This window comes from Paenibacillus agricola, assembly GCF_011440305.1.
Taxonomy (GTDB): Bacteria; Bacillota; Bacilli; order Paenibacillales; family NBRC-103111; genus Paenibacillus_S; species Paenibacillus_S agricola.
In genome coordinates this window covers 230,685-288,355 of sequence record NZ_JAAOIW010000007.1, presented here as the reverse complement: position 1 = coordinate 288,355, position 57,671 = coordinate 230,685, and the positions used below count along the sequence as shown (strand labels likewise).

At 46.5% G+C, this 57,671-nt stretch carries 49 protein-coding genes (1 of these 49 only partly in view); 33 read left to right on the top strand and 16 right to left on the bottom strand.

Annotation, left to right across the window (positions count from 1 at the left end; genetic code table 11):
* The 3 genes from G9U52_RS20380 to G9U52_RS20370 form a co-directional block, all read left to right on the top strand.
* Positions 1-862, top strand: partial view of a carbohydrate ABC transporter permease gene (locus G9U52_RS20380; protein WP_166152470.1) — the 3' portion only. 11 nt of this gene lie to the left of the window's left edge; 862 of the gene's 873 nt are visible here — the last part of the coding sequence; its start codon lies off the left edge, out of view; the stop codon is at positions 860-862.
* A 27-nt stretch (positions 863-889) separates the two neighbouring features.
* Entirely contained in the window at positions 890-2,455 is a 1,566-nt protein-coding gene (locus tag G9U52_RS20375) for an extracellular solute-binding protein (protein ID WP_166152469.1), read from the top strand.
* A 297-nt stretch (positions 2,456-2,752) separates the two neighbouring features.
* Positions 2,753-3,544: a phytanoyl-CoA dioxygenase family protein gene (locus tag G9U52_RS20370; protein WP_166152468.1), complete on the top strand. Its 792-nt coding sequence runs from the start codon at positions 2,753-2,755 to the stop codon at positions 3,542-3,544.
* Between the two features lie 30 nt (positions 3,545-3,574).
* Here G9U52_RS20370 and G9U52_RS41415 read toward each other — a convergent pair whose 3' ends face one another.
* Both G9U52_RS41415 and G9U52_RS20360 read right to left on the bottom strand, forming a co-directional pair.
* Positions 3,575-4,447 (bottom strand): AraC family transcriptional regulator, encoded by an 873-nt coding sequence (locus G9U52_RS41415; RefSeq protein WP_207953094.1) that lies wholly within the window; start codon positions 4,445-4,447, stop codon positions 3,575-3,577.
* A 31-nt stretch (positions 4,448-4,478) separates the two neighbouring features.
* Positions 4,479-5,369, bottom strand: a complete 891-nt coding sequence (locus G9U52_RS20360; RefSeq protein WP_166152466.1) for a diacylglycerol/lipid kinase family protein — start codon at positions 5,367-5,369, stop codon at positions 4,479-4,481.
* A gap of 523 nt (positions 5,370-5,892) precedes the next feature.
* On the opposite strand from G9U52_RS20360, the gene G9U52_RS20355 reads away from it, so the two are divergent.
* The 9 genes from G9U52_RS20355 (at position 5,893) to G9U52_RS20315 (ending at position 15,721) form a co-directional block, all read left to right on the top strand.
* Positions 5,893-6,849, top strand: a complete 957-nt coding sequence (locus tag G9U52_RS20355; protein WP_207953093.1) for an SDR family NAD(P)-dependent oxidoreductase — start codon at positions 5,893-5,895, stop codon at positions 6,847-6,849.
* 60 nt (positions 6,850-6,909) lie between these two features.
* Entirely contained in the window at positions 6,910-8,388 is a 1,479-nt protein-coding gene (locus G9U52_RS20350) for a multicopper oxidase family protein (protein WP_166152464.1), read from the top strand.
* A 229-nt stretch (positions 8,389-8,617) separates the two neighbouring features.
* On the top strand, positions 8,618-8,959 hold the full coding sequence (locus G9U52_RS20345; RefSeq protein ID WP_166152463.1) for a zinc ribbon domain-containing protein YjdM: 342 nt from the start codon (positions 8,618-8,620) through the stop codon (positions 8,957-8,959).
* A gap of 324 nt (positions 8,960-9,283) precedes the next feature.
* Positions 9,284-10,303, top strand: coding sequence for an ABC transporter ATP-binding protein (locus G9U52_RS20340; RefSeq protein ID WP_166152462.1), 1,020 nt, complete (start codon positions 9,284-9,286; stop codon positions 10,301-10,303).
* Entirely contained in the window at positions 10,290-11,216 is a 927-nt protein-coding gene (locus tag G9U52_RS20335; protein WP_166152461.1) for an ABC transporter ATP-binding protein, read from the top strand. The genes G9U52_RS20340 and G9U52_RS20335 overlap by 14 nt, the downstream gene beginning before the upstream one ends.
* 17 nt (positions 11,217-11,233) lie before the next feature.
* Entirely contained in the window at positions 11,234-12,202 is a 969-nt protein-coding gene (opp4B, locus tag G9U52_RS20330; RefSeq protein ID WP_166152460.1) for an oligopeptide ABC transporter permease, read from the top strand.
* Between the two features lie 36 nt (positions 12,203-12,238).
* Entirely contained in the window at positions 12,239-13,087 is an 849-nt protein-coding gene (locus G9U52_RS20325; RefSeq protein ID WP_166152459.1) for an ABC transporter permease, read from the top strand.
* A 14-nt stretch (positions 13,088-13,101) separates the two neighbouring features.
* Positions 13,102-14,961, top strand: coding sequence for an oligopeptide ABC transporter substrate-binding protein (gene opp4A, locus G9U52_RS20320; protein ID WP_243767459.1), 1,860 nt, complete (start codon positions 13,102-13,104; stop codon positions 14,959-14,961).
* 172 nt (positions 14,962-15,133) lie between these two features.
* A complete protein-coding gene (locus tag G9U52_RS20315) occupies positions 15,134-15,721 on the top strand; it encodes a DNA-3-methyladenine glycosylase (protein WP_166152458.1) in 588 nt (195 codons plus the stop codon).
* Positions 15,722-15,865: 144 nt separating this feature from the next.
* Here G9U52_RS20315 and G9U52_RS20310 read toward each other — a convergent pair whose 3' ends face one another.
* Positions 15,866-16,621, bottom strand: a complete 756-nt coding sequence (locus tag G9U52_RS20310; RefSeq protein WP_166152457.1) for an IclR family transcriptional regulator — start codon at positions 16,619-16,621, stop codon at positions 15,866-15,868.
* A gap of 215 nt (positions 16,622-16,836) precedes the next feature.
* Here G9U52_RS20310 and G9U52_RS20305 point away from each other — a divergent pair, with 215 nt between their 5' ends.
* From G9U52_RS20305 to G9U52_RS20285, 5 genes are read left to right on the top strand one after another with little or no spacing between them, the layout of a single operon-like run.
* Complete coding sequence (locus G9U52_RS20305) at positions 16,837-17,946, top strand: ABC transporter substrate-binding protein (RefSeq protein WP_166152456.1); 1,110 nt, start codon at positions 16,837-16,839, stop codon at positions 17,944-17,946.
* Between the two features lie 9 nt (positions 17,947-17,955).
* Positions 17,956-19,053, top strand: a complete 1,098-nt coding sequence (locus G9U52_RS20300) for an ABC transporter ATP-binding protein (RefSeq protein WP_166152455.1) — start codon at positions 17,956-17,958, stop codon at positions 19,051-19,053.
* A 3-nt stretch (positions 19,054-19,056) separates the two neighbouring features.
* Positions 19,057-19,911, top strand: coding sequence for an ABC transporter permease (locus G9U52_RS20295; protein WP_166152454.1), 855 nt, complete (start codon positions 19,057-19,059; stop codon positions 19,909-19,911).
* Positions 19,908-20,711, top strand: coding sequence for an ABC transporter permease (locus tag G9U52_RS20290; protein WP_166152453.1), 804 nt, complete (start codon positions 19,908-19,910; stop codon positions 20,709-20,711). The genes G9U52_RS20295 and G9U52_RS20290 overlap by 4 nt, the downstream gene beginning before the upstream one ends.
* Positions 20,712-20,729: 18 nt before the next feature.
* A complete protein-coding gene (locus G9U52_RS20285) occupies positions 20,730-21,866 on the top strand; it encodes a M20 family metallopeptidase (protein WP_166152452.1) in 1,137 nt (378 codons plus the stop codon).
* A gap of 96 nt (positions 21,867-21,962) precedes the next feature.
* Here G9U52_RS20285 and G9U52_RS20280 read toward each other — a convergent pair whose 3' ends face one another.
* Both G9U52_RS20280 and G9U52_RS20275 read right to left on the bottom strand, forming a co-directional pair.
* The gene (locus tag G9U52_RS20280) at positions 21,963-23,702 is read right to left on the bottom strand and encodes a glycine betaine ABC transporter substrate-binding protein (RefSeq protein ID WP_166152451.1); all 1,740 of its coding nucleotides are present in this window, start codon (positions 23,700-23,702) and stop codon (positions 21,963-21,965) included.
* A complete protein-coding gene (locus G9U52_RS20275) occupies positions 23,702-24,904 on the bottom strand; it encodes a quaternary amine ABC transporter ATP-binding protein (RefSeq protein WP_166152450.1) in 1,203 nt (400 codons plus the stop codon). The genes G9U52_RS20280 and G9U52_RS20275 overlap by 1 nt, the downstream gene beginning before the upstream one ends.
* Positions 24,905-25,350: 446 nt before the next feature.
* Between G9U52_RS20275 and G9U52_RS20270 the strand changes: the two genes are divergently transcribed.
* The 10 genes from G9U52_RS20270 (at position 25,351) to G9U52_RS20225 (ending at position 39,620) form a co-directional block, all read left to right on the top strand.
* Positions 25,351-27,165 carry a cache domain-containing sensor histidine kinase gene (locus tag G9U52_RS20270; protein ID WP_166152449.1) on the top strand — a complete coding sequence of 605 codons (1,815 nt, stop codon included), beginning with the start codon at positions 25,351-25,353 and terminating at the stop codon, positions 27,163-27,165.
* A gap of 2 nt (positions 27,166-27,167) precedes the next feature.
* Entirely contained in the window at positions 27,168-28,799 is a 1,632-nt protein-coding gene (locus G9U52_RS20265; RefSeq protein WP_166152448.1) for a response regulator, read from the top strand.
* A gap of 294 nt (positions 28,800-29,093) precedes the next feature.
* A complete protein-coding gene (locus tag G9U52_RS20260) occupies positions 29,094-30,002 on the top strand; it encodes a carbohydrate ABC transporter permease (RefSeq protein WP_166152447.1) in 909 nt (302 codons plus the stop codon).
* Positions 30,003-30,020: 18 nt separating this feature from the next.
* Entirely contained in the window at positions 30,021-30,917 is an 897-nt protein-coding gene (locus G9U52_RS20255; protein ID WP_166152446.1) for a carbohydrate ABC transporter permease, read from the top strand.
* Between the two features lie 170 nt (positions 30,918-31,087).
* Positions 31,088-32,458, top strand: coding sequence for an ABC transporter substrate-binding protein (locus tag G9U52_RS20250; RefSeq protein ID WP_166152445.1), 1,371 nt, complete (start codon positions 31,088-31,090; stop codon positions 32,456-32,458).
* Between the two features lie 277 nt (positions 32,459-32,735).
* Positions 32,736-34,115 (top strand): ABC transporter substrate-binding protein, encoded by a 1,380-nt coding sequence (locus G9U52_RS20245; protein ID WP_166152444.1) that lies wholly within the window; start codon positions 32,736-32,738, stop codon positions 34,113-34,115.
* A 79-nt stretch (positions 34,116-34,194) separates the two neighbouring features.
* The gene (locus G9U52_RS20240) at positions 34,195-35,136 is read left to right on the top strand and encodes a carbohydrate ABC transporter permease (protein WP_166152443.1); all 942 of its coding nucleotides are present in this window, start codon (positions 34,195-34,197) and stop codon (positions 35,134-35,136) included.
* Positions 35,136-35,981 (top strand): carbohydrate ABC transporter permease, encoded by an 846-nt coding sequence (locus G9U52_RS20235; RefSeq protein WP_166152442.1) that lies wholly within the window; start codon positions 35,136-35,138, stop codon positions 35,979-35,981. Before G9U52_RS20240 ends, G9U52_RS20235 begins: the two co-directional genes overlap by 1 nt.
* Positions 35,982-36,172: 191 nt before the next feature.
* Positions 36,173-37,792 (top strand): response regulator transcription factor, encoded by a 1,620-nt coding sequence (locus G9U52_RS20230; protein ID WP_166152441.1) that lies wholly within the window; start codon positions 36,173-36,175, stop codon positions 37,790-37,792.
* A gap of 16 nt (positions 37,793-37,808) precedes the next feature.
* The gene (locus G9U52_RS20225) at positions 37,809-39,620 is read left to right on the top strand and encodes a cache domain-containing sensor histidine kinase (RefSeq protein ID WP_166152440.1); all 1,812 of its coding nucleotides are present in this window, start codon (positions 37,809-37,811) and stop codon (positions 39,618-39,620) included.
* Positions 39,621-39,682: 62 nt separating this feature from the next.
* Here G9U52_RS20225 and G9U52_RS20220 read toward each other — a convergent pair whose 3' ends face one another.
* Together G9U52_RS20220 and G9U52_RS20215 are read right to left on the bottom strand one after the other, a co-directional pair.
* Positions 39,683-41,668, bottom strand: coding sequence for a glycoside hydrolase family 127 protein (locus G9U52_RS20220; RefSeq protein WP_207953092.1), 1,986 nt, complete (start codon positions 41,666-41,668; stop codon positions 39,683-39,685).
* A 157-nt stretch (positions 41,669-41,825) separates the two neighbouring features.
* Positions 41,826-42,407 carry an NAD(P)H-dependent oxidoreductase gene (locus G9U52_RS20215; RefSeq protein ID WP_166152439.1) on the bottom strand — a complete coding sequence of 194 codons (582 nt, stop codon included), beginning with the start codon at positions 42,405-42,407 and terminating at the stop codon, positions 41,826-41,828.
* 110 nt (positions 42,408-42,517) lie between these two features.
* Between G9U52_RS20215 and G9U52_RS20210 the strand changes: the two genes are divergently transcribed.
* Entirely contained in the window at positions 42,518-43,585 is a 1,068-nt protein-coding gene (locus G9U52_RS20210) for an AraC family transcriptional regulator (RefSeq protein ID WP_207953091.1), read from the top strand.
* Here the strand turns inward: G9U52_RS20210 and G9U52_RS20205 are convergent.
* The 8 genes from G9U52_RS20205 to G9U52_RS20170 all read right to left on the bottom strand — a co-directional run bounded on the left by G9U52_RS20205 (position 43,566) and on the right by G9U52_RS20170 (position 53,658).
* The gene (locus G9U52_RS20205; protein ID WP_166152438.1) at positions 43,566-44,408 is read right to left on the bottom strand and encodes a sugar phosphate isomerase/epimerase family protein; all 843 of its coding nucleotides are present in this window, start codon (positions 44,406-44,408) and stop codon (positions 43,566-43,568) included. The two genes, G9U52_RS20210 and G9U52_RS20205, sit on opposite strands and share 20 nt — an antisense overlap.
* A 19-nt stretch (positions 44,409-44,427) precedes the next feature.
* On the bottom strand, positions 44,428-45,495 hold the full coding sequence (locus tag G9U52_RS20200) for a Gfo/Idh/MocA family protein (protein WP_166152437.1): 1,068 nt from the start codon (positions 45,493-45,495) through the stop codon (positions 44,428-44,430).
* A 36-nt stretch (positions 45,496-45,531) separates the two neighbouring features.
* On the bottom strand, positions 45,532-47,853 hold the full coding sequence (locus G9U52_RS20195) for a helix-turn-helix domain-containing protein (RefSeq protein WP_207953090.1): 2,322 nt from the start codon (positions 47,851-47,853) through the stop codon (positions 45,532-45,534).
* Positions 47,854-47,963: 110 nt separating this feature from the next.
* Positions 47,964-49,466, bottom strand: coding sequence for an extracellular solute-binding protein (locus tag G9U52_RS20190; protein WP_166152435.1), 1,503 nt, complete (start codon positions 49,464-49,466; stop codon positions 47,964-47,966).
* 66 nt (positions 49,467-49,532) lie between these two features.
* A complete protein-coding gene (locus G9U52_RS20185) occupies positions 49,533-50,417 on the bottom strand; it encodes a carbohydrate ABC transporter permease (RefSeq protein ID WP_166152580.1) in 885 nt (294 codons plus the stop codon).
* 25 nt (positions 50,418-50,442) lie between these two features.
* Entirely contained in the window at positions 50,443-51,369 is a 927-nt protein-coding gene (locus G9U52_RS20180; protein WP_243767470.1) for an ABC transporter permease, read from the bottom strand.
* A 57-nt stretch (positions 51,370-51,426) separates the two neighbouring features.
* Positions 51,427-52,716, bottom strand: a complete 1,290-nt coding sequence (locus G9U52_RS20175; RefSeq protein WP_166152434.1) for a Gfo/Idh/MocA family protein — start codon at positions 52,714-52,716, stop codon at positions 51,427-51,429.
* Between the two features lie 408 nt (positions 52,717-53,124).
* Positions 53,125-53,658 carry a helix-turn-helix domain-containing protein gene (locus G9U52_RS20170; RefSeq protein WP_166152433.1) on the bottom strand — a complete coding sequence of 178 codons (534 nt, stop codon included), beginning with the start codon at positions 53,656-53,658 and terminating at the stop codon, positions 53,125-53,127.
* 148 nt (positions 53,659-53,806) lie between these two features.
* Here G9U52_RS20170 and G9U52_RS20165 point away from each other — a divergent pair, with 148 nt between their 5' ends.
* The 4 genes from G9U52_RS20165 (at position 53,807) to G9U52_RS20150 (ending at position 56,114) form a co-directional block, all read left to right on the top strand.
* Positions 53,807-54,211 carry a DoxX family protein gene (locus G9U52_RS20165; protein WP_166152432.1) on the top strand — a complete coding sequence of 135 codons (405 nt, stop codon included), beginning with the start codon at positions 53,807-53,809 and terminating at the stop codon, positions 54,209-54,211.
* 35 nt (positions 54,212-54,246) lie between these two features.
* Positions 54,247-54,903 carry an alpha/beta hydrolase gene (locus G9U52_RS20160; protein WP_166152431.1) on the top strand — a complete coding sequence of 219 codons (657 nt, stop codon included), beginning with the start codon at positions 54,247-54,249 and terminating at the stop codon, positions 54,901-54,903.
* A 12-nt stretch (positions 54,904-54,915) separates the two neighbouring features.
* Positions 54,916-55,686, top strand: a complete 771-nt coding sequence (locus G9U52_RS20155; protein ID WP_166152430.1) for a DODA-type extradiol aromatic ring-opening family dioxygenase — start codon at positions 54,916-54,918, stop codon at positions 55,684-55,686.
* Between the two features lie 110 nt (positions 55,687-55,796).
* Positions 55,797-56,114, top strand: a complete 318-nt coding sequence (locus tag G9U52_RS20150; RefSeq protein ID WP_166152429.1) for a hypothetical protein — start codon at positions 55,797-55,799, stop codon at positions 56,112-56,114.
* 136 nt (positions 56,115-56,250) lie between these two features.
* Here G9U52_RS20150 and G9U52_RS20145 read toward each other — a convergent pair whose 3' ends face one another.
* Complete coding sequence (locus tag G9U52_RS20145) at positions 56,251-56,529, bottom strand: hypothetical protein (RefSeq protein WP_166152428.1); 279 nt, start codon at positions 56,527-56,529, stop codon at positions 56,251-56,253.
* Positions 56,530-56,693: 164 nt separating this feature from the next.
* Here G9U52_RS20145 and G9U52_RS20140 point away from each other — a divergent pair, with 164 nt between their 5' ends.
* The gene (locus G9U52_RS20140) at positions 56,694-57,587 is read left to right on the top strand and encodes an NAD(P)-dependent oxidoreductase (protein ID WP_166152578.1); all 894 of its coding nucleotides are present in this window, start codon (positions 56,694-56,696) and stop codon (positions 57,585-57,587) included.
* Positions 57,588-57,671 lie beyond the last annotated feature (84 nt).

Here is a 57,671-nt window from a genome sequence, read left to right as displayed (position 1 = left end):
CGTGAATGACAAAATCATAGATACACTCATCATTATTGTTGTGGCCCTTGCGTCCTTCCTGTGCCTTGTTCCGATCCTTCATTTAATCTCCATTTCGCTAAGCTCCAATGCAGCCATTTTATCGAATAAAGTAACTCTGTTTCCGGTAGAATGGAGCACTTTAGCTTATCAAACCGTGCTTAAGGACGTTAAGATGTACAATTCATTATTGTTCACCATTACGCTAGTCGTAATATTTACGTTGTTTTGTATGGTAATGACCATTTGTGCTGCTTATCCGCTTACGAAGAAAAAGCTGAAAGGTCGTGATTTTTTCTTACTAGTTATTTTGTTTACCATGTTCTTCAGCGGAGGCCTGATTCCCGAGTATTTACTAGTCAAATCCTTACAGCTGACGAATACCATCTGGGCTTTAGTGCTTCCGGGTATGATCAATGCCTTCTACTTAATCATTCTGAAATCCTTCTTTTCCTCCATTCCCGAAGAACTGGAAGAATCGGCACGAATGGACGGATGCTCTCACTTTGGAACCTTATTTCGGATCGTATTGCCACTCTCTCTACCAGTTCTAGCCACACTTAGCTTGTTTTATGCTGTAGGACGATGGAACGGGTTTATGGACGCACTATTCTATATTACTAATCAGAACTTATATCCCCTTCAACTAAAGCTGTACCAATTGGTTATTAGCAATCAAATGAGTGATTCAATGGCAACTGAAGGAATGAGTGCAACCGCCCCAATCCCGGAAAGTTTGAAAGCGGCGAGTATCATGTTTGCAACTATTCCCATTCTGTTAGTTTATCCGTGGCTTCAGCGCTATTTTATCTCAGGCATAATGATCGGTGCTGTAAAAGGTTAACACTTTTATTAAAGGGAGCTGAATGCAATGAACCGGAAAAATTCCACATCTAAAACAATGACTTGTATCGTTGCGATTACACTTCTTGCGGGTACCCTAGCCGCCTGTTCCGGCAGCGAAAGTGCAAGCGGAGGGGCTAACGAAGGCAAAAAAGACAGTCCGGTTACACTGAAGATCGAGCTGTTCGACCGTGGTAATACACCTCCGGGAGCCCCTCCGCTTACAGAAAGCTATTTTGTTAAGTATATGCAGGAGAAGTTTGGCGATCCGAACAACATCAAGCTTGAATTTGTTACAGTGCCGAGAACAGAAGAAGTGCCTAAGCTTAACGTGCTAATGTCCGCTAATGAGGCGCCCGATCTCATTTTTACTTATAGCGATCCTGCTGTTCAAAATTGGGTGAAGCAGGGTGGAATTACGGAGCTGAGCGAATTGCTGAACCAGCATGGCCCCAATTTAAAGAAATACCTCGGTAATGATCTGCTAGCTTATGGTAATTTTAGCGGTAAACAGTACACGATACCGGCGAAAAGAATTATTTTGGCATCCCAGACCCCGATAATTAGGAAGGATTGGCTCGACAAACTGGGCATGCAGGCTCCCAAAACTACGGAAGAGTTTTATGCAGTTTTAAAAGCATTTAAGGAAAAGGATCCAGGTGGCACAGGAGGTAAAGTCATCCCATATGGAATCAAATACAACAACAATATTGATCCTCTGGTGAGGTCTTTCTGGAAGAAGATGACGGAGGAGGAGTATAACTCTCTGCCAGACCTGATGAAACCGGGTAATAAAGATGCCTACCAGTTCATGAATAAGCTTTATAACGAAGGGCTAATGAGCCCAGACTTCGCTTTGGATAAAGACGGCAAAAAATTTCAAGCGGATCTGGTTAATGGACAAGTAGGTTTTGCTGTTACCAACACGAATGAACCTGTTTATTTCGCTTATTACTCAACTTTACAGAAAAATGTGCCAGCTGCTACCTTACTGCCAGTCGATCCATTCACTAACTTCGAAGGCAAGCATGTAAAATCGATTTACCACCAGCTATCGGCCCATTTACTGATACCGAAATCGAGTAAAAGAGCAGTTGAGGTTATCAAATTCCTGAACTGGATGGCCGATTATAAGGTGATATTTGATTTACAAAACGGTACTGAAGGCGTTACCTATAAAATGGGAGACGATGGCATTCCAGTTTTTCTTGATACGGATGAAGCTAAAAGGGTGATGTATAATTATCTCGATTACAGCATGCTGATTAACGGCAAAGATATGGGCGACCCTGAAAAAACTTTAAAAGCAAACGCGGCGGATCCGAAATATAAAGACTTTACTATGAACAGTATCAAGGTTGGAGAACAAGATGGACAGCTGCAGCCACGTTTTGACAGACCGATCGAGGCACAAATTAAATACAATCAGACTTTAGCGGATAAAGCTATAGAAATCTTAGTAAAGACGGTAACCGCAAAGCCTGCAGATTTTGACAAGCTCTACGATGATATGGTCGCGGAATACATGAAAAGCGGCGGTAAAGAAGTAATGGATGAGCAGAAGAAGGTTTTCCAGGAAATGAAAAAGAAATAACAGGGGAACAGGCATCGAGGCTTGAATTTGAATAGACCAGGAGTTTTCGCGCTTAAGACATGATTTAACAAAAAAGAAGGCTTCTCATGAGTTCAATTCGAACGCTGAGAAGCTTCTTTTTAAAGTCTTCGGACTATGCCATATACCGGCATTATAACAGGGTGATTGTAGGCATAAGAGTTATGCAAGATATGTTATCTCTGAAACCTATTACAAAATAAGTGAAGATCTGCACCGGAACACTCGGTACAATAAAGGTATGAACGATCAATCATACGAATAAGGGAGAATGATGTGATGATGAGCACAGGAATAACTCCAGAGCAATGGAGAACCTATGAAGAGCAAGGATACCTGAAGCTGGGAAAAGTTTTGACCGGGATGGAGTTGGTTGCGCTTTCTCAGCGAATCGACCACATTATGCTGGGAAAAGCCGAATTGGATTACGAGCGCTTAATGATGCAACGCGAAGCGGGAGAGGGATATGAGCAATCGGGACAAACCAACGGATTTAAAGGCTCAACGTTGAACTATCGGAAGATTGAGAATTTGGAGTTTGACCCTCTTTTTTTATCTTACATGCAAAAACCTGTATTTCGAGAAATTTGCGATAAAGTTTATGGCACGGATATTCGTGTTTCATGCTTCCGAGCTATGTTTTTAAATAAGCCGGCACGGAACGGATCCGTATTACCCTTTCATCAGGATCGTTGGACGGATTTGGACCGTGATCCTTTAGTTACGGTTTGGACTGCATTGGATCCCGCCACCATCGAGAACGGTTGTGTGAAAATCTTCCCGAAAACCCAAGGACATCTGATGAACCCTAGCAATCCGTCTGGGTTTTTGACCCGTGACCAGGTTGAGCGATTGCATGAAGTGATGGAGCCAATCAATCTCGAGCTTGAAGCCGGGGAAGCCGTTCTACTGCACAACTGGACGGTTCACGGTTCAGAAGGAAACAGTAGTGCTAAATCCCGGCGTGCTTTTAGCGTATGCTATATGGATGGTGAAACTGTCTCAGCGGCAGGCAAGAAATTTTCGGTTGTGTTTGGTTCCGGTTCTTTGCAGCCTGAGCTTATTGTTTAATGCATCTTCTATATTTCGGCAGCAGAGGCCTCACAATCCGTTGTGGTGCTTCTGTTTTCGATATTGAGAAGGGGTACAATTGGAGATTTTCTTGAAAACTCTGTAAAAATGTTGTAAATTTTGAAAGCCGCACTCCAGTCCGATTTCAATAATCGGCTTATCAGATGAAATAAGTTTTTTTTGGGCTTCAATAATTCGGCGATGCTGTAAGTATTCGCTGAAAGTAAAACGAGTCGATTTCTTGAATATCCGGCAAATCGTGTACTTGCTTATTCCCAATAATTGCTCCAAATCCTCTAGTTGTATATCCTCCATAAACCTAGTATCAATAAAATGAATGATTTCCTGAACTTCTTTGTCAAAATCCTCGCGTTTACGATACGCTTTCATCTGAACTAACTGATAATATTCAATAAGCAGCAATAACAAATTCATCTTGATGGAGGGCTCCAGGGTCAAGTCGATTTTTTCGACCGAATCTTCCTGCATATCATATAATGCTTTAAATAATTGTTCAATTTTATACCGCTGTTTCAAATCCAGCGAAATGGTATGGGTCTGACTTTGCACCAAGGAATTGAACGTGGTCTCCAATTGTAGCAGTACAAGTAAGTCGCGGATGAAATTGTGCTTAAAGTTAATAACGTAACGAGTATAGTGGGAGTTGGGCTTATAGAGTATCCGATGAATGTCAAATTCGTTGATAAGCAGCAAATCGCCATCATGAATCTGATACTGCTTATCTTTAAGAAAGATCTGAATGTCCGCCCTGGAGAAGTAAACCAACTCAAATGAATCATGGAAATGCCCAACTGGTTCACGCTGCTCTTGGATGTCGTCTTTATAGCTGATAAAGAATGCAGCGGTCCGGGTATAACTGGCTTCAAGAGTCACGACATCCACTCCATAATGAAAAGTATTTTACATGGCTGGCTTACTCCTCATCCGGCACAATTACCTCAATATGACGAGGAATAATACTGAGCTCAATGGGCAAAGCAGGCCCTTCTTCGCCATCAACATTGGTTCTAACAGATTCTGGGGAGCTTACACTTACATGTTTTGCAGTAAAATAAATAACATCCTTATGACCCTTGAGGTTGCCAAACAGTAAAGATAAGCTGACTGTAATGGTGTTGAAGATATTGAGATCTTTGATAATAAAGCAGTGAATAAGGCCATCGTCGACAGCCGCGTCTGGCGCCAAGTTCTCGAACCCACCCACTGAGTTTGTCAAAGCGGCGAGAAAGAGCGAGGATTCGCCTTCCCATAGCTGTCCATCATGGCGAATGACGAGGTGCAAGGCAGGGTTACTTGTAAGATCTTTAATGGCTTCTTTAATGTAGGCAAAAGAGCCAAGCTTGGATTTATCCTCTGACGTTACGGCAGACAGCGATTCAGCAAGTGAACCTGCGGCAACGACATTGGCGAACAACTGGTTATTCAATCGACCCATATCTACTTTTTTCACTTTGGAAGAAGTGAGTGTTTGGATGGCCATGGCTGGATTTAATGGAATTTGCAGCGCGCGGGCAAAATCATTAACGGTACCCATAGGGATTACACCGAGCTTCGGGCGATGCTCCTGATCGATCAGTCCATTAATGGTTTCGTGAATCGTGCCGTCTCCGCCGATGGAAACGACCAGGTCATAGCAGTCCTTGCACGCAGAAATACAAAAATCGGTGGCATCCAGTACTTTGGCCGTCTTATTGACTGAAACCTCGTATCCATGGTCACGCAGAAATTCTTCAACGCTTATGAGATGGTTGAGCGCTTCTTCTTTGCCGGAAGAGGGGTTGATAATAACCATGGCTTTTTTCATACAAACAGTCCTCTCTAATCATATCTATATCGTATCCCCCACATGACTGAGTACAGAAGAATCTTGTATGAGTGGCTCATTTGGGAATAGCCTTAATGGTATTTATCATTACCCAAAAGACGGTCTTTATTGTTGTATTTTTTGTGAAGGGAAGCAAAAATATAAGAAAGTTTAGAGATCCTATAAAAGACCGTCGAGAATTTTATCGACAGCCTAGAGCCCATGTCTCCAGTACCAATAGATTACCTTAGTTTCTAATAACTGTAAACGGCTTGGGCAGTGAATAATTATTCATAAAGCTGTATGGAAAGAAAGGGAATGGTAAAGTAAATTAATGGAAACTTGTGTTTCAAGAGTGGTGGAATACGATCTCTTTCTCGGAGTAGGTGCAGGAGCCATCGTATGTGTATTTTTGAACCCGCAAAATAAGCTGCGTAAAATTGTTATTGACTAATCAATAACAATTTGATATGTTAAATGAAGTTAGTAATTGATCAATAACAAAACGGAGAGGTTGATGAACATGAATAGAGTTATTGTAGTAGGAGCAACTGGCGGTACGGGTGCCGTTATAACGGCTGAGCTGGTCAAGCGGGGAATCAGTACGATTGCATTTGGACGTTCCCGCCAAAAGCTGGAACAGTTTGCGGCTCAGCTGGGTAATCCGTCCAATTTGTCGCTGGCTGTCGGCGATGCATTCCGGTCAGACGACATTGCTGCCGCCGCGGAAGGAACGGATGTTTTATTCCATTGCGCTAATGTACCGTATAATGAGATGGCAAGCAAATTGATTCCGCTAGGTGAAGCGGTCATGGAAGCAGCCAACCGGCTAAGCTTGAAGGTTGTCGCGGTAGATGGCATTTATCCATACGGAAGAAGGCAGATGGACAAAGTGACCGAGGAGCATCCTAAACAGCCACACACAAAGAAAGGCAAGATCAGGCTTGCTTTTGAGCAGATGATTTTCAGCAGCCGATGGAACAACGTGCAGGCCATGATTGTTCGCCTACCCGATTATTATGGACCGACAGCGAATCAAGCTTCTTATCTAGGAGGCACACTCGAGGCAATTGCCGCTGGCAAAATGGCGTTTTTCATCGGCAACATGCACGTCCCTCGTGAATATGTGTACTTGCCGGACGCGGCGATTATGATCGCAGAGCTTGCGAGCCGGGATCATGCTTATGGCCAAAATTGGAATATTCCAGGTCCTGGCAGTATTTCCGGCAGGGAGATTGTTCGTATCGCTCGCCAAGCAAGCGGAGCCACGAAGCCTGTTATTCCTCTCGGCAAAATGGGCTTGTCCCTGCTCGGAATGTTCGTCCCGGTCATGAAGGAGATAGTCGAGATGCTTTATTTAACAGAAGAGCCGTTGACGTTAAGTGGAGAGAAGTACGAGCGTCAAATTGGCAAAATACCCGCCACGAAGTTCGCGGACGGGATTACAGCAACAATTCGGGCTTTACAAAACCGTAACTGAGGAAAAAATATTTCAATAACAGTTATTGATTAATCAATTACAAGAGAGGGGGGATTGTTAATGCGTAAGCTTACGTGGAAATGGAATATCAGCTTGATTTTATTGGCAGTCGTCATCTTGCTCGGTGCAACGGCGGGAACTTATTTTTGGCAAATACGGCTGCAGAAGCCACTCGAAGTGAATATGGGACAAATGCATCACATGGATGGGGGAGCCAAACACGCACACGAAGGCGAGCTTGCTAAGGAAGGTGTATCTGAGCAAGCAGCACGGTCATGTAAAGAAATAACCGCGGGTGTGAGTGATGCACCCGTTCAAGAGTTTCGGCTGACTGCGGCACAGACCATTCAGGAGTTGGATAACGGACAGTCCGAGAAGGTCTGGGCATTCAACGGCATAACGCCAGGTCCGGAAATTCGTGTCACGGAAGGTGATCGGGTCCGTGTCGTGCTTGACAATCAGGATATTCAAGAAGGGGTAACCGTTCATTGGCATGGGATTGTGCTTCCTTGCTCGCAGGATGGGGTGGCCGGGGTGACTCAAGACGCTGTGAAGCCCGGGGAGCAATTTATATATGAATTCGTAGCGGTTTCTCCGGGCACGTATTGGTACCATTCCCATCAGGCCAGCTCGGAGCAGGTCAAGAAGGGTTTACTTGGGCGATTTATTGTGGAGCCGAAAAAAGAAACATTCGATTACGATCAGGAGGAAAGCATCCTTCTACAGCAATTGAACGGGACTTTTCTCGTGAATGGCTCAGCGAAGGGATGGAGTGTCGAGGCGGCGCCTGGGGAGAAGCTAAGGCTGAGGGTGATTAATGCCGCGAATGACACGTTTGACATGAGCGTTAATGGTGCCTCTTACCGTATTATCGCCTTGGATGGTCATGATCTGAACGAACCTGGAATGTTGGATCATCATGATTTCAATATTGGCGCCGGGCAACGTTATGATCTGCTCTTGCAGATGCCGGAACAAGGTAAGGTCATCTTGGCGAGCGAAGCAGCAGGTTTAAAGGTAATAGTGGGAGTAGGCAGCGAGCCGCTCACCCGTCCAGAGCGTACTGTATTCACCTTTGCCAACTATGGAGCGCCGGTTCCGAATGATTCCGTGGAGCGATTTATTTTCGACCAAAATCTGCAAATAAAGCTCGATCAAAATTTGTTCATCAATACGATTAATGGCCAAAGTTTTCATGAAATACCACCGATGGTTGTTGCTGAGGGGGAGAATGTGAAAATCACGATCACGAATGCCGGCGGCGGCGACCACCCCTTTCATTTGCATGGGCATACCTTTCGGGTACTGAGCCGTAATGGCCAGCCGCTGCAAGGAAGCCCCGTTTATCTGGATACCCTTTTAACGCAACAAGGTGAGACCTTCGAGGTGTATGTAAAAGCGGATAATCCTGGGCTATGGATGATGCATTGCCACAATTTAATGCACGCCTCCATGGGGATGAGCATGATGTTCAATTATGAAGGCATCTCGACGCCTTACCGGGTAGGGACAAAATCCGGAAATTTACCGGATTTGTAATTTACAGAAGTGATAACGAGGGCTCTCTTTACCCGTGTAGGTAGTCAGCAGTGTAATCTCGGTCGAAGAAGGCTCATTAGACCGAGCATTGTGGATTCCTAACCATTTGTTATGCATGATCCAAAGCGAAGTGTTATTATAGAACAAAAAGCTCGGAGCACCTAAGAAGCTAGACTGGCCGATGATTTTTTAACAATAACGTTTGACAAAAACGATGGAGGAATGAAATGTGATCGACTTACCTAATTGCCCAAAATGCAATTCAGCGTACACGTATGAGGACGGGAGTCTTTTGATTTGCCCGGAATGTGCCCATGAGTGGACTTTAGAATTGGATACCGAGAATGGCGAAGAACCCCCAATTATCAAAGATGCCAATGGCAATGTATTAAACGATGGCGATACAGTAACGGTAATCAAGGATCTAAAGGTAAAAGGAAGCTCCTTAGTCGTAAAAGTAGGCACCAAAGTGAAAAATATACGTTTAGTTGATGGAGATCATGATATTGATTGTAAAATTGATGGCTTTGGAGCGATGAAATTAAAATCCGAATTTGTTAAAAAGGTATAAACGTTTTCGAAGAGTGGTATTGAAGGCACACTACTTAGCAATTATGCTAATCTCTTATTATTGAACTTTGTAGTTGCGTATTCAGCACAATGACTAATTGTAGGTCCAGTGGCACGTTATATTATTATCATAAGAATACTTTGAGAATATAGTTCTCAAAGTGTTTTTTTTGTTCTCAGGATCAATTATTTAGGGCTGGCATTGGCAGGTATACAATTTTTTCGGCATTGAAAAGGAATGGAGGTACTTTCCTAGAATTACTTACATAAAAAGATAAGTGGGTAACAAGCGGAACTTAGATGCAACGGCAGGGGTGATGTTGGAGTGACACAACCGGTTTTGCAGATTGAAAATTTGCGGGTTTCTTTTCGTATCCAAAAAGAATATTTTGCCGCGGTTGGCGGTGTCACCTTAAACGTTCATTCCAATGAAGTGCTGGCCATCGTAGGCGAGTCTGGATGCGGGAAAAGCGCATTGGCGCTTGCTATTACTGGGCTGCATGCACCGGAGAGAACGAAGCTGGAAGGCTCGATTCGATTCGAAGGCATGGATATGCTAGCGTTGGGTGTCCATGAGCTGAATGCCATTCGTGGCCGCAAAATTGGCATGATCTTTCAAGATCCGCTTTCTGCGCTGAATCCGTTAATGACGGCAGGCAGACAAATTGAGGAAAGCCTGGACTACCACACGACGCTTTCTCCTGATCATAAACGGCAGCGGACTTTGGACTTGCTGGAGCGAGTGGGGATTACAAATCCAGGAGAAATCTATGGGCGCTACCCTCACCAGCTGTCAGGTGGCTTGAGGCAGCGCATTATGATTGCGATGGCGATTGCCTGCGATCCGGTGCTGCTTATCGCCGATGAACCGACTACGGCGCTGGATGTTACGATTCAAGCACAAATTATGGCGTTGCTCAAAGAGCTCCAGCAGCAAACAAATACGGGGATTATGCTGATCACGCATAATTTGGGTATCGTGGCTGAAATGGCGGACCGTGTGGCGGTCATGTATGCGGGAGAAATCGTGGAATTAGCCGATGTGGAAACCTTATTTGACCGCCCGCTGCACCCCTATACACGTTCTCTCCTTCATTCGATTCCTTCCCTGCAAACACCTCATGAGAAGCTACATGTCATTCAAGGGATTGTACCACCGCTGCAGCAATTGGCAACAGCAGGCTGCCGATTTCAGTCGCGTATCAACTGGATTCCTGCAACCGAGCACGAAGAGAATCCGATCTTACGGGAAGTGGAGCCGGGGCATTGGGTGCGCTGCACCTGTTACCGGAGCTTTTATTTCCCCGATCAGCCCAAGGGAGGCATATGCGATGGCCTTTCTTAAAGTAAATGAGTTAAACGTACATTATCCCATACGCGGCGGGTTGCTGCGGGGGGTCATCGACCAAGTAAAGGCTGTCGATGGTATTAGCTTTGAGCTACAGCGAGGAGAAACCTACGGCTTGGTAGGAGAGTCGGGATGCGGTAAAACCACGGCGGGCCGGACGATCATCGGGCTGATCCAAGCGACATCCGGGGAAATCTTTCTGGAGGGAAGCCGGATTTCCAAGCTGAGCCGGCGTCAGTTCGCCCCTTATCGCAGAGATATCCAAATGATCTTTCAAGACCCGTATTCCTCACTGAATCCAAGAAAACGCGTCATAGATATTGTTGCAGAGCCTCTTCGTAATTTTGAGAGGCTGTCTCCGCAAGAGGAACTAAGGAAAGTGCAGCAGATCATTGAAAGAGTGGGCTTGCACCCGGAAGCGGTGTTTAAATACCCACATGAGTTTTCAGGCGGGCAGCGGCAGCGGATTGGGATTGCAAGGGCGCTCATGCTGAATCCGAAGCTAATTATTGCGGATGAGCCTGTATCATCGCTTGATGTTTCTGTACAAGCGCAGGTGCTGAATTTCATGAAGGAAATCCAACAGGAATTCCAGCTTACCTATTTATTGATTAGCCATGACTTGGGTATTATCCGCCACATGTGTGACCGCGTTGGCATTATGTACCGCGGGCGGTTGGTTGAGGAAGGGACGAGGGATGAACTATTCGACCATCCGCAGCATATGTATGCCAAAAGGCTGTTATCGGCGATCCCGAATCCCAATCCTAGGCAGCGGCAGGCGCAAATGCAGCTTCGGCAGCAGATCGAGCAGGAATATGAGCTGCATGCCGATCAATACTTTGACCACGAGGGCAGGGTCCACCCGTTGAAACGGATAACAAAAACGCACTCGGCTGCGATCTTATAGAAACAGGGGAATGAGCTATGTGGACCATTATTTTGCGGCGAATCGCCATCATGATCCCCCAATTGGTTTTATTGAGCGTGCTCATCTTCGTTCTAGCCAAAGCGATGCCAGGCGACGCCTTGACGGGGCAATTGGCGGATAACCCGAAGATGGATATGCAAACCTTGGCTGAGCTTAAAGCGAAGCTCGGGTTAAACGATCCTTTATATGTGCAGTACACCAGATGGGTCAGCAACTTGCTGCAAGGCGACCTGGGCCTTTCTTATACGCACCAGCAGCCTGTGACCGAGCTGCTTGCCCAAAGGATAGGGAATACGGTTTTGTTATCTGTTTGTATTGTCGTGCTGACCTACCTGATCGCCGTCCCCTTGGGTATCCTATCGGGGAGATGGAATGATTCATGGGCGGACAAGCTAATCGTTGGATACAGCTATGTGAGCTTTGCGACCCCTTTATTTATTTTTGCGGTATTGATGCTGTTTCTGTTCGGTTTTACATTAGGCTGGTTTCCCACTGGCGGAAGCGTCGATATCCAGCTGGAGGCAGGGACATTCGATTATTATCTCAATAGGCTGCATCATCTTTTATTGCCAGCCTTATCGGGGGCACTCATTGGTACTGTGGGCGTGATTCAATATTTGCGGAGTGAGATCATTGAGACGAAAATGAAGGATTTTGTGAAAACCGCGAGAGCCAAAGGCGTACCGGAATCACGGATTTATTCCCGCCATATTTTGCGAAGCTCGTTTATCCCTATTGCTGCTTTCCTTGGCTACGAAATTACCGGATTGATCGGCGGTTCGATTTTTCTGGAGTCGATCTTCAGCTACCCGGGGATCGGGCAACTGTTCCTTCAATCGATTACCCAGCGGGATTATAGCGTCGTGACTGCGCTCGTGATGATATCTGGGGTGGCTACATTAATAGGAACATTATTATCCGACTTGATTTTGAGCCTTGTAGACCCGCGTATACGAATAGAATAAGGTACAGTCTAGTAGAGGAATAGGGGGCGATGGAATGTGAATATCCTTTGGCGGGAAGTCGTGAAAGATAAATGGGCTTTCAGCTCTCTGCTGCTGCTTTCGCTCCTGCTGATTGTGGTCTATGCTTCGACGCTTGTATTAGACCAAGAGGAAGTCGTCAAGGTTGATTTGTTCGCAATTTATGAGCCGCCATCCGCTGACCATTGGTTAGGTACCGATTATGGAGGCAGGGATATTTTTGGACAGCTAGTTATCGGTGCAAGGAACTCTTTTACAATCGGTTTCATTATTACCCTGCTTACTGGCTTCGTCGGTTTGGTCGTTGGCTCGGTCGCTGGATATTTTGGCGGTGTTATCGATAATCTCATTATGCGGTTGATTGATTTTATTCTCGTCTTGCCGTTTCTGATGCTGCTGATTGTTTTTATCACGATTGTCCCGAGGAATGATGTCGTGATGTTTGTCCTCATTATGAGTGCTTTTTTATGGACAGGTAAAGCGCGGCTCATCCGCGCCAAAATGCTGGCGGAACGGGAGCTGGACTACGTCAGCGCTTCAAAGACGCTGGGCACGCCGGATTGGAAAATTATTGTCAGGGAGATTTTTCCGAATCTCAGCTCGATCATTATTGTGAATTTGACGTTGACACTTGCCGGCAATATCGGGATTGAGTCCGGTTTAAGCTATCTGGGCTTTGGACTGCCGGAAGGCACACCAAGCCTTGGTACGTTAGTCAGCTATGCGATCAACCCGGAGGTTTTGCAAAACAAATGGTGGATATGGCTGCCGGCTTCCTTGCTAATTTTCATTATGATGCTGTGTATTAATTTTATCGGCCAAGCCTTGAAGCGTGCAGCTGATGCGAGACAACGATTAGGATCCTAAGGGGGAAGCGATGTATGGTCAATTTGGTCAAATATGCGAAGCTGCTCAGTGTACCGGTTTGTCTTCTATTATGGCTGTCGGCGTGTGAAGCCAGCCCTACAAGCAGTCCGCCAAGCAGCGGGGCCAGCAATTCAACAGGTAGTCCACCGAGTAGTACGACGAGTACTGCGACAGGCAGTTCAGACCCAGCGAATGCCAGCAAGGGAAAAGCAAAGGAAAGCATCGAAAATTTCCCGATGAGCGTCAAAAACGAAGGGCAGCCGGTGGATGGGGTACTGAATTACGGATTGGTGTCTAATACTCCGTTTGAGGGGACGCTGAATACAGCATTGTATAAAGGAGCACCGGATGCAGAGCTTTTGCAATTTTTTGATGAATCGCTGTTCCACACGAATGGGGATTATGAAATTACGAATGAGGGAGCTGCTACCTTCGAGCTGTCTAGCGACAAGAAATCGATGACGATCCGAATCAAGGACAATGTCAAATGGCATGATGGAGAGCCGGTAAAAGCGGAGGATTTGGAATATGCGTATTTGGTAATCGGCAATAAGGACTATACAGGCGTCCGCTATGGGAGTGAGCTTATCCAAGACGTGGTTGGGATGGACGTGTATCACAGCGGGAGCGCGCCGAGCATTTCTGGCATCAAAGTGGTCGATGCGAAGACGTTAACCATTGCTTGGAACCATGCCAACCCATCGTTACTCACAGGAATTTGGGCATCTCCGTTTCCTAAGCATTATTTGAAGGATATTGCGATCAATCAATTGGCGCAGTCGGATAAAATCCGCAAAAGCCCGATTGGCTTTGGACCCTTTAAACTGAACAAGATTGTATCTGGCGAGTCGGTCGAATTCGTCCGCAACGAAGAGTATTGGGCAGGCAAGCCGAGTTTAAAAGGGGTGATTGTCAAAGTGGTCAGTCCGCAGGTTGTGCTGCAATCCTTGAAAAAGGGTGATATCGACCTCGCTGAATTTCCAACCGATCAATATACCACAGCAAAAGGCACAAAGAACCTGCAATTTATCGGCAAAATTGACTCAGCTTACACGTATATTGGTTTTAAGCTCGGTCATTGGGACGCGCAAAAGGAACAAAGCGTGATGGACAATCCCAAATTCCAAAACAAGAAGCTCCGCCAGGCCATGGCCTATGCGATGGACAACCAATCGGTTGGAGATAAGCTTTACCACGGCTTACGCTTTCCCGCTACCACCTTAATCCCGCCATCCTTTATGGGCTATCACGACAAGACGGCCAAAGGCTATACATTCGACCCTGAGAAGGCGAAAAAGCTGCTGGATGAAGCAGGCTACATCGATAAGGACGGGGACAAGCTTCGCGAGGATCCGGAGGGAAAGAAATTTACGGTCAACTTCCTGATGATGAGCGGAGGCGACATTGCCGAGCCTTTGGCCAAATTTTATATGCAGGGCTGGAAAGAGGTAGGCCTTGATGTGCAGCTTGTGGATGGCCGGTTAACTGAATTTAACTCGTTCTACGACAGGGTGCAAAAGGATGATCCAAAGGTCGACATCTTTGCAGCGGCCTGGTCAACAGGCTCCGATGTGGATCCATATGGATTATATGGACGCGACGTTTTGTTCAATTACACGCACTGGGTACATGACAAAAACGATGAACTGTTGGCCAAAGGGCATTCCGAGCAAGCCTTTAATAAAGAATATCGCAAAGATATTTATAACCAATGGCAGGCTCTAATGAGTGAAGAGGTGCCGTTGATCCCAACCTTATACCGCTCAGGGATTTATGCAGTAAACAACCGTGTGAAAAATTTATCGGTGGATCCGAGCTCTACGTTAACGTGGAAGGATGTCAGTGTCACAGCGGAAAAGCCACAAGTGGAGTAAGGCAATAGGCTGTCTGATGGGCGCTTCCGGAAATGATGAGTAAGTTAGAATAGAAATGAGCTAAAAACACCATCTGTATTGGATGGTGTTTTTCGTTGTCTGGAAGGGTTAAGACGCCAAAGGAAGGGTAAAATGAGTCGAGGATCCAGATAAATAGGGGGTGAATGTTCGGTTGTTTCAACCCATAGATGTTTCGTTCTATCAGCAGCCCACATTGGAGTTGGCCCGTTCGCTGCTCGGCAAGCTGCTTGTGAAAGAAACGGAATTAGGAACGGCTTCGGGATGGATTGTAGAAACGGAAGCCTACATAGGTCCGGGGGATCGTGCCGCACACAGCTTTGGTAATCGAAGGACACGCAGAACAGATGTCATGTTCGGTCCTCCTGGTTATGTGTACACCTATGTGATGCATACCCACTGCCTTATCAATGTGGTTAGTGGGGAATCCGGCCACCCTGAGGCAGTTTTAATTCGAGCGTTAGAGCCCTGTACAGGAATTGGACTTATGTATGAACGGCGTGGTCCAGATAAAAAGCTTCAAGCCCTTACCAATGGTCCAGGAAAACTGACAAAAGCGCTTGGTATTGAAAAGGAAGATTACGGAAGGTCGTTCTTTGCCCCTCCTCTTTACATAGCCGAAGGAAAGAACATAGAATCGATAGCGGCGGGGCCAAGGATTGGCATCGAGAACAGCGGGGAAGCCAAACATTATCCATGGCGTTACTGGGCTATGGGTAATCCGTTTGTATCTAGGCTTTAGAGCTTCTACGGCTGCTACCTGAAGAGCGGCTTGACGAACGATTTGTGGATTCTAAAAGAAACGATGGATTCATGATTTGATACCAGTAAAGGGGCTTCCGTTGGGATGCCCCTTTCAATTTGACGTTATAGTGTGTACGGGTCGTTATCCATGGTAGCCCAGTTGTGAGGAAATCTCTTTCGTCACTTCTATGATCTGCCCGATTAACTTCTCTTTAAGAGGGAGCATTCGATCGGAAGGACCGATAATGCTGATTGAGGCGGATACTTCTCCATTGGCGTCAAATAGAGGAGCGGCTATACCTGTTACGCCAACGTTACGCATATTCGAGCTCATTTCATAGCCCTGTTGTTTGATTTCCAGTAGACGAGATTTAATGGCTTCGGGATCTTTAAACGAATAGGGTGTAAATGTACGGATATCTTCCTTTAACAAGTCATCGATTAGGGACAAGTTACAGTGGGCAAATATAACTCTGGCTGCTGAAGTGGCATAAAGAGGGAAACGGCGGTACATATCTACATTAAATCGGATGGGATATTGGGAGTCGATTTTATCCACATATAAAGCGTCCCGCTCATCCTTTACGCAGAGGGTTATTAGCTCGTTGGACATCTGAGCCAATCTTTCTAAATAAGGTTTTACAAAGTCCGATAAGTTATGGTTTTTGAGAACCTGGTTCCCCAGCTCCAGCAGCGTATATCCTAGATAATACTGTTTAGTGGCAGGGTTTTGCCTAATGAAACCTTCGCTCTCTAGCGTAGCGAGCATCTTATGGACGGCCCCTTTGGAGAGGGTAAGTTTACGGCTTAAATCGCTGACCCCGAGCTCTTTGGATGGGGATTGAAGGAAAAATTTCAACAATCTGCAGCTATTTTTGACGGATGATAAGTGTTCCATAGGAAACTCCTTCGTTATGAATCTAGCATGAATAATCAAAGTAAGTTTAGCACATATTGGTATAAATGTCCTTAACGTAATCTTATCTGACATAGATGCTGAAAACAGATAATTTCTGGTTGCAGAAGCAAGTATCGACATGTTAATATTGTACCATATTCACCAATAGAAAACGATGTTCTCTATTAGAGAACGATTTCGAGGAGGAACTTATTATGTATAAAAAGGCAGGGTCTATTTTATCTGTTTTAACGCTATGTGGTGTTATTTTGTCAGCATGCGGAACCTCGGCAACCCCAACGAAGCCTGAGGCTTCAAACGCACCAGTGACTGAAGCACCGAAAACATTGGAGAAGCAGTTGGTTGTAGCCGGTAATGGGGCAACAGTCGAAACGTTGATGAAAGATGAAATTTTCAAAAAATTTAACGAAAAATATCCAGACATCAAATTGAGCTATGTATCAGGTGTTTCCACTGAAATTGTGGCAAAGGTAAAGGCCCAAAAGGCAGCTCCGCAGATTGACGTTGCGATCGTAGAAGGCGGGGAACAAGAAGCGGGACGGAAAGAAGGGCTGTGGGCACCAATTTCCGAAAAGGATATTCCAAGCATGAATAAGGTGCTTCCGGATTTGAAAGTTGCAGAAAACAGCGGGATCGCCGTCAACTTTACGCCGATGGGCATCTCCTATAATGGCGAGCTTGTGAAGTCCAAAGGGCTGCCTGTTCCGGAATCATGGAATGACCTAGCCAAGCCTGAAATGAAAGGAAACCTGACACTTGCAGAAATTTCGAGTAATTTTGGACGTTCCGCTTTAATTATGCTTGCTTACGCTAACGGCGGTTCCGAGAAGAATATGGATCCCGGGTTCAAACAATTAGAGACCATTGCGGGTTATATGCCGACCTTCGCCAAAACCTCCGCGCAGCTTCAGCAAAATGTACAAAACAAAACAGCCGTTTACACAGCATGGACAATGGCGAGAAGCTTGGTGCAAAAGGATGCCGGAGTGAACCTGGAATTCGTCATTCCGAAGGAGGGTGCCAACGTCGTACCCAACGTGGCCACGATAATTAAAGGGGCGAAAAACGAGAACGCGGGCAAAGCATTCATCGAGTTCCTACTATCAGATGAAGTGCAAAAAATGTACGGCTCAAAGCTTTATTATAACCCTGCCGTTGACGTGAAGCTTCCAGAGGACATTGCAAAAAAGCTTGATTTTGACCGTAAAAAGATCGTGAAGTTTGACTTAGAGGCAGTAGGAAGCGGCACATCGGCATGGATTGACCGGTTTAACAAAGAAATCGCTCCAAAAGTCGGGAAATAGGTGGATCTCATGGGCAAAAACATCGATGTTGAATTGAAAAATATCCAAAAATCTTTCGGCTCCAACGTAGTGGTGGAAAACTTTAATTTGCAGATCGAGCAAGGGGAATGTGTCTCCTTTCTCGGTCCATCCGGATGCGGGAAAACGACTACGCTGAATATGATTGCCGGTTTTCTTGAACCCGATCAAGGCGACTTATTCATTAAAGGCAAACGGATGAACGGTATGCCGTCCAATAAACGGGAGCTGGGGATGGTCTTCCAAACTTATTCGTTGTTCCCGCACATGACGATTTTTGAAAATGTGGCCTATGGACTGAAGCTGAGGAAGACGCCAAAAAGCGAAATGCAGGAACGGGTGAAGAAGATTCTCGAGGTCGTCAAGCTTCCCAATGTGGCGGATCGTTATCCCAAGCAGCTCTCGGGCGGACAGCGGCAGAGGATCGCCATTGCCAGAGCGCTGGTCACGGAACCGTCATTGCTATTGCTGGACGAGCCGTTAAGTAATCTGGACGCGAAACTGAGGGAAGAGCTGCGTGATGAGCTAAAGCGGCTGCAGCAAGAGATTGGCGTGACAACCATTTTTGTCACCCACGATCAGGAAGAGGCTTTATATTTATCCAACCGGATTGTTGTATTGGCTAACGGGAAAATGGAGCAAGTAGGCACTCCTTGGGAAATCTATAACCGACCTGCCTCGGAGTTTGTACATACGTTTATCGGAAAGTCGAACCGGATGTACGGTATATTGGAGGAAACCCATCCTTCGCAATTAAGATTGCGAACTGAGGAAGGTTTTGCTTTGAGTGCTTCACCGAAGGGGATCGAGCTTCGGACGGGTGATCAAGTATCCATGTATGTTCGGCCGGAGAGAATACAGCTTGCTCAGGAAGAGTCAGCTTCTACGGATATGAACAGCGTGAAAGGCCAAGTCAAACTGATTTCCTTCCTAGGGGCTTATACGGAATGCGAAGTCACTGTCGGTAAACACACGATAACGGTACGATTGCTGGCTGAGCAAGAGGGCGGAGCCTTAAAGCAAGGAGAAACGGTTTATCTGGAATGGAAGCCGGAGGACATGTTTGTGTTCCCCAGAAAGGTGGAGTAGGTCATGTCAAAGAAGTTTGCTTTTCTGAGTCCTGCACTTCTGCTGCTAGTGCCAAGTCTAGTGATCATACTCGGTGTGTTCCTTATTCCGATGCTGTATATATTAATGCAAAGCTTCCAGGATCAGCACGAGCAGTTTTCATTCGAAAATTATCTTACTTTTGTCAAGGATCCTTATTACCTGAGCATTTTATGGCGGACGATCAAGATCAGCTTATTGACCGTCATTACTTGTCTGGTTTTAGGCTATCCCGTGGCTTTATTTATGGCTCAAGCGAGTCCTAAATGGCGAGGGATCGTAACTTTTGCGATTATATCCCCGCATTTGGTCAGCGTCGTTATTCGCAACTTCGGATGGGTGATCATTCTGGGCGAGAAGGGATGGATCAATACCATCCTGTTGAAGATAGGTATTATCAACGAACCGTTAAAGTTAATGTATAACGAGCTTGGTGTCGTGATCGGGCTTGCAGATGCCAATATTGTTTATATGGTGCTTGCGATTGCCACAAGTTTATATCAAATCGACGACTCTCTCTATAAAGCGGCCGGTATTTTGGGTGCGAGACGGGCCCAAAGCTTTTTTACTGTCACACTCCCGCTTAGCTTACCGGGTATAATTGCCGGAACGACACTAGTATTCAGCTTGTCAATGAGCGCTTTCGTCACGCCGGCTTTGATGGGGGGAACGTCTGTGAAAGTATTGCCCGTTATTGCGTATGAAAAAATAATGGCTCAATTAAATTGGCCGATGGGAGCCGCCTTATCATTCTTGCTTTTGACTTCCACGTTTGCGTTGGTCGCGGTATTCACCAGGATCGTGGAGACGAAAAGGTATAAAGAGGTGTTTGCCTCATGATAAAGAAAAATCCGCTGCTTTCTATTTTTACTTTTATTGTTGTGCTCTTTGTTGTCTCACCCTTGCTGGTGATCATTCCGACATCATGGACTTCTGTTAAATATTTGTCGTTTCCACCAGTAGGCTTTTCGTTTATGTGGTACCTGAAAATTTTGGACCGTCCTGAGTTTATCGATGCTTTTCTTTTCAGTCTGCAGCTGGCGGCATTGTCTGCTCTTTTGTCCACACTGATCGGAACTCTTGCGGGCTTGGCACTGCATAAATACAAATTCCCGGGTAAAGGATGGATTAACGGTTTGCTGCTGTCTCCGCTAACAGTGCCAGCTTTAATCATCGGGATCGCAGCGCTCGTATTTTTTACACGAATCGGGTTAGCCGGTACATTTCTTGGCCTGCTCTTGGCGCATATTTTGATTTCTATTCCCTATGTAGTCAGGCTGGTGCTGACAGGATTAAGCTCGTTTGATTATACGCTGGAGCGGGCTGCGTACATTCTGGGTGCGAAGCCCAGCAATGTGTTCTGGGATATTACACTTCCCATTTTGAAGCCTGCCATTATGAGCGGAATGATATTTGCCTTTTTGACTTCCTTTGATAATGTTACGGTTTCGTTGTTCTTGATTTCCCCTTCAACGACAACGCTACCGATGGCTATTTTTAGTTATATGCAAGAGACACTTGATCCACTCGTAGCATCTATTTCATCCGTCGTGATTTTGCTTAGTCTTGTATTTATATTAATTTTAGAGCGGGTATATGGATTGGATCGTATGTTCGGTTCGAATTCACAATCCCATTAATGGAGCTGCTTCTTGGTTATGTCACTCATAAAAAAAATAGAGACCTATATGTCTGAATTCATGAGGCTGCTAGAGGAATGCGTGAATATCGATTCACCCTCTTCGAGTAAGCATCAAAACGATAAGATGGCAGACTGGTTTACTCATCATGTGCTAAGGCTGCTTGGAGGAAATGTTGTACGAATACCCAATCCGGTTTATGGCGATCGTTTGCTATGCGAGGTAGGTACCGGCGACAGACAGATTCTGCTTGTGGGGCATTATGATACCGTATGGCCCTTAGGTGAAGCGGGTCGCCGTCCTTTCCGAATGGAGAGCGGACGTGCATATGGTCCGGGCGTTTATGATATGAAAGCGGGGCTGCTGCAAGCAATTTTTGCGATCAAGGCGCTTCAGGATACAGGAAGATTTCCCGCGGACAAAAAGATTGTGCTGCTCATGAACAGCGATGAAGAGCTGGGAAGCCCGACATCGCGGGAATGGATCGAGGAACAGGCTCGACAGGCTGAATCCGCCTTCGTTCTGGAGCCTCCCATGGAGCCTAATGGTGCGCTCAAGACTGCCAGAAAAGGCAGCGGTAGATATCGATTAGTGGTTCGGGGGATTTCTGCCCATGCAGGTGTCGATCCACAAAATGGGATATCAGCCATTGAAGAAATGGCCATTCAGATTCAACGTCTACATGCGCTGACTAACTTTAATCGTGGAACGACGGTTAACGTCGGTATCGTTCATGGTGGCATCGGACGTAATGTAGTGGCTGATTTTGCTGAAGCCGAGATTGATGTTCGAGTCACTTCGTCGGAGGAAGCTGGAAAGCTGGAGAAGAGCCTGGAAGGCTTTGCGGCTTCTTTGCCGGGTGCACAGGTCGAACTGACTGGAGGAATGATGCGTCCGCCCATGGAGCCTACTGAGCAGAGCCATTCTTTGTTTAGACTGGCGAGGGATATAGCGAAGTTAAGCTATTCGTATCCATTAGAAGAAGCCCAAACGGGCGGGGTTAGCGATGGAAATTTCACGGCTTCCATGGGAACACCTACGCTCGACGGATTGGGTGCCAGAGGAGATCATGCCCACGCTCTGGATGAATATGTAGTCATCGATGAAATCCCATTTCGTACGGCATTGCTCTCAGAGCTTATTGTCCGTTCATAGTACCCTAATTTCGTCAAAAAGCACACCCACTCAGTGGGTGTGCTTTTCAGCTTGATGATGTCCAACAATAATACGCGATTGGAAGGCTTATTCGTATTATTTAACCAGTTCCTCAATGGAAGTAATGTTCATATATGTCGGAACGACTAGACCGAGCTTAGTCCCAATCAGGTTGGGTCCCAGGTCCTCGAATTTACCTTTAAACTTCTCATCATAATCTTGATGTGTAGTTGGTAGCCAACCTGCCACCATGGCGTCAGCATCCCCGCTAGCGATACCTGCCCACATCGGCCCAGCCTCCACCTGAAGCATATCCACTTGGTAGCCTAGTTTACTTTCCAGCACGTATTTAACCACATGCGTGCTAGCTATTTCAGAATCCCAAGCTACATAGGCAAGCTTCAACCTCTTCCCTTCCACTTTGGGAATACCACTCACCCATGCATTCACTTTATCCGGGTTAGTCTCCACCCACTGTGAAGCGGCTTCCTCCGGTTTCTGGCCCTCTTGGGTTTTTGCCATCACCTGCTCCATATCGGCAGGTTTCCACTGAAAATTATCGAGGAATTGGTATGCTGATGGCTGGTCGGCTTGTAAATGGAGACGTGCAATCGTGTGAATCTCCTCATCACCGCCGAATACGTTTTTGGGATCTGCCAAATATTTAAGATCGTACTTGGCAAACATCCAGTGCGGTGACCAGCCGGTCACGATGATGGGCTTGCCTTCCTGATAGGCTCTGTCCAAAGCTATGGTCATAGCCGTACTGGATCCTTCAATTAGCTTCCAAGAAGTCAGATTATAGGCTTTAATTGCCTTTTCCGTAGCATTCATTAAGCCAGAGCCGGGGTCAATGCCAATAATGCTGTAACCCACCTGGTCACCAACAAAAGCACTCGTCGAAACAGGAGCCTTTTTCCCTATCCCTATAAAGATAGCAACGATGCAGAAAGCAACTACGGCTGCGATGACCAGTGGCATTTTTAATGGGAAAGACGTTTTCCCTTTTCTTTTCTTGCCAACAATAAGGTTCTGTGTCAGCCTGTCCAGTAAGATCGCCAACACTACAACAGCGAGCCCTGCCTCAAATCCCTGACCTGTCTTCAATTGTGTCACCGCCCGGTATACGTCTGCTCCGACGCCCTGCGCTCCGATCATTGAAGCAATGACTACCATCGACAAAGACAGCATGATCGTCTGATTGATCCCTGCTAATATAGTAGGCAGTGCCAATGGAAACTGTACTTTAAATAGCTTTTGAGCTGGGGTCGACCCGAATGCATCCGCAGCTTCCACTAAATCATCAGGTACCTGCAGAATACCGAGATTCGTTAAACGAATGGTCGGCGGTATAGAGAAAATAACCGAGGCGATAACACCTGGAACCACGCCAAGACCGAAAAAAGTAACCGCTGGAATGAGGTACACAAACGCCGGCATCGTCTGCATAAAATCTAGCATCGGGGTCAGCGTACTCCTCACAGAGCGGTTTCTGGCACACCAAATTCCGAGTGGCAGCCCAAGAATAATGGAAATAAGGGCGGAGGTTAAGACCAATGCCAATGTGTCCATGGTGGGGTCCCAATAACCAAGGTTCAGGATGAGCAGCAATCCGAGCACAGCAAACAGCGCCAGCCGCCACCTACCGAAATAGTAGGCAAGTAGTGTTAGTAATACGATAACTATAAGCGCGGGAAAGGCATGGAATAGGAACGTAAAACCACCTACGATCCCACTAATGATGAATGAGAAGAAATCGAAGAGAAAGGCAAAGTAGGTATTGAACCAGCTGATGACGGATTCGACCCAGCGGTCCAAAGGGATTTTTGGGAACATTAGAGGTTCACCTTCTTGTCAGTAGTATCATGGCTGCCTGCGATGGCAGCTAGGACTGCGCCGCGGACTATAATGCCTAATAGACGTCCTTTTTCATCGACTACTGTAACCGGAATTTTTGCACTGCTAATAAGCTCAAAGCATTCATTCAAATGGATGTCAGGCGGGACTGTAGGCACATCACGGATGACGATCTCCTCAATTGTTTTACCATCTTGAACAGCAATAGCTGCATCTTCTGCAGTAATGGCGCCAATAAGCCGTTTTGCTCTGTCTACAACGTACAGGTTCGAAATTCCATTATCCCGCATCAGCTGCAAGGCGACCCTGGGTCCTCGTTCCAGAGTGATGGTTTCTGGTCTACGCATCACGAATGCAGCCGTTAATACTTTGGACAGATCGACATCCTCTACGAATCGTTCCACATATTTGTTCGCTGGATTCATTAATATTTCTTCCGGTGTCCCAATCTGGACAATAGAACCATCCCGCATGAGAGCGATCCTGTCACCGATTCGCAAGGCTTCATCTAAATCATGTGTAATGAAAATGATTGTTTTTTTCATTTTATCCTGGAGCTCCAGCAGTTCATCCTGCATATCCTTACGAATTAAAGGATCCAGTGCGCTGAACGCCTCGTCCATGAGTAGAACATCTGGATCATTCGCTAAAGCGCGCGCCAGTCCAACCCGCTGCTGCATACCTCCGCTCAGTTGATCGGGATTGCTGTCCTCCATTCCCTTTAAACCGACAAGCTCCAAAGATTCCAACGCCTTCTGCCGATTGGCCTGCTTAGAGCCCCCTTGAATCTCCAGTCCAAATTCCACATTCTCAATGACTGTTTTATGCGGAAACAAGGCGAATTTCTGGAAAACCATACTGATTTTGCTGCGCCTAATTTGACGAAGCTGTTCAGGGTTCATGGCTACAATGTTCTCCCCATCAATGAGAATCGTCCCAGAGGTGGGTTCAATAAGACGATTCAATAGACGGACCAGAGTGGATTTACCACTTCCCGACAATCCCATAATCACAAAGATTTCCCCCGCCTGTATGGTCAAATTGACCTTGTTGACCCCAACTGTATGCTTCGTTTCTTCGTGTATTTTCTTTTTGGACCATCCTTTTTCAAGAAGTAAGAGGGCTTTCTTGGGATCTTGTCCGAATATCTTCGTTAAATTATTGACTTCAACAATGTGCATAGGTACCTCCTGTGGGTTAGTTGAAACCAGGCTATCCATAAATAAATAATTTTCTCTCCGATCAAAAAAGCTATAGTAAAAGGTATAGACATAAAAGGGGGGATTCATACAGAAAGAGTTAACTAAAAGTAATATTACGCTACGTCCTCGGTACTTCTTCCCAAACAAACTCGGCTTGGTGGTTATTAGCATCAACAGATAAGTAATATTTCCGTTGTTCATCTTCTGAATGACCTGTATAGTGTTCATATCCAGTCACAAGGAACTTAGCAACACTTTCCATACGGTGACTTTCCCTGAAATAGGAATATCCCAATCCCACGCTTATCGTTGAGGGGGATTTTTAATGAGTTGTAAAAGCTTTGTCCATTGATCGAATGAGCTAGACCTTATTCTTGCCGCTGCTTGAAAATAATTCTTATTAATCGAAAGGTAGGGGGAACCATTTGGATTGGGTCGGACGAATAATCAAATGGCTTAGGAACCAAAGCTTGGAAAGGAAAGTATTTGTGATGACATCGGTTGTCATCTTGCTGGCTGTGCCGCTGACGGGAGCCTTTTCCTTCTATCAGGCGTCTACCAAGCTGGAGGGCTACGCCTACCAAGCGGCCGATACAACGGCCAACCAGCTAAGCGGCTATATGAACAATGAGCTAAGGAATGTCAGCGACAAGCTTTACCTAATCAATACGAGCAGGGAGCTCCAGCAAACGATCGATTGGAGCCAAAATAAATCAAATGCGACCTTCTCCGAAATGTTCAATGCCATGTTCTCCTTATTCGCGAATGTGAGCTTGACGTCAGGGACCATCCGCTCGATTTATTTATATACGCCGAAAGGGGAATTTTACGAAGGCCATCCGGTGGAGAGGCTGAATATTTCGTTTAAAGACACCCCTTATTATCAGGCTATCAAAACCTCTTCCCTCAACCGATGGGTTTACTTGCCGAAGGATCCGCTTTTTGCTGAGAAGGGTGATGTAATCAGCCTTGTAACCCGACCAGCGGGGGACACCATTTCCTTGGGTTTGGACAACTATTTGGTTATTACCTTATCGGCAAGCCAATTTATTAGGAACCTCCAGAGCATTCAGCTCGTTCCCGAGGGCTTCTCTATGATTCTGGATGAGCAAGGACGGCCGATTCTCACTTCCTCCGGAGGGTCTGCGGTGGAAGCCTTAATGAAGCAGGGGAGTATCGGCCATTTGGATGAAAAGGCCGCTTCCTTCGATATGAGTATCAACGGGAAAACATATCTTGTGAACCATAAGCCGATTCCGTTCCTTGGCTGGCAGGCACTGATTTTCCAGCCGAAGGTCCGGCTGCTGGAGCAGATCGCCTACATCCAATACTTCACGCTTCTGATGACCGCTGTGATGTTAATACTCTCTTTCTTTATGAACAAATATATCGCCCGCTGGGTGACCAATCCGATCCGGAGGCTTCAGAAGCTGATGGGCCAGGCTAAGCAGGGGAATCTGCATGTTCGTTTCACCTCGGACACACGGGATGAAATCGGCGAGCTCGGAAGCCGTTTCGACGAGATGCTTGAACGGATTCAAGAATTGCTGCATCAGGTGGTGGAGGAAGGCCACGCGAAGCGGCAGGCAGAGATGCGGGCGCTCCAAGCACAGATCAACCCGCATTTTCTGTACAATACGCTCGATGAGATTTACTGGAAGGCGTTGGACTTCCACGACAAGACGGCGGCCGACATTATTTTATCGTTATCCCGATTCTTCCGACTCAGCTTGAACCAGGGGGAAGAGCCTACCACCGTGGCGAAGGAGATGGAGCATGTGTCGCATTATTTGAAGCTGGTTAACTATCAATATCAGCGTCAATTCTCGTTTGAGGTCCATACGGAAGAACGGACAAAGGGTGTGCTCGTTTCCAAGATCATCCTCCAGCCGCTTGCAGAGAACAGTGTCCTGCATGCTTTCAAAGCCAATGAATATAAGGACTTCCGAATCCGGGTGAGCAGCCGTTGGGAGGAATCCGGCATGGTCATACTTGAGGTGGAGGATAACGGGTCGGGTATGCCTGTAGAGCTGGTGGAACGGTTTAACCGACCATTCGAAGAGAACAGGGACCAACCGGTCTCTATCGATTCTAGGAAGGGGGAAGGCTACGCTATCATGAACATTAAGCAGCGTCTTCATTACTTTTTTGGTGATCAGGCTTCGATGCATGTTCAAAGCCATTTGGGGGAAGGGACCCGCTTTGAGATTCGGATTTTAAGCGGCGAAGAGGAGGAATAACGATGAGGGTGCTGCTGGTAGACGACAAGGAAAGCGTTGTACAGGGCATACGCAAGCATATTGATTGGCAGGAGCTCGGCGTGCAGGAGGTAGAGATCGCTTTTGATGGGAAAGAAGCGCTCGCCAAATTTGCCGAGAAACCGGCGGATCTGATTGTAACGGATATTAAGATGCCGAACATGAACGGAATTGAGCTGATGGAGAAGCTGCGCGCCGGCGGGCATGTACTGCGTTTTATTTTGCTGAGCGGGTTTGAGGAGTTTGACTATGCTAAACAGGCTTTGGCGCTCGGAGCCTCCGATTATTTGCTTAAACCAGTGGATATCGGGGAGCTGACGGGAATCTTGCAAAAGGTGCTGAAGGAACTGCGGTGGGAGCAGGAGCAGGATGAGCAGCGCCGCCGCTTCATGCAGACGATCCGGCACAGCTTGCCAGCGCTCCGTCAGCAGTATTTGAATGAGATGGTCCATTTACCTGACCCGCGCCGTGTTCGTTCCAAAGATAAATGGGCATTTGCGGAAATTCCGTTGAAGTCCGATTCGATAGGGCTGATCGCGGTAGCCATCGATGAATTTCAGGCCTTAGCGGATCAGCCGCTCGAGGAGATCGAGCTTGCCCGCTTTATTGTAGAGAATATTATCGGTGATTGTTTGTCTTCTTGGGGACCGGGCATCTCGTTCTTTTCCGAGTGGAGCATCATGACCGTATTGGTTAATTACGATAAGGCGTTGCCGGAGAAGGATGTGAAGGAAGCCTTGCTTCGCTTCTCTGAAACGTGCCGGAACGCGATTGAGACACACTCTAGCTTGACCGTAACCATCGGGATTAGCCTGCCCTGTCCTGAGCTGAGTGGTTTGCCCGAGGCTTATCGGCAGGCCTGCGAGGCGATTGGCCATGTTCGCTTCTTCGGAGGGAACCAGGTGGCACATTTCGAGGATCTGCTTCCTTATCGGATGAAAAGAACGGTATATCCCGTTGTGGAAGAGCAGGAGCTGATGATGCTGGTTCGCCGGGGGCTACCGGAGGGGATGGACGAGGTGGTTTCGCAATTTTTTGCCGTCTTGAATAAGGGAGGGGCATCTCCGCTGGATCTACGTCTGGCCTGCATTCAGCTAGTAGCTGCGCTTAATCGCATCATACTGGATTCGGGTGTTGAGGCAGACATGCTTCAGCCAGGCTCTCGATCTTGGTACGAGACTTGCGAGAGTGCAAGCTTATCCGAGCTTCAGGAACGGATCCGGGAATGGTTCACGTCTGCTGCGGCGAAAGTGAAGCAGCGTGTACAAGCCGGCTCAAAGAACATCGTCGGAAAGGCAAAAGCCTACATGGAGCAGCATCTGCTAGAAAATATAGGTCTGGCTCATATAGCCGATCAAGTGGGGGTCAGCCCTAATTATTTCAGCAGCCTGTTCAAGCGGGAGACCGGCCATACGTTCGTCGAATATGTCACCGACCGGAAGCTAGAAGAAGCAAAAGCCTGGCTGGAGGACGCCGACATTCCTATCTACAAGATTGCTGAGCGACTGGGGTATAACGACCGTAAGTATTTTCGCGAAATCTTCAAGAAAAGAATCGGCGTGACTCCGTCCGAGTACAGGGGACAGCTGCTCGGAACCTACGGCGGCGAGGAATAGAATAGAACGTGAATAAACACGGCTGATAAGGTCGTGTTTATTAGTGTCTATACACTTACGGAATTGCATCTGTAATTATCCACATAGAAGTAAATTTTCCCCCCTCTCTGAAGAAAAAAGCCTCCCTATCCATCTTTGTCGAAATGAATATACTTTAATATAGGGATTCGCGAGAGAACGCACATACAACGCAGGAGGAACTTAAATCCGTGAATATGAAATTATGAAACGCCGTTGAGACGACTGCCTGGCAATTGAACTAAAAAAACAACTACGGAAGGAGAGATAACAGCCATGACTGGAAAAAAGAAGCTTCAAGCTTACACCGGGCCTTATGTGATGATGCTCCCCACGGTCATCCTGCTCACCTTATTTGCCATTTATCCGCTAGCCTGGGCATTCAAATACATGTTCTTCGATTATGACGGGTTTACGGACGCCAAATTTATTGGGCTTGACAATTTTGTCCGGTTGTTTACAAGGGACTCGCAGTACTGGTATTCAGTATGGAATACCTTCGTGTATACGGCAGGAAAACTAGTAATTACGCTGCCGCTTTCACTTATTCTGGCTTTCATTCTCAACAACAAGCTGTTAGGGAAAAACGCGTTTCGCGCTATCATTTTCATGCCTACTATTATTAGTACAGCCGTTATTTCACTAATTTTTACCTTGATGTTCAACTCGTATAACGGGACCGTGAACAATATGCTGATGTCGTTGGGTCTGATTGATCAACCGATCGAGTGGCTTGGTGTGAAATATTCCATGATGACAGCGATTCTTGTGGCCATTTGGGGCGCGGTAGGAAACTATATGGTCTTGTTCCTAGCCGGGCTGCAGGGAATCCCGAATGATCTGTACGAGAGCGCCTCGATCGACGGAGCGAATAAAGCTCAGCAGTTCTGGCATATTACTATTCCGTTGCTAGGACCGGTTCTGCAGATGATCGTTATGCTTGCGATCGTAAACTCACTTAAGAGCTATGAGAGTATCATGGTTCTAACAGCGGGTGGTCCTGGCGGCAAGACAGAGGTTATGTATCTTTACATCTACAAACTGTTCTTCCCTGTATCAGAAGGGGACGCAGTGGTTCAGCAGTATGGTTACGGCGCGGCGGTAGGCTTTGTATCGGCTCTGATCGTTGGCTTACTAACGAGTTTGTATTTATACATTTCGCGCAAATCCAGCGAGGTTCACTAAAGGAGGGAGGCATAAGCTATGAGCAATATTACCGGTAAATTGAACGCACCTACGCATTCGCGGTCGATTACCGCACGTCCCGCTTCTATCATTGCGTGGACGATCATATGGGCCTTTCTGTTAAGCATCGTCTTTATGATCGTCTATCCGGTTTTGTTCACCTTGTTCGGATCGTTTAAAACCAATTTCGAGCTATTGAACAGTACGAAGCTGTTTCCAGAAACCTGGCATTGGAAGAACTACGTCGAAGCTTGGGAAATGGCTAATTTCGCAAAATATACTTGGAACAGCTTATTCATCTCAGTTGCTTCTACGGTTATTAACATTATTGTCTGCTCCATGGCGGCTTATACGTTAGCTAGACGAGCGTTCCCGGGACGCAAGCTGATCCTGTTCGTGCTGGCAGCTACCATGTTCGTTACAATCGGAGCTATTACATACCGCCCACTTTACGAAATGATGCGTGAGGTAGAGATGCACAAATCGCTTTGGAGCGTGGTGCTGATCTTTGTGGGCACGCACTTATCATTCGATATTTTCCTGCTAGAGCGTTTCGTTCGAGCTATTCCGAAAGATCTAGATGAAGCAGCTACGATCGACGGCTGTGGATTCTTCGGCATCTATTGGCGTATTATTCTGCCCCTGCTAACGCCAGGGCTGGGGGTGGTCGGTTTGTTCACCTTCCGTGAATCGTGGAACCAATATGTACTGCCGCTGATCTTCACAATGACCAATCCAGAGTTGCGGCCATTGACGGTCGGAGTTATTTCACTCAAGTATTCGGCCAATGCAGCCGCAGAATGGCATCTGATGCTGGCCGGCTCTATGCTCTCCATGCTGCCGATTATCGTAGTCTATTTCTTCACAAACAAGTCGTTCATTGCTGGGATGACAAGCGGTTCGGTTAAAGGTTAATGAAACAGGGTTCTTTTGCGGATTAGGGGGCAGAATGAATAAATCAGAGGGATAGATGAAGTAAAATCCCCCCCCTTCTAATGAAAAAAACCTCCCTAGCAATCGCTTTCAAATCTTTATATACTGTACCTACAAATACATGGTCAACACATTAGGGGGATATACTTATTATGAAAAAACGCTACGCCAAAATAACACTTGTCGCGGCATTAGCTTCGCTATTGACTTCCGCTTGTGCTCCTACACCTGCCCCAAGCGCAGGTTCTGCCGAGTCCGGACAGAAAGTAAAAGTTAGTATTTGGAGCAATAATCGGACGGATGTCAGCTTGCTAAAGGAAAAGATACAAATATTTAACGATACAAACAAGAGCAATATCGAAATCGATTATCAGGTTATGACTGACAACTACGAACAGGCGCTTCAAACGGCTATGCAAAGCGGTGATGCGCCGGATCTGATGAATGCCAAGATGAAGCTTAGATTGGAAGACATGGTAAAGATGAAGGTAATCGAGCCTCTTGACACCTATTTGACTCCGGATATTAAGCAGCGCTATGGTGATAGTTTGCTCAAACTCGACCGTCAAAACTACTTGGACGGCCATACCTATAGCCTTCCCAACTATGGGACAACTTGGCGTGTGATTTACAATAAGGACTTGTTTGCTAAGGCCGGAATCACGGAACCGCCGAAATCGCTAAGCGAAATGGTGGACTATGCTAAGAGAATAACTGAAGCCGGTAAATCTGAAGATGCCTACGGGTTTGGTCTCAACATGAAGAATCCGACATCCGCTTTCGAAAGAGCACTTCTTCCAATGGCCCGCTTAGACGGCAAAAACTTCTACGACTGGAAGACGGGTAAATATGATTTTTCTGTCCTGGCTCCATATGCTAAAGCTTTGAAGCAAATTGTTGATGATAAGAGCATGTTGCCAGGTTATGAGAATTTGGATATCGATCCGTTAAGAAACCAGTTTGCTGCAGGCAAGGTCGGTATGTATCTATCTCTTTCCTCTGAGCCTTCCGTTTATGATGTCCAGTTCCCGACCAAGATTAATTGGGGTGTAGCTCAAGTGCCTACCGTTGACGGCACACAACCTTATAAAGGTGCTAACTACGTGAATAACGCCGGTGTGTGGTGGTATATGTCGGCACAGAGCAAGCATAAGAAAGAAACCTTTGAGGTTATGAATTACTTGTACAGCGATGATGTGCTTGTTCCTTACTATGAGCAAGGGAAAGGCATTAGTGTTGTTCCTAGTGTTCTAAGTAAAGCGAAGACACCTACTTTGAAGAATCTTGCCGATTTTGCACCTAAGGATGACACAATCTGGCCTATGGATTTATCACATAAAGTGGAAGGCAAGACATGGCAGAGTGTCATTGCGGAATCGATTCTCGGCTTAACTCCTTTAGACGAAGGGATTGAGGATTTGAACAAGCGTTATAATGACGGGCTAGACAAGGAAGAAAAGGCGGGTAACGTTAAGCGTATTGTCATTCCGGATTTTGATCCGCGCGCTTCGTTAAACAAATAATTAAACTCATACATGAACCGGTAGCTCTTGCTGCCGGTTTTTACTATTTGGAGCGATTTTTTTTGTGAACATCTATAATAAATGCAGTTTTACAAAAATATTATTATTTTTTGTCCTTTTCCGAGCGATATAATTTAACCATTCATAAGAGATACAGGCTGTTCATTTTGGTCGGAAAGGATGGTTTTGAAAGCGTTTTTTTGTTAGTATCAGAACGGTTGAAAGGGAACGGTCAGTAAAGAGAAGTCAGCAAAAATTTGATGGCGGAGGTTCTGCAATGAAAAAAGCGATGAGCAAAAGCAGATTGTTTGTGGCATTGTTATTGAGCTTTATCTTGGTTGTGGTGGGTTGTTCCAGTGGAACGGGGACACCGTCCAATAACGTAGCGGATAACGGGAAGCAGCCGGTGACGCTGAAATTTACTTTTTGGGGAAGCACCTATGAGAAAAAAGCGATGGACAATGCGGTTAAAACGTTCCAAGAAAAACACAATAATATTAAAATCGACGCCCAGCACATTCCAGCTGATTATGACACCAAATTAACGGCGATGGTGGCCGGCAACGAGGCTCCAGATCTCGGCTATGTTAGGGACCTTATGGCGCTGCCTTGGGCGGAAGAAGGAAAGCTCTACAACATATTAGAGTTTATCGACAAGGATTCTACTCTGAAAAAGGACGAGTTTTTGGATCATGCCTTTATCGACTGGGCGCCCGGAAAATCATTCGGTATGTTTACCGCGAAGGAAGCGTACGGGCTCTTTTATAACAAGGATATGTTAAAGGCGGCGGGCGTAGCGGACTTGCCGACCAAAGCAGAGCAAGCTTTCAGTTGGGATCAATTTGTCGAGGTTGCGAGAAAGCTTACGATTGACCACAACGGTAAAAACGCCCTCGATCCGGCATTTGACAAAACCAAGATCAAGCAGTACGGCATCAGCTTTGATCCGACTTATACCGGTTACATGCAGATGGTGTTCTCGGCAGGTGGCGATTATATTTCCGAGGACGGCAAAAGCTTCGGCTTAACCAAGCCGGAAAGCATAGATGCCATACAAAAGATGGCCGATCTGATCCATAAGTATCATGTCGCCCCTTCACCGGTCGAGGCTAAATCAATCCCTGCCGGCGCGGCAAGCTTACAATCGAAGCAGGTGGCGATTTTACTAACCGGCCAGTGGGTGCTTCTCGATTTGGCCCAAAGCGGGATGAATTTCGGCATTGGTATCCTGCCGAAAATCAAAATGAATGCCACTGCGACGAGCACGGGCACGATGTCGATCTTTAAATCAACCAAGCATCCGGAGGAAGCTTACACGTTCTGGAAATATTTGAACAATCCGGAGTCGGCGTTGGAGCTTCACGCCAACGGTTTGTGGATGCCTTTAATGAAAAAATGGTATACCGAACCGGCGCTCGTTGCCAAATGGGCGGACGTAAAACCGGCGCATCCCGAAGGCTATAAGGAAGCCATTATGGAGCCGAGCCTGAATCATACACATAAACTGCCTTCCGCTTATGTGAAAAACTTCGCGAAAATCAACGCTTTGGTACAGCCCGCAATCGAGCGAACATACTTGGGTCAAACGACGGCTGAACAGGCGCTGAAAGGGATAGAAGCCGAAGTAAGCAAGCTGATTATGGGAAGATATAACTAGCAATAGCTTATGGTATTGGGGAGGCTCGGGAGATTCCCGACCTCCCCCTTTACTAAATTTCAATATAGAGGGTGAGTGGATGAGTACGATCACTGGAACTGCCCCGGCAGTCAAACATAAAAAAAAGTCGGTTATGACTTCAAAGAAAAGAAATCTGATCGCGGGACTTTTATTTACTTCACCAGCCATTCTGGGTTTTCTCATTTTTTCCATCGGTCCCATGATTGCAAGCTTAGTATTAAGCTTCACCGATTACTCTGTAATGAAAGAAACGCGGTTTGTTGGGGTGGCCAACTATTCACGGCTGATTATGGGAGTAGACCCTTTTTTTTATCAGGCGATTAAAGTAACTCTTTATTTTGTGCTGTTAAACGTACCTGCGGGGATCATAGCGTCTTTTTTGCTGGCGGTATTGTTAAATCAAAAGGTTAAGGGCTGGCAATTTTTCAGAATCATTTTTTATATGCCGACCATTGTGCCTATGGTAGCTACGACGATGATCTGGATGTGGTTGATGAGTCCGGACTTCGGGCTTTTTAATACCGTACTCCAATCTGCGGGCTTGCCAACAAGCAAGTGGGTATTCGGGCAGGATTCGGTTATCCCGTCACTTGTTATGATGGCAGTATGGACTACCGGCAGTATTATGGTGGTGTTTCTGGCCGGGCTGCAAGGCATTCCGGGCGAATTGTATGAAGCGATTGAAGTGGATGGAGGCAACGTGATCGCGAAATTTTTCCATATTACATTGCCGCTAATGACACCGATTATATTCTTCAACGCAGTCATGCATATGATTGCCAGCATTCAGGCGTTTTTGCAGGCTTACATTATTACACAGGGCGGACCCAATAACGCGAGTCTCTTCTATGTGTATTACTTGTTCAGGGAAGCGTTTGAGTTTCAGAATCTGGGCGGAGCGTTTGCTATCTCATGGCTGCTATTCGGCTTTGTTGCATTTTGTACAATCATCGCGTTCAAAACTTCTAAAAAGTGGGTCTTCTACGGAGGTGACAATTAATGAAGCTAAGCAGAGTAATCATATACCTCCTGCTGTATGTGGGGGCCGCAGTGTGCTTGGTTCCGTTTTACTGGTTGATCAGAAGCTCCCTGATGGACATGAACCAAATATTCCAATATCCACTGGTCTGGATTCCGAGTCCGTTTCGATTCGAAAACTATGCCGAGGCATTGACCGTGCTTCCTTTCGGACGCTATTTTCTTAATACTGGTATCATTGTTGTGTCCTGTGTGGCTGGAATCCTGATTTCCTGCTCGCTGAGCGCTTACGGGTTATCGAGAATTAATTGGCCGGGCAGAGAATTAGTGTTTGCCATCATCATGACAAGCCTGATGCTCCCGTACTTCGCAACCTTGATTCCGAATTTTATTATGTGGAAAAATCTGAATCTGGTCAATACGTACGTGCCGCTCATTCTCCCGTCATGGTTTGGTGTAGGTACAATGAGCATTATCGGCGGAGGGATGTTCAATATTTTCCTGTTGAGGCAATTTTTTCGATCTTTGCCCAAGGAATTGGACGAAGCGGCGTTCATGGACGGTGCCGGACATTTTAAAATTTATGCAACGATCATTGTTCCCTTATCTAAACCAGCGCTCATCTCTACAGGACTATTTACCTTTTTAAACACCTGGAACGATTTCGTTGGCCCGCTTATTTATCTCAACGGTGAGGAGAAGTATACGCTGCAGCTCGGTCTGCGTACCTTTATTGGCAATTATGCCGCGCAATGGCATTTATTGATGGCGGCAGCTACCGTCGTATTGGTGCCCGTTATTATCCTGTTTTTTATTGGGCAAAGATATTTTGTTGAAGGTATAGCAACCTCCGGTATCAAAGGATAGTCCAGTCTGCCAACCAGCTATTGGAATGGTGGAATAGCATAACTTCCCGAAGGGTTTTCCTTTTTTTGCCTCATTGACAAAAATCGGAGAATCCTTCATTATCTTAAGACAACGTGGTTAAAGTCCGAACCTCGATCCAGTTGTAATTTCATACGGAAATTTTAAAAATTCATGCGATACAGGTGGTTCCTATGATAAAAATGATCATCGTAGATGATGAACCAGGGCAAGTAAACGAAATGGCAGCCATCATTCGGCATCTGAGGCCTGACATTCAAGTGTTTGCCACTACATCTGCCGGCAAAGCTCTGGAATATGCGGAAACCCATGAAGCGGACGTCATTATAACGGATATTCGCATGCCGCAAATGGACGGTCTCGAATTAACGGAAAAAATTATGCAATTAAATAAAGACATTATGGTGGTCATACTGAGCGGGTACGGTGAGTTTCAATATGCGCAAAAAGCTATCGAATTCGGCGTGTTCGAATATTTGGTCAAGCCCATTTCCAAGGCTGGTTTGGAGTGTCTGTTTACACGGATTGACGGTCAAATGGAAAAAAAGCATGAGGAGTTGGAAGGGAAGCAGTTGCTATTGAAGAAACTGGACACATCGGTGCCGGTTTATTTGGAGCATCTGCTCAATAAATGGGTGCAGCACGATGTAAGCATAAACGAGCTTAATGAATTGTTGGAAGCCTTTCCATTGGCAGGTTCCGGAGCTGTATTCGTGACGAAGATCGAGAAGTATAAAAGGCTAGCTGGCCTGTTTAAGCCGGAAGAGATTGCCAGCTTGCAAAACCATCTTAAAGCAAAAATGAAAGACGTGTTTCAAAATGACGGCGGTGTAATTTCCTTCCTGTTGGAATCGCGAAACGATCTGGTTGTCACCGTATTTTCCGCCAACAATAAGCTTTGTTTAGGATTGGGAAATCTAGAGAGGAAGCTGAATGAGCTTATTGAATATACGGAAAGCGAGCTGGGATTGCCTTTAACGATGTGTATAAGCGGTAATTCCGACGATATGCTGCAATCCGTCCACCATTGCTACGAGCAGGCAGTCAGCGCATTGGATTACAGCTTTTATTCGGAAAGCGGGAAATGCTTTTTTTACCCCCAGTTGATTGTTAAAGCTGGCCAAACGGAGCAGTTCAACGTGTACGAGTTAGAAAAAAAGCTGACGAATGAGGTTAAAAACGAAAATATTGCGCAAATTTATGCCATAGTCAATGACACATTCGATCTTCTATACAGCAAAAAAATATTTATTAAACCGAACCGGCTGAAGGAGTATTTCGTCTATATCGCGTTAAATATGATGAAGATGACCAATATTTCTTCCTTGGACAGTTACTATAATGAGTTGATGGAACAAGTGACGGAGGAAATCAACGATTGCAACAACTATATAGAACTAAGAAAAACAATCAAAGGAATCGCCGAGAAGCTGGTAGGCTTGAGAAAAAGTCGGGATGTAAACAAAAACTATGTCCTCATCCAGAAGTGCAAAAAGTACATTGAAGAGAACTATATGGAGGATATTTCCCTCGAAACACTGGCCGGTATATTTTATTTCAATCCGTCCTATTTAAGCAATCTGTTCAAAACTTACGCGGGTATCAGCTATTCAGAATATTTGACAAATGTAAGGATACAGAAAGCACAGCTTTTATTAAAAACTAGTAATGAAAAGGTTTACACGATTGCATGCAAGGTTGGTTACAACGACTCGGCTTATTTGATCAAAATATTCAAGCGAAATGTGGGCGTATCACCTTATAAATACAGGCAGCTATTAGTCGATCAATGAGGGGAGTAAGGTGTGAGTGAAAAAACTGACCCATTTATTTAATTATTTGGGCATCAAGCAAAGGATCCTGCTGACTTACATTTTGCTGATCACGATACCAATAGGCGTTCTCGGCTTGAATTATTTTATAACGACCAAAAATTTCGTTTCCGATATTGTCAAAAACAACTTGCATGAAATATTAGTAAAAAACAATGAAAGCATAGACTCCAAGCTCGAACGAATCAAAGAATATAGTCTAAATTTTGTGATCGATGCCAACCTTGAAGATTTACTGTCCAAAACCTATAATTCTGCTGATACTTATGAGGTGTACGAGCTGGATCATAAAATCAACAATATCTTGAATAAATATTTTTTTGCTTCACCTGATATTTATTCCGTGAGCTTGGCAACCAGTGATTATGTTTTCGGCAACAGCTCCGCCGCCAAGGATTACATCCCCAAAGATACATTTAATAAAACAGAGCTTTATGATAGCGCGCTTGCTGCTGAGGGCAAATTAACATGGGTTCCAACCTATAACTTCGTTGAGCTGTTTAATCAGCCGGAAATGGAACATGTAAGCTTCGACTACAAGTATATGTTTTCTGCAGTCAAGCTCGTCAATTCCAATACCATAAAATTCAGAGGGACAAACGGGGGAAGGATAGCGGAGCATCCGGTGCTTTTAATCAATATCAACGATAAGTTTTTCGATAAAATATTTAAAAATAACATTCCGATCAATCATATGGATTATTTCATTGTGACGAAGGAAGGTCGTATCGTAACTCATCCGGACAAAACCAAGCTGGGTAAGTATGAGCAGTATCCGTGGCTCGCCAGCATCTATGAGAAGAAAAGCGGGATTAATGTCGTTGAAATCGATGGCAAAAAGATGATTGTCATCTACGACACCTCCAAAATTACGGATTGGGTCTCTATTATTACTATGCAGGAAAATTTTTTAATTCAAGATGTTATGCCTGCAATCAAATATAATTTGTTCTCGGCGTTGGCCATAGTGATGATTATTCCGCTGCTGATTTCTTACCTTTTATCTGGCATGATAGCCCGACCTATCAATTCGCTGACTTCGGCCATCAGAAAAATGGGCAGAGGAAATTTCGATATTAAGATCCCTGCGGAAGGCAGCTATGAATTCAAGAAATTAATCCATAAATTTAACAGCATGAACCGAAGAATCCAGGCACTGATCAAGGAAAACTATAAAAATACGATTTTAAAAAAAGAGGCTGAGATCAAAGCTTTGAACCTGCAGTTGAATCCCCATTTTATGTACAATACGTTGAATATTATTAATCTAAAGCTGATTAGGAACGGGCAGGATGAAACCAGCGAGCTAATCATGAGCTTGTCCACGATGCTTAAGTACTCTTTGAAGGCTAACGACGGCGTCGTGCTGTTCTATCAGGATATGGAGTACACCAAATGCTATATTCACATCATGAGCAAGAGGTTTGAGAACCAATTTGAGCTTAAGTATTCAATTGACCCCCGTTTGTACGAGTATACCGTACCGAAGTTTTTTCTGCAGCCGCTGGTTGAAAATGCTCTGATTCATGGGTTTCAGGAAATGGACCAGAAGGGATGTCTAACCATTACTTGCTGGATAGAGGGCGACAAAAGGTATTACAGTGTAGACGATAATGGCGTCGGCATGACGAAAGAAAAAATATGGAAATTATTAAATACGAGCCAAACATCTATTGGGATTAGTAACGTCCGCAACCGGATTCTTATCATTTATGGAGAAGAGTATGATATTAATATTCAATCGGAGCCGTCGCAAGGGACTAAGATCACGATTGGGCTGCCTTTATGAAAAGGGAGAGGGCCTCCAATAGGATGTCGGAGGTCCCCACTTTCCAATGCCACCGCTTTAACTTATTCCTCCTGCTTTACCCAAACCACCATTTCCCCTGGTCCGCGATTGGCCCAAGCGAAATATGGCACTGCTTTGATAGTAATGTCCATTTTCTCGCTTTTCACAGGCTGATAAAGCTGTCCGTCCCAGGTGGATGTATCGCGTCTGCGGCCCTTCGTTTCCAAAGTCACGACACCGCCCAGTAAATCCTCCTCATAACGAGCAGATATATCGGCATCCGACACAAGGGAAACATCGTTCAAATCCTTGGCATTGTCGATTTCTTCAAAGCAATATACAATAGGTCCGCGTTGTAAGGCAACTTTAGCGGTATTAGTTCGAACGGACGGATGCGTTTCAATTCGTTGGACCGGCATATCAAGAATGATTTCGATAACATCGCCTTGTTTCCACAAGCGGTTTACAATCCAATACCCTTTGCGAACTTCGACATCAATTACAGCGTTGTTTACTTTGATCTCCGCGTTTTGGCACCAACCGGGTCTTCTCAACGCGATCATAAATTCCGCATCGTTCTCGGGATTTACCGTAATACCGATATGCCCATCCCACGGATATTCGGTTTTTTGGGTCAGTATTACCTGGTTATCGATCAAATCTAATTTGGATTCATTGTCATTGTACAGATGCACATAAATACCATCGGTGCTAGTAGAATACATATATTGACCGATCGAGGCGACCAGTCTGGCAAGGTTAGGCGGGCAGCAGGCAACTTCAAACCAGCCTTGGCGCGTTGGAGCCATGCGCTCCGTAATCAATGTGCTGCCGTATTTGAATCTGTCTGGATAAACGGATAAATAGTTGGCATAGAAAAACCGGTCGCCTTCCAGATTAACGCCGCTCATTATGCCGTTATACAGCGCCCGTTCCATCACGTCCGCATATTTGCCGTCCCCGTTAAATTGCAGCAGACGATGGGCCCAAAACACTAGGCCGATGGACGCGCATGTTTCATTATACGTAATTTCATTTGGCAGGTCGTAGTCAAACGTAAACCGTTCGCCATCCGAAGACTGCCCGATCCCCCCGGTAATATACAGCTGCTTCTCCGTTAGCCTTTTCCATAATACCTCGCAGGCGTCCAGAAGCGTATGATCGCCGGTTTCAGCGGCTACATCAGCCATGCCGGCGTATAAATACATAGCTCTTACAGCATGCCCAACAGGGGCATCCTGTTCCCTGACCGGCAGATGAGATTGATATTGGGCGAAAGGCCCTTGGCAGCAAAGATAATGCTTGAGATGACGCGGCCGGTCAGCCTTTACTTCTACATTGACACCGCGCGAAAGCGATTCCAATTCAAAGTAATAGGGCTGCTGTCCGCGCTCGTCGATAAAGAACTTACTAAGCCTCAGGTATCTTTCTTCTCCCGTAACCTGATACATCTTGACTAGAGCCAGCTCAATTTCGGGGTGGCCGCAATAGCCGTGAACCTTTCCAGTTTGAGGACCAAACCGCGAATCAATATGATCCATAAATCGGCAGATGATGTCGAGCAGCTTTTTCTTGCCGGTGGCCAGATAGTACGCTACGGCACCTTCGGCCAAATGTCCGGCACAGTATAGCTCGTGCATATAATATAGGTTAGTCCATCTTTTTCCTGGGTCGACAAGGTTATAAAAGGTGTTGAAGTATCCGTCTTCCTGTTGCCCGGCCTCTATCAAATCAACGAGATCATCAATCTTCTTTTCCAGCTCCGGATCGGAATGCTTTGCCAAAGAATAAGCCGCAGCTTCAATCCACTTTCCGATATCCGAATCCCAGAAGTGATGCGGTTTATTCGAATCCCCAGGCTTCCAGTTTAATTTAAGGGCCTCAATGCCGCCCCGTTCTTCCATACGTATATATTGTAAAGGGATGGTCACAGTGGAGTTGATTTTCTGTATTTCCTGCCAAAATCCCCCGTTCACCGTAACCTCCTTCCATGATACCGGAGACAGTTTTTGTTTAGCTGTTCTCACTTCATCTGCATGAATACTCATAATCTAAGCCCTCCTCGATCAAATTTTAAAATCTCTATGAAATTGTACATACGTCCAGCTTCTATACATTCTCATTATAAGGAAAATACCGAAACCAAAAATAAAACTATTTTTGTAAAGCTGTATTTATTTTAGAAGTGGGAAAAGAGAAAACTAACTAGGAACGCTTCAAGCCCAAAGCTTCGACATCGGACAACCATCGCTCACGCTGCTTGTCTGTTGAGGCTTTAACCGAGCATAGCTCTGTGATCTTAACGGGATTCACTCCGCAATATTGCAAAATATTCCGCTTCATAACATGGTGTCCAGCCTGTTTATATACCCAGCGGTTGTACCAGGAAGGCGAATCCATCGTCACAATAAGACGGGCAGATTTGCCGCACAGCAATTTGTCCCATAATTGGGAGTTGGGTCGGCTCTGGTAGGCGAAGCCAGGCAAAAACACACGATCAATAAACCCTTTCATGACCGCAGGTAACGTTCCCCACCATATCGGATATACGAAAACAAGATGGTCAGCCCAGCGGATCGTCTCCTGGGCTGCGAGTAGGTCCTCTTCGAGCTCCATCCGCTGATGGTAGCCGAACTTTAAGCTGGGTTCAAAGGCCAAAGCACCTACATGGATACTGCGTACATTCGCGCCGCTGGCAATGGCTCCTTTGGTGTAAGCCTCCGATAATGCTGTACAGTAGCTTTGGGAATAGGGATGTCCGTTAATGATGGCTATTTTGGATCGCAAGTGCAGTCCTCCTCGTGTTAAGATAAAATTATCTTAAGCCACAGGAAGCCATATGAACATGATGAAACATGCCAAACTATTGTTCTATTGTGCAAAAGGAGGAATGAGAATTGTCGCCAAATCAAATCGGGGTACCGGTTTCCTTTATTTATCCTCTTGTGAAAACGATCGTGCTTAAGGGGCATAACAAGGATGATTTTTTCAGGAGGGCTCGTATTGAAGAGTCACTTCTTCAGGATACCGAAGCTCGCTTATCTGGGGACGATTTTGAACGCATTACAGAGCTTGCTGCCACGGTCACGGAGGACGTCGCCTTCGGCTTGCACCAGGGACAAAGCCTGGAGGCTTCGGATTTGGGGGTTTTAGGATATGTGATGATGCATTCGAAAACCGTTGGGCAAGCGTTAGCAGCTTATCAAAAATATAATGTTATCCTATGCAACGGCTTTAACATTAGCTGGGTGGTGGAAGAATCCGACGTTATAATCGACATAGGCTACACCTATCCGCACAAAACCCCGGCTCGACATTGCATTGAGGAAATGGTTAGCTCCTTGTATCATATCATGATTAGATTAAGCTGCATCTCCATTCCATTAAAGGAGGTACATTTCACTCATACTCAACCTGTAGAGATCGCCGAGTACGTAGCTGTTATGGGCATCCCGCCGGGGTTTGGCAAGAAAGCGAATACGATTCGCATGAGCAAGGCTGTTCTAGAATATCCCATTTTATTTGCAGACACCCAATTATTAACCACCTTCGAATTCGTTGCGGAAGAGGCGAAACGCCGGCTTTTGCAAGGGAATTTATTTTCCAATCAGCTGTATCATTGGATCATTAATCGGATGCCGATGTCTTTTCCCAGTTTAAAAGAGACGGCCTTACAGTTCCAAATGAGTGTGAGGAGCATCCAAGCCAAGCTCAATCAAGAAAATACGACGTTCATGGAGATTATAAACCGAGTCAGAAAAGAGCTTGCCATGGGTTACTTGGCTAAACCGGAATATAATATTGGGGAGGTAGCTTATCTTCTTCATTTCTCGGAGCCAAGCGCTTTTCAAAATGCCTTTAAAAAATGGACCGGGGTCACACCCAAGCAGCACCGTATGGAGGTATGGAAAGCCAATAATATAAAAGCACTAAAAGGTGGTGAGGCTACAATTCATATTTCTTAATGAGCCCCTTTAGGTGATAACGCATCAAAATCGTCTGCTCGACTGCATTCATTCCAGCCGCGTCTTCGTCGGGACCGTTCCAGAATTCCATAGCGATGATGCCATCCCACTTAAGCCCTCTCAGCCTTTTAATGATGCTGTCAAAATCAATTTCCCCATGCTCAAAGGGGCATTTCGCCCAACCAACGGCAGCTTGCCTGGCATGCATATGCCCCGTATACTTTAATAAATCCATGGTCTCATCCTGGCTATAGCCATTGACTTGGAAGTGCAAAAAATCCAGTGTATACTTCAAGCCGTCTACAGCCTGCGCCATTTCGATGGCTTTGGAAGGCACATTCAGCAGCGAGGCTCGGCTTGGCTCCACATGGAACGAAATACCGTGCTCCGCTGCAATGATAACCAATTGGCTTAAGGTAGCAGCCGCAGTTTCGAAGGAACGGTCAAAGCCGATTTGCTTATTTAGCGTGCCCGCGGCTCCCATGATGCTTCGAAAGCCGGCAAGTTGGGCATAGGAGCAGATGCGGGCGAAGTTTCCATACATGGCAGCCCTTCGTACAGGGTCGGTCTGGCTATTGTCCACACTGGCTCCATCCACAGCTACAGCGCCCAAGAAATATTCAGCAAGCTGGAGCTCGTGCTTCTCCGAAAGCTCCTTTGTTAATTGTGCGGCTTTTTGCGGGTTGGCCAAGACAACATGCTGTGGAATCGTTCCAACAGAATCGACGTCAATATACGCATATCCCAGCTTTTGAATAAAGGCAAAAATTTCATCCGGTGTCCCCGCACCGTAATTTCGCGAATGGCAGCTTAACCCAATCATGCCAATCCCCCCATTATCTTCAATTTATCCAGATCTGCTTCCCATTGCCTTTCATCGATAATTGCAGGGCATCCAATATTTTCATCACGATCACGCTCCGCTCGCCATTGCTGATGGCGGATTGTTGCCCTTCACGGATGCAAGTGAAAAAATGTGCATACATGGCAGCATGGGTTTTGCCGCATTTGATTAGCGGCTTTGATTCCATAATATGCCCGTTTTTATGCTGGGTGTAGATGCGTATGCAATCATCCGACTGCTCTTTATAGCATTTGTTAACATCATACCAGATTAAGCCCCGGTCTCCTTGGATGTTAACTTCATAATCGGCAGGAGCGATTGCCGATCTCATGGCCTTATAAAGAAAGCTGCTTCCGTTATCAAAATGGACTAAGGCCAAGGAGCAGTCATCTACCTCACGCGCTTCCCGCAGCTCCAGCGGAATAGAGAGGTTATCGTATTTGTAGTAGCCAAGTCCCGTTACGGATACGGGATGGGGGTCACCGAGGAAATATAAAGCCCATTCGACATTGTGGGAGGCGCTTTCCATGCTGATGCCATCCCCGCCAATTGTTTTGCGGTTCAGGTCGTTACTGCCCCTTGGTGAGGCACGCGTTATACTTACCTGAAAAACCTCGCCTAGCTCCTTGTTATCGATCATTTGCTTAAACAGCAGCATTTGATTTTGTAGCATCCCATTGGAGCCAACGATAAACACCTTGTTGCTTTCTTTGGCGGCAGCCAGAACCTCGCGCATCTCCCTTTCGTTCATCGTGGCCGGTTTCTCGAGATAGACGTGCTTCCCTGCTTTCAAGGCATGGATCGCAATGGCTGCGTGGGTGAACGTTGGTGTGCAAATGGAAACGGCAGTGACCTCGTCCATTGCCAGCAGTTCTTTATAGTCCTCGAATGCATGCGGAATGCCATGCTCGGCGGCGGCCCTTTGCGCTAACCCCGGCAGGGGGTCTGCTGCCGCATACAGCTCGACTTGAGGGGCGTTAATGGATCGGATCGATGGAATATGCCGCTCTACGGATACCTTGCCCATACCGATTATGCCGAGGCGGATCTGATGCTCTTTTTGCATGTTAATTCTCTCCTTTTATTATTCTGCTTTTACAGGTTAGCTTTCATTTTCGCTTAGCCACACTTCCCGGTACTTGCCGGGTGTCATGCCAGTCGACTTCTTGAAATAGCGGATAAAATTTTGCGGATTGTTATATTGCAGCTTGCGTGCCATATCGGCGATTTTCATTTCGGTTTCTTCCAGCCATTTCTTGGCAACATCCATCCGATAGGCGAGCAGGTAATCGCTAAAATTAATATTCATGCTTTTTTTGAGAGCCCGTCGAATATAGCTGGAGTGGTAATTCAGCCGCGAAGCGCATTCCTCGAGTGTCAGCTCACGATCATATTCGCTTTGAATGATCCGGATAACCTCATTGGAAATTTTATGGTAAGGCGCTTCCTTGCTTTGGTCCATCGACTGAATAATCGGCTCCACAATCTGCATAAACCATAGCTCGATTTCGGGCAAGGTGTTAAGCCGCTTCAGCTGCAAATATAGCGGGATGGCATTCGTATCAAGCGAGGAGAGGGTCGCATCCTGCTGCTCAGGAATATACAGCAGATCCATTAGCAGCTTCATAAGCCAGTTTTGCATCTGGTTATGGGTGAGCTCGCGATTGGACAAAATTTGCAGAAACTCCTTGAGCAACGCATGGGCGCGCCGATCATCCGCGAATTTGACAGCCTCGACCAGTTGCTTCTCCAGATGCTCAGGGAAAAATACCATTTGCGTCTCTGGCTCCTCATTCTCGATAAATAGAATGGTTTCGGTATCCTTTGTAATCCGGTACTTTAACGCATCCAGCCCTTCCGCATAGGCCTTGGAGGTGAGATCGTACGTTTTAAACGGTCGGCTAATGCCCGCACTAACAGGAAGATCAAGAAAGGTAAGCACATTTTTTTGCACCTGCTTGATCGTTTCGTACATAAAGTCTTTAAAGGCATCCAGAGATTCATGGTTGCCGCTAATAACAGTCACCTGCGACTGGTCGATAACGACCGGATTCAGGCGATGCTCGGCGGGTACGGTTTCCTCGACAATATTGCTAATCGCAAAAAGCAGCAGGTCACGGTCGCTCTCGCTGTAGCGTGTGGGCTCCAGCGTATCAATCTGCACGGCTACAACCGCCAGCCAGCGGAATTGCTGCGAGTAGCCAAATAGCTGAAGCTGCTCCTTGATCTCTTTGCCCGTTAGTTCGCCCTGCACCAGCTTGAAAATCATGAAAGGCTTTAATTGATGCCGCAGCATCTGGACATGGCTAGTCATATGCATATTGTTCTGCGACATGGTTTCCATCCGGCGCTCGATCACCAAGAACTCATCCTGCGGCTCCCGAGGGTCCCCTTCAGCGGTATCGCCTCCTGGCACCGCCGTCTTCTGGTACAGCTTGCGCAGCGGTGAATACATCTTATTGGCGCCCTGAAGCGACAGCACAACAATCAAAACAAGGATAATCAAGCATGCCCACATCGTTGCCCAGCCAATAGCTTGGGACTCCCGCTTGATGCTGTCCAGCGAAACGATCGACAAATAGGTCCAGCCATTATACGATGATTTGCGGAAGGTGAAGCCATATTCCTCCTCGCCGATTTCCCCAACCCGGTAGCCCTTAAGCTCCGCTTGCTGCAGCACGTCCTGCAACAGGGACGAATCCCGCAAGGCTGTATCGAACTCGGACGATAGATCAGTCGCCATAATATTCCCTTGCTCATCCAGCACAATGATAGAACCGAGCTCGCTGCTCTTGGGGAGCACCTTGAACAGCTCTTGGTTGGACATTTGGGTGACCAAAAGGGCAGTAGGCTTCGCTGAATAGCTAGGAAAGCGCTTAACCAAGTATATATTCGTCTGCGCCAGAACGCCGTCCTTGCCTGCTATCGTTTCCGTCAACCATTTGAATGGACGGTCTATGCTGGTAAACAAGGCCAGCCGATTGGCATCTGTGAATTCATCCAGCCTGGCATAGCCTTTGTTACTGATGCTCCAGTTCTGGTCGATATTGATTAATTGAATATCCCGGATGCCTAGCTCGTATATTTGGATGCGCTGCAGCGTCTCCAGCACCTTGTCCACAAGCGGGAAATCTCTCGCCTGGATCGGCATCTGAAGCACCTCGCTAACCGGCTGGGCATTGACCAGCTGGAATATCGAGAAGTCGATAATCTTTAGCGTATTTTCAAGCTGGATTTGCGTTTGGTGCAAGAGCTGGTCATTTCCCTGCAGAACCTTGCTTTCGATGATGCTTGAGGATTTTACATACGAAAAAATGCCGATCACTCCAACCGGAATGGAGCCAAGCAGCAAGCATAGCATAAACAGCTTTACGTGATAACGGGACAGCTTCAGTCTCATGACAATCTCACTTTCTTCAGTCAATTCAAACTTAATCTGCCTCCATTATCTCACTAAGCTTGATGAAATCCTATAATCATTAGCGCTATAAATGCTGGAAAGAAGAGGAACCAATCGGCTCCTCCCAAGTAAAACTACTTTTTGGCTGTTTTTTCATAGTCTGCTTTGTATTCGGCCATCACTTGCTCACCGCCGGTCTTTTGCCAGTTGGCGACAGCTTGCTCAAAGCCCTTTTCGTCGATTTCACCAATAATAAATTTGGTTCTTGCATCTGATATCACCTGATCCATCTGCTTGCCTTTTTCCATATAGGTTTTGGAGAGAAGCGGTAGGGCAGGATTCGGGATAGCGAACTTCTCATTCTCTTTGATAAGTTTGTTGAACTTGGCAACAGCTGGATCTTCATTACCGGGAAGTGCTTTACTGCCGTCAAACACCATTAATTGGAACAGCGAATTATAAACCTCATCGGTGAACACCTTTTCGTCGATACGTACAGCTTTACCATTGTCGATCTTATAATGCTTGCCTTCGATGCCCCAAGTCATCAGGGTCTGTACCTTCTCATCGCCCAATTTGTCTAAGAAAGTTAATACTTGTTTCAACTCTGCCTCTGTTTTCACGCTTGTTTTGGGGATCATAAATACGCTGTTATACCCAATTCCCGCTTGTACTCGAACACCATTCGGACCGCTTACATTCGCGATGGTATCCAGCTTGGCATTTGGATTGGCTTTGAATAAGTCGCTGAAACGAGCGTTCAAGTCATCATAGGCCCCGATGTAGACGCCAGCTTTACCTTGATTCACTAGGGTGGTACGATCCTTCACAACGGGGAAGTCACTGTTCATCACTTTATCCTTGAACATTTGTTGAATCGTTTTCAAGCCATCCATATACGGCTTGGTCATAAAGTCCGGTGTCATCTTGCCATCTTTATATTCCCACAGATTCGGTGTGCCCATAGCTGCAAGGATATGGAGAATTAAGGCGTTGTTCGAGTCAAAGGAAATACCGAATGTATCATTCTTGCCGTTTTTATCGGGATCGTTATAAGTAAATGCTTTGAATACATTAAGTAGCTCATCCAAAGTTTTGGGCTCCTGGAGCCCGAGATTATCCAGCCAGTCCTTGCGGATAATAATACCGTTACGCGCAATGGCTCTCCAACGGTACACACCGTAAATTTTGCTGTCAATGGAAATATTCGTGAGGCGCGCGGCATCCATCGTTTTCAGGTTCGGGTAATCCTGCAGATAGGGGCCAAGCTCCCAGAACAAGCCGGCCTTGGCAGCTTCGATAATCGCAGGGTTGCGGTCTTCCTTCACCAGCAGCAGCTTGGGCAAATCTCCCGCCACTGCAATCGAGGCGGTAACCTTCTCGCTATAGCTGGCGCTAGGCACCCAGGTTATATTCAGCTTGGTATTGGTATATTCCTGAAGCAGCTTCATCGGCTCGCTGTCCATTTTGGGTGGCTCCGCTGTTAAATATTGGTTCATCATCGTAATTTCCACAGGTCCGGTCGAAGCCGCTCCGCCTGGTGCTGGTTCCGCGCCGTTTGCACACGCAGAAGTAAGGACTAAGGATAGGGCACCTGCGGACAGCAATGCTTGCTTGATTAAACGTTGGCTTTTCATGAATAAGTTCGCCTCCAGAAATAATAATAACAGATTATACATAGGGTACGCCTAGCGGTGGTACGACTAGCCTTTCACGGAGCCGAGCAAGACCCCTTTGGCAAAATGCTTTTGCAGGAAAGGATACACCATCAGAATGGGAACGGTCGATACTACGATAACGGCCATCTTAATGACCTCGCCGGGAGGGGCTACATAATCGCTGCCCATCTCATTTGAATCCCCGATCCCACCCTGCGACAAAATAACAATTTGCCGCAACCAGACCTGAATCGGCCATTTGGTGCTGTCATTGATATAAAGAATCGCATTAAAAAATGTATTCCAATGACCAACTGAATAAAATAAGGCGAAGGTAGCCATCGCCGGAAGCGAGAGGGGCAGCACGATTTTCACCAAAATCTGAAAATCATTGCAGCCATCAATCTTTGCAGCTTCCTCCAAGCCATCTGGAAGCTGCTGGAAGAAGTTTCTTAGAATAATCAGGTTGAAGGCACTGATCGCCCCCGGAATTAAAAGCGACCAATAGCTGTTAAGCAGGCCAAACGATTTGACGACCAGAAACGTCGGGATCATACCTCCGCTGAACAGCATCGTGAACAGCACGAGCAGCATGATGGGACCGCGCCCCATAAACTCGTTTCTAGCAAGCGGATAAGCCGTCAACGTGGTGAATATTAAATTGATCAATGTTCCCGCAACGGTAATGAAGACAGTTACGCCAAGGCTCCATAATATCGTATTGGTTGAAAAAATATAGCGGTAGCCATCCAGCGAAAATTTAGTTGGAAATAACACGATACCGCGCAGCATCAGCTCCTCAGAAGCGGTGAGCGAGCCCGAGAGGACAAACAGGAAAGGCACAATCGCAAACAATGCGAACACAATTAGGATGACCGAATTGATCGTATCAAAAACACGCGAACCTAATGTAGGGTGAGACACTAGCAGCAACTCCTTTCTATATTAGTAAAGGTTAGTAGACACCTTGTTCGCCTATTTTCTTGGCCGCTTTGTTAGCAGCAAGCACCAGGCATAAACCAACAAGCGATTTAAAGAGGCCAACAGCGGTGCTAAAGCTGAACTGCCCTTGCTGGACACCATTGACGTACACGTAGGTATCGAATACTTCGCCCACCTCACGATTGGTTGAATTCAGCATCAGAAATACTTGCTCAAAGCCGGTATCCAGGAAGCTGCCCAGCCGCAGGATGAACAAAATGACAATGGTGCTGCGGATGGCTGGCAATGTAATATGCCATAGCTGCCTCATCCTGCTTGCTCCATCCATTTTGGCGGCTTCATAGAGCGTGGGGTCAACCCCGGACAGCGCGGCGAGAAAAATAATCGTTCCCCATCCGGATTCCTTCCAGATGACCTCCAAAATAATCATCGGCCGGAACCAATCATTGGACATGAGGAAGTTGATTTTGGGTAGGCCGGCATCGACGAGCATATTCGTGAAGATACCGCCCTCTGTCGAGAAAAACGTATACGCCATACCGACGACAACGACCCATGATACAAAGTGGGGAATATAAATGGCGGTCTGGATGTACCGCTTGAACCATTCCACACGCAGCTCATTGAGCATTAAGGCGATTAGAATCGGAATCGGAAAGAAGAACACGATATTATAAATAGCAAGGATAAACGTATTTTTTAACAACAGCCAAAACACCGGATCATGAAAAAAACGGTCAAAATGCTTAAAGCCGACCCAGGGGCTGTTCCAAAATCCCCGATAGGGCAAATAATCCTTGAAGGAAATCAGTACCCCCCACATCGGCAAATATTTGAAAATAGCGAAATACAGCAAGCCGGGTGTAATCATGAAGTATAAATAACGGCCCTTAACGAGCCTGCCCCAAAACAAGCTTAGCTTATGGCTGGGCCCGTTCATAGTTCCCTGTGTTAATTGCGTTTTCAAGCCTTACGCCTCCTTTCTGCTGGGTACGGTTTAGGGTAAAGCTAGCACATCATCAAGACGGATCGGGCGATTTTCTTTGACCGATCTCCAGACCGCTTCACCGGTGCCAACCGAGTAGGCGCCATCGGTCGAGCCGGACAAAATCGTATACGGCCGCTTGGGGTCAGGGCCAAGAAAGATGTCCTCGAGGAGTGTAGGGTCACCGCCGCCATGTCCACCCTGCCTGTGGACGACATGAATCGTTTCCTTGGAGCCGAATAATGGGAAGTAATCGATGGTTTGTTGCGGAACCGGAAACGGTACCCTGCCGGAGGAATGGTATTCCATCGTTTCGATGCGGCCCTTGGTGCCATTAATGGCGAGCCGGTAACCTTCGTAAGGCAAAGAAAAATTGACGGAGTAGGTCAGCAACGCTCCCTGGTTATATTTGACATTGACCGAATACGTATCCTCGATATTGATTTGTGAATCGTAAATACAGGCGTCGGCACGATACTCGCTATACGGGGCTTGGGTATCGGATGCAGCAACTGCACCAATGTGGTCGTCCTTCACATCTATCTCCTTGCCTCGTGATGACCAGCGCATGTAATAGTGGCAATCGGGTTTGACCTCACAGGTGGAGCAGTGGCGTCCGTCCTCCTTCTTCGGGTTGAGCTCGCCTTCAGGTCCATAATAGTTAAGCGCCCCGAACGCAAAAACCTCTACGGGCTGCTGCCCCGTCCACCAGTTGACCAAATCGAAGTGGTGCGAGCTTTTATGGATAGACAGCCCGCCGGAGTGCTCCCGGATCCGATTCCAGCGCTTAAAATAACTGGCACCATGATAGGTGTCGATATACCAATTCAGGTCAACCGAGGTTACTCTGCCTACCTTTCCCTCCAGCACCAATTCTTTGATCCGGCTGTGGATGGGGGTGTAGCGGTAATTGAAAGCAACGGTTACTTTGCCCTTGCTGCTTCGTTCCGCTTCAATAATACGCTGGCAGTCAGCTCCAGTCGTCGCCATCGGCTTCTCGGAGAGCACGTCCAGGCCATGCTGCAGCGCTTTAAGAATATAAGTGACATGTGTATCGTCACGTCCGGTTACAAGGATGACATCAGGCTTGGTCTGCTCGACCATGCTATCGAAATCATCGGGGCCATATTCCGGCACATCGGCAAGCATCGGGTATTTGGCTTTGCCGACCTCGAACCTTCTGGGATCGATATCGAGCAGCCCTACTATCTCTGCTTGATTGCTGAAGGTGGTGACCATGGGACCTACGAACATTTTTAGGCAACGGTTGCTAACTCCGCAAATTGCGTACTTTCTTTTCATAAAGCACCTCATTCTAAATTCTTGGTCAACATTTTGACTGCCTACACTGCTGATGTGCTTCATTATTTCGTATAACTCGGTAAATGGATACAATCACGAAAGCGACAATTGCCAGTTTCCTTGTGTTCCTTCTGGCACGGCTGTTATTTGGGGGCTGATGATCTTCAATGCTCATTTGGATAATCCTTAGAGACACTTTTTTAGGAGATAATTTATAGGGCAAACCTTGTAGACCAGGGAAAACAAGTTGATCCGACCGATGGATGTTGTTGCCGGATAAGGAGAAGGCGAGGATGAAAAAAGAAAAACCCGATTAGCTTATTACCGCTAATACGGGTCTTTATATTACATTACAGCGGGAATGAGACAGAGCTCGAATAGCCCTCTCGCCCCTAGGTCGCCGGGAGCCTAGCGGGCTTCCCGATATACCGCGACCAGCACGAAAGCAGGCTTGTCGCCCGTATTGGTCACCTTATGGGGGACGCTCGCATTCCAGCTAAAGGAATCGCCTTCCTCTAGCACCGCAGCATCCTCGCCTTGCTCCGCTAATACGCGTCCGTTCAAGACGAAATGGCATTCCTCGCCTTCATGGGCATGCGGATCGTCTCCCGTGGTAGCGCCTGGGGGAAATTCGACGATCATCATACGCAAATCCCCTTGGGTAGAAAGATGCTCCACCTTCAGCTTTTCTTTGCCAGTTGTCGTATGCTGTCGTTCATCTTGCCGGACGACTTGCATGCGTTGCTCTTTTTGCAGCAGTAAATAGGGGAGTGGAACCTTTAAAAAAGAAGCGATGCTCTCTAGTGTTGCAATAGAAGGAGAGGTTTTATTATTTTCTACATTGCTGATAAAACCTTTGGAAAGCCCGGTTCCTTCACAGAGCTGAGGGATGGTTAGTTTCTTGCGCTTACGTATTGCTCGAATTGTAGAGCCAATATCCATATCGAACGCCCCTTAGTTTTGTGATACATATATTATATTCATAATACCAAATAAAAGTTGACAATCCAATCTTTAAATGATAAATTATGTTTAACAAATAAAAAACAAAGTATCTTATAAGAATACTTTTGTGAGGAGAGTATATAAAATGAAGACAACAACAATAGTAACCATCATGAGGATTATAGTAGGTATTCTGTTTATCGCACACGGTGTCGCCAAATTCCAGATGGGTCTTGGCAATACAGCCGGTTGGTTTGGCAGTATCGGTATTCCTGAGTTTATGGCGTATGTCGTTGCTTTCCTGGAATTGATCGGTGGTATCGCCTTAGTGGTGGGGTTATTAACACGTTACTTTGCGATCGGTTTTATACTTCTGCTTCTAGGAGCTATCTTGATGGTGAAGCTGCCTATCGGTTTGCTAGGTAACGCCCAAATGGCGGGCTACGAGCTTGATCTTGCTTTGCTGGCTATAGTGGGATATTTTGCTATTGCGAATGAGCGCGGTTATGGTGTAGACCAGCTTTTGTTCAAAAACCGCGACCAGAATTAGTCGTAATGCGACCAACCAAGCAAAGGAATGATCCTATGCCTATCGAGTATAAATACGAAATTAAATGGCCAGAGGGCGATCAGGCGGGGACGAAATACCCTGTTATTTTCGCCCTTCATGGACTGGGCTCTAATGAGCAGGATATGCTTGGCTTGCTGGAAGAATTAAATAAAGACTATATCGTCATTGCCATCCGAGGCAATTTGGCCCAGGGCAGTGGCTACGCCTATTTCCATATTAAAAGCATCGGCAATCCGATTCGCGAACAATTCGACCAATCGGTGCAGGAGCTGGAACGGTTTATGGAGTCAGTTACTGCAAAGCTTGCGATTGATCCTGCCCGTCGATACCTGCTTGGCTTCAGCCAAGGTGCTGTGCTTGCTATGTCACTAGCTTTAACGATGGGAGAAGCACGCATTCGCGGCATTATTGCTTTAAATGGTTATATTCCAGCCTTCGTGAAAGACGAATACGAGCTTCAATCTGTAACGCATATGCCTGTTTTTATTTCACATGGCGAATATGATCCTGTCTTCCCGAAGCAGCTAGGTGACGATAATGCCGAGTTTTTCCGGCAGGTATCCAACCACGTTACGTATCAAACGTATCCATCCGCACATGGTGTGTCCTTGGACAATAAAGCAGATGTTACGCGCTGGATCAGAGAAGATTCAGCTACTAAAAACCACTAAAGGAGCTTTTATATGATACCTTCCTATTTTATAGCCCATGGTGCCCCATCGCTTGCTCTGGAACAGAACGATTATACAGCGCTTTTAAAAGATTTTGCAGCTGGCCATCCTAAGCCGCGAGCTATTGTACTCTTTTCTGCACATTGGGAAAGTAACGAGCAAACGATTTCCGGTGCTCCTCAATACGAAACTATTTATGATTTCTCGGGCTTCCAGCCGGAATTGTACGAAGTCAAGTATCCTGCTTCCGGCGAGCCTGCCATTGCCAGTGAGATTCAAGCTTTGTTCCAGCAAGAGAAGATTCCCGCTAGTATTGATGCGGTTCGTGGCTTGGACCACGGGGCTTGGGTTGTCTTGCACCTAATGTATCCCGCGGCAGATATTCCGGTAATTACCCTATCGGTAAACCGTTATTTGTCCAATGCGGAGCAATACCAGATTGGCAAGGCGTTAGCTTCGCTTCGCGAGAAAAATATGCTTATCATCGGCAGTGGCGGCACGGTTCACAATTTGCGTAAGCTGGAGTGGGGGGCGACGAAAACGACAATGTGGGCTGCCGAATTTGACGGCTGGCTTGAAGAGAAGCTGAACGCTTGGGATACCGAAGCCTTATTCCAGTATGAGAAGCTAGCGCCCTATGCCAAGGAAGCGGTGCCTACTCCTGAGCATTTTATTCCCTTGCTATTGGCGATGGGAACCGGAGATGGCGCCAAGAAGGCATCACTGGTGCACCGTAGCTACCAATATGGCAACCTGAGCTTAAGCAGCTGGAAGTTTTCATAAGCATGCCCATCAAGGCTCATCAAGGCTCTATAAATCGTGATGGGTACGGGGCATAAGATGGCACGATTCCGTACATCCTAATGGTTGACAAACCGAGAGGATGTGCTCGAATGACAAATGTAAACCAGCATCAAATGCCATTGAAACGCGCCATGGCTGGTGCAGAAGAAACGCTCCAAACTGTCGATGAAGCGACAAAGGCCTTACATCAGGCACAGCTGGAAGCGAACCCGGAGCAGATTGCGAGCTCTATTCAACAGCTGGATATGGTGAGGCAGGCTGTGGCGCAGGCGCAGGGCCAATTGGATGCCCAGCTGACCGACTCCAATCGGCAAGATCTGCAGCAGATTCAGGACCAGCTGGCTGGAGCGAGCCAGTCGCTTGATGAAGTTAGCAGCCATACGCATCTGCCGAAGCAGGTTCGCTAGAAATTTACAAGGTAACCCGGATTGCCGAGTATCGGTGGTTTCGGGTTATTTATGAAATGAAACGAAAAACCGCCACCAAGCAAGCTTTGCTGGTAGCGGTTTTTGCGGTTCTAAGCATTTTAAGCCTAAGTTAACCTTACGTTTCATCCTGGATCGGCTGAAGCTGCTCCAACAGCTCCCGATCTTGTTCCAATTGCTCCTGAAGCTGATGGGTGGCCTCAGGGTTCTCGCCGTGGGCAATTGTATTGATAAGCCCATTCTCTGCCCGCTCCAGCGCATGCTCGGATTGCTCAATTAACTGCTCGCTAGGATGCGAGGCAGCCTGTTCTACGGCATTCGTCGCTTTTTCGACAGAATTATGCAGTTGGTTAATTGGTTGCTCGGGCTTCCAGCTTACTCTTGAATGTTTAGCCATAGGATGTCCTCCCCATATCGTTGGATTCGATAACCGTACGCCCTTACTATGGCAAAATAATCATATTTTATACATCTATACGATGGTAAAATAAAGCGGACAGCACGAATGCAGCTTGTATGCTTGAAAAAAATTAATTGCTGGAGGTTGAAAAAGTGGTGGAATTGAAGCATATAGGCTTTATCGGCATGGGTGTGATGGGCTCCCGAATGGCAGCACGGCTCATTAAAGCAGGATTTTCCGTAACCGTTTACAATAGGACAGCAAGTAAAATCGAGCCTTTGGTACAATTAGGTGCAAGCAGGGCAGAAACCATCCGTGAAGCCGTAGCGGGAGCCGATATCATTTGCACCTGTTTGTCGATGCCCGAGGATGTCCGGCAATTATATACAGGTGAACAGGGCATTTTTGAAGGGGCCAAGCCAGGTGCGGTTTGTATGGATTTTACAACAGTGGGCCGGGATTTGAGCGTACAATTGGCTGAAGAAGCAAATGCTCGCCAGTTGGCCTTTTTAGATACGCCGATGAGCGGTGGGCCTGAGGGTGCAGCGCAGGGTACCTTGACGATCATGGTAGGTGGGCGAGCAGAGGCATACGAGGTATGCTTGCCGGTACTCCGGCAATTAGGTGCTAATGTACAGTATTTGGGACCGGCGGGGATGGGCAGTGTGGCTAAGCTGATCAACCAATATTTAGTGGCCGTCCATACCCTGGCTGCTACGGAGGCTTTAGTTACTGGCAGTGCTTATGGGATTGACCCTGAGCAGCTCTATCAAATTCTGTCAACAAGCTATGGGGACAGCAAGATGCTTCGCCGCCATATGGAGCAGCATGTTTTGGAGCGTAATTTCGAGCCAGGTGGCGCATTGAAATATTTGCTCAAGGATATCAGGCTGGCTAACCAGCTGGTAGCGGGAGCGGGGCTTGAGGCTTCGACAGGGCAGCATGTAGAGGCAGTGCTGCAAAGGGCTGACGAGCAGCACTTTGGCGATAAGGACATGTCCGCAGTCCTGCTTTCTTTGGAGCTTTTAACTGGCGTGAAGGTGGAGAAAAAGTAGCGCGCTATGGATTTTTTGTCGTTAATTGTAAATCAGTCCCTTTGACGGATGGACAAACCTTCATTCTAGGTGATACGATTAAAT

Excerpts from the sequence above, each read along its gene's own strand:
- G9U52_RS20350 (WP_166152464.1), top strand. The coding sequence starts at position 6,910 with ATGCGTAAGCTTACGTGGAAATGGAATATCAGCTTGATTTTATTGGCA.
- G9U52_RS20245 (WP_166152444.1), top strand. The coding sequence starts at position 32,736 with ATGAAAAAAGCGATGAGCAAAAGCAGATTGTTTGTGGCATTGTTATTG.
- G9U52_RS20335 (WP_166152461.1), top strand. The coding sequence starts at position 10,290 with ATGGCCTTTCTTAAAGTAAATGAGTTAAACGTACATTATCCCATACGC.
- G9U52_RS20360 (WP_166152466.1), bottom strand. The coding sequence starts at position 5,369 with ATGAAAAAAGCCATGGTTATTATCAACCCCTCTTCCGGCAAAGAAGAA.
- G9U52_RS20235 (WP_166152442.1), top strand. The coding sequence starts at position 35,136 with ATGAAGCTAAGCAGAGTAATCATATACCTCCTGCTGTATGTGGGGGCC.
- G9U52_RS20280 (WP_166152451.1), bottom strand. The coding sequence starts at position 23,702 with ATGTTCCCAAAAATCCCTTTGGACCGCTGGGTCGAATCCGTCATCAGC.
- G9U52_RS20255 (WP_166152446.1), top strand. The coding sequence starts at position 30,021 with ATGAGCAATATTACCGGTAAATTGAACGCACCTACGCATTCGCGGTCG.
- G9U52_RS20260 (WP_166152447.1), top strand. The coding sequence starts at position 29,094 with ATGACTGGAAAAAAGAAGCTTCAAGCTTACACCGGGCCTTATGTGATG.
- G9U52_RS20155 (WP_166152430.1), top strand. The coding sequence starts at position 54,916 with ATGATACCTTCCTATTTTATAGCCCATGGTGCCCCATCGCTTGCTCTG.
- G9U52_RS20170 (WP_166152433.1), bottom strand. The coding sequence starts at position 53,658 with ATGGATATTGGCTCTACAATTCGAGCAATACGTAAGCGCAAGAAACTA.
- G9U52_RS20285 (WP_166152452.1), top strand. The coding sequence starts at position 20,730 with ATGTCACTCATAAAAAAAATAGAGACCTATATGTCTGAATTCATGAGG.
- G9U52_RS20250 (WP_166152445.1), top strand. The coding sequence starts at position 31,088 with ATGAAAAAACGCTACGCCAAAATAACACTTGTCGCGGCATTAGCTTCG.
- G9U52_RS20370 (WP_166152468.1), top strand. The coding sequence starts at position 2,753 with ATGATGAGCACAGGAATAACTCCAGAGCAATGGAGAACCTATGAAGAG.
- G9U52_RS20355 (WP_207953093.1), top strand. The coding sequence starts at position 5,893 with ATGAATAGAGTTATTGTAGTAGGAGCAACTGGCGGTACGGGTGCCGTT.
- G9U52_RS20175 (WP_166152434.1), bottom strand. The coding sequence starts at position 52,716 with ATGAAAAGAAAGTACGCAATTTGCGGAGTTAGCAACCGTTGCCTAAAA.
- G9U52_RS20300 (WP_166152455.1), top strand. The coding sequence starts at position 17,956 with ATGGGCAAAAACATCGATGTTGAATTGAAAAATATCCAAAAATCTTTC.
- G9U52_RS20160 (WP_166152431.1), top strand. The coding sequence starts at position 54,247 with ATGCCTATCGAGTATAAATACGAAATTAAATGGCCAGAGGGCGATCAG.
- G9U52_RS20290 (WP_166152453.1), top strand. The coding sequence starts at position 19,908 with ATGATAAAGAAAAATCCGCTGCTTTCTATTTTTACTTTTATTGTTGTG.
- G9U52_RS20190 (WP_166152435.1), bottom strand. The coding sequence starts at position 49,466 with ATGAAAAGCCAACGTTTAATCAAGCAAGCATTGCTGTCCGCAGGTGCC.
- G9U52_RS20230 (WP_166152441.1), top strand. The coding sequence starts at position 36,173 with ATGATAAAAATGATCATCGTAGATGATGAACCAGGGCAAGTAAACGAA.
- opp4B (WP_166152460.1), top strand. The coding sequence starts at position 11,234 with ATGTGGACCATTATTTTGCGGCGAATCGCCATCATGATCCCCCAATTG.
- G9U52_RS20265 (WP_166152448.1), top strand. The coding sequence starts at position 27,168 with ATGAGGGTGCTGCTGGTAGACGACAAGGAAAGCGTTGTACAGGGCATA.
- G9U52_RS20145 (WP_166152428.1), bottom strand. The coding sequence starts at position 56,529 with ATGGCTAAACATTCAAGAGTAAGCTGGAAGCCCGAGCAACCAATTAAC.
- G9U52_RS20220 (WP_207953092.1), bottom strand. The coding sequence starts at position 41,668 with ATGAGTATTCATGCAGATGAAGTGAGAACAGCTAAACAAAAACTGTCT.
- G9U52_RS20150 (WP_166152429.1), top strand. The coding sequence starts at position 55,797 with ATGACAAATGTAAACCAGCATCAAATGCCATTGAAACGCGCCATGGCT.
- G9U52_RS20275 (WP_166152450.1), bottom strand. The coding sequence starts at position 24,904 with ATGCACATTGTTGAAGTCAATAATTTAACGAAGATATTCGGACAAGAT.
- opp4A (WP_243767459.1), top strand. The coding sequence starts at position 13,102 with ATGGTCAATTTGGTCAAATATGCGAAGCTGCTCAGTGTACCGGTTTGT.
- G9U52_RS20305 (WP_166152456.1), top strand. The coding sequence starts at position 16,837 with ATGTATAAAAAGGCAGGGTCTATTTTATCTGTTTTAACGCTATGTGGT.
- G9U52_RS20200 (WP_166152437.1), bottom strand. The coding sequence starts at position 45,495 with ATGCAAAAAGAGCATCAGATCCGCCTCGGCATAATCGGTATGGGCAAG.
- G9U52_RS20310 (WP_166152457.1), bottom strand. The coding sequence starts at position 16,621 with ATGGAACACTTATCATCCGTCAAAAATAGCTGCAGATTGTTGAAATTT.
- G9U52_RS20375 (WP_166152469.1), top strand. The coding sequence starts at position 890 with ATGAACCGGAAAAATTCCACATCTAAAACAATGACTTGTATCGTTGCG.
- G9U52_RS20205 (WP_166152438.1), bottom strand. The coding sequence starts at position 44,408 with ATGATTGGGTTAAGCTGCCATTCGCGAAATTACGGTGCGGGGACACCG.
- G9U52_RS20165 (WP_166152432.1), top strand. The coding sequence starts at position 53,807 with ATGAAGACAACAACAATAGTAACCATCATGAGGATTATAGTAGGTATT.
- G9U52_RS20295 (WP_166152454.1), top strand. The coding sequence starts at position 19,057 with ATGTCAAAGAAGTTTGCTTTTCTGAGTCCTGCACTTCTGCTGCTAGTG.
- G9U52_RS20180 (WP_243767470.1), bottom strand. The coding sequence starts at position 51,369 with ATGAACGGGCCCAGCCATAAGCTAAGCTTGTTTTGGGGCAGGCTCGTT.
- G9U52_RS20240 (WP_166152443.1), top strand. The coding sequence starts at position 34,195 with ATGAGTACGATCACTGGAACTGCCCCGGCAGTCAAACATAAAAAAAAG.